At 56.2% G+C, this 57,671-nt stretch carries 48 protein-coding genes and 3 pseudogenes (2 of these 51 only partly in view); 24 read left to right on the plus strand and 27 right to left on the minus strand.

What is annotated here, in order from left to right:
- Positions 1-116, plus strand: partial view of a transcriptional regulator SlyA gene (slyA, locus tag ACL2XQ_RS13380; protein ID WP_162365814.1) — the end only. Its footprint begins 319 nt before the window's first position; 116 of the gene's 435 nt are visible here — the last part of the coding sequence; its start codon lies off the left edge, out of view; it ends in the stop codon at positions 114-116.
- Positions 117-225: 109 nt separating this feature from the next.
- Here the strand turns inward: slyA and slyB are convergent, their stop codons facing one another.
- Positions 226-693 carry an outer membrane lipoprotein SlyB gene (gene slyB / locus ACL2XQ_RS13385; protein WP_410015029.1) on the minus strand — a complete coding sequence of 156 codons (468 nt, stop codon included), beginning with the start codon at positions 691-693 and terminating at the stop codon, positions 226-228.
- 331 nt (positions 694-1,024) lie between these two features.
- On the opposite strand from slyB, the gene anmK reads away from it, so the two are divergent.
- From anmK to pdxY, 5 genes are all read left to right on the plus strand, one after another.
- A complete protein-coding gene (gene anmK, locus ACL2XQ_RS13390) occupies positions 1,025-2,128 on the plus strand; it encodes an anhydro-N-acetylmuramic acid kinase (RefSeq protein WP_410015030.1) in 1,104 nt (367 codons plus the stop codon).
- A 148-nt stretch (positions 2,129-2,276) separates the two neighbouring features.
- Positions 2,277-2,585, plus strand: a complete 309-nt coding sequence (locus ACL2XQ_RS13395) for an MliC family protein (protein WP_410015031.1) — start codon at positions 2,277-2,279, stop codon at positions 2,583-2,585.
- Positions 2,586-2,657: 72 nt separating this feature from the next.
- Positions 2,658-3,308 (plus strand): pyridoxamine 5'-phosphate oxidase, encoded by a 651-nt coding sequence (gene pdxH / locus ACL2XQ_RS13400; RefSeq protein ID WP_410015032.1) that lies wholly within the window; start codon positions 2,658-2,660, stop codon positions 3,306-3,308.
- 65 nt (positions 3,309-3,373) lie between these two features.
- Positions 3,374-4,648 carry a tyrosine--tRNA ligase gene (gene tyrS / locus ACL2XQ_RS13405; RefSeq protein WP_413728401.1) on the plus strand — a complete coding sequence of 425 codons (1,275 nt, stop codon included), beginning with the start codon at positions 3,374-3,376 and terminating at the stop codon, positions 4,646-4,648.
- Positions 4,649-4,730: 82 nt separating this feature from the next.
- Complete coding sequence (gene pdxY, locus ACL2XQ_RS13410; protein ID WP_410015034.1) at positions 4,731-5,594, plus strand: pyridoxal kinase PdxY; 864 nt, start codon at positions 4,731-4,733, stop codon at positions 5,592-5,594.
- Positions 5,595-5,635: 41 nt separating this feature from the next.
- On the opposite strand, the gene gstA is transcribed toward pdxY, so the two are convergent.
- From gstA to ydgT, 11 genes and pseudogenes are all read right to left on the minus strand, one after another.
- Entirely contained in the window at positions 5,636-6,241 is a 606-nt protein-coding gene (gstA, locus tag ACL2XQ_RS13415) for a glutathione transferase GstA (RefSeq protein ID WP_410015035.1), read from the minus strand.
- 170 nt (positions 6,242-6,411) lie between these two features.
- Positions 6,412-7,947 carry a dipeptide/tripeptide permease DtpA gene (gene dtpA / locus ACL2XQ_RS13420; protein WP_413722893.1) on the minus strand — a complete coding sequence of 512 codons (1,536 nt, stop codon included), beginning with the start codon at positions 7,945-7,947 and terminating at the stop codon, positions 6,412-6,414.
- A 306-nt stretch (positions 7,948-8,253) separates the two neighbouring features.
- On the minus strand, positions 8,254-8,898 hold the full coding sequence (gene nth, locus ACL2XQ_RS13425) for an endonuclease III (protein ID WP_413740479.1): 645 nt from the start codon (positions 8,896-8,898) through the stop codon (positions 8,254-8,256).
- A gap of 4 nt (positions 8,899-8,902) precedes the next feature.
- A complete protein-coding gene (locus ACL2XQ_RS13430) occupies positions 8,903-9,595 on the minus strand; it encodes an electron transport complex subunit E (protein WP_413740480.1) in 693 nt (230 codons plus the stop codon).
- Positions 9,588-10,223, minus strand: a complete 636-nt coding sequence (gene rsxG / locus ACL2XQ_RS13435) for an electron transport complex subunit RsxG (RefSeq protein WP_413740481.1) — start codon at positions 10,221-10,223, stop codon at positions 9,588-9,590. The genes ACL2XQ_RS13430 and rsxG overlap by 8 nt, the downstream gene beginning before the upstream one ends.
- A 9-nt stretch (positions 10,224-10,232) precedes the next feature.
- Positions 10,233-11,285 (minus strand): electron transport complex subunit RsxD, encoded by a 1,053-nt coding sequence (gene rsxD / locus ACL2XQ_RS13440; RefSeq protein WP_413740482.1) that lies wholly within the window; start codon positions 11,283-11,285, stop codon positions 10,233-10,235.
- Between the two features lie 24 nt (positions 11,286-11,309).
- A pseudogene (gene rsxC, locus ACL2XQ_RS13445) lies at positions 11,310-13,166 on the minus strand (electron transport complex subunit RsxC); the annotation flags it as partial.
- A complete protein-coding gene (gene rsxB, locus ACL2XQ_RS13450; protein WP_410015041.1) occupies positions 13,159-13,737 on the minus strand; it encodes an electron transport complex subunit RsxB in 579 nt (192 codons plus the stop codon). The pseudogene rsxC and the gene rsxB, both read right to left, overlap by 8 nt.
- Positions 13,737-14,318: an electron transport complex subunit RsxA gene (gene rsxA / locus ACL2XQ_RS13455; RefSeq protein ID WP_410015042.1), complete on the minus strand. Its 582-nt coding sequence runs from the start codon at positions 14,316-14,318 to the stop codon at positions 13,737-13,739. Before rsxA ends, rsxB begins: the two co-directional genes overlap by 1 nt.
- Before the next feature lie 109 nt (positions 14,319-14,427).
- On the minus strand, positions 14,428-14,871 hold the full coding sequence (locus tag ACL2XQ_RS13460) for a DUF2569 domain-containing protein (RefSeq protein WP_413722889.1): 444 nt from the start codon (positions 14,869-14,871) through the stop codon (positions 14,428-14,430).
- The gene (gene ydgT / locus ACL2XQ_RS13465; RefSeq protein WP_331120310.1) at positions 14,868-15,083 is read right to left on the minus strand and encodes a transcription modulator YdgT; all 216 of its coding nucleotides are present in this window, start codon (positions 15,081-15,083) and stop codon (positions 14,868-14,870) included. The genes ACL2XQ_RS13460 and ydgT overlap by 4 nt, the downstream gene beginning before the upstream one ends.
- A 247-nt stretch (positions 15,084-15,330) precedes the next feature.
- Here ydgT and ACL2XQ_RS13470 point away from each other — a divergent pair, with 247 nt between their 5' ends.
- Positions 15,331-16,368, plus strand: coding sequence for a S66 peptidase family protein (locus ACL2XQ_RS13470; protein ID WP_413740483.1), 1,038 nt, complete (start codon positions 15,331-15,333; stop codon positions 16,366-16,368).
- 126 nt (positions 16,369-16,494) lie between these two features.
- On the opposite strand, the gene araA is transcribed toward ACL2XQ_RS13470, so the two are convergent.
- Positions 16,495-18,000 carry an L-arabinose isomerase gene (gene araA, locus ACL2XQ_RS13475; protein ID WP_410015045.1) on the minus strand — a complete coding sequence of 502 codons (1,506 nt, stop codon included), beginning with the start codon at positions 17,998-18,000 and terminating at the stop codon, positions 16,495-16,497.
- Between the two features lie 73 nt (positions 18,001-18,073).
- Entirely contained in the window at positions 18,074-19,759 is a 1,686-nt protein-coding gene (locus ACL2XQ_RS13480) for a ribulokinase (protein WP_410015046.1), read from the minus strand.
- A 377-nt stretch (positions 19,760-20,136) separates the two neighbouring features.
- On the opposite strand from ACL2XQ_RS13480, the gene ACL2XQ_RS13485 reads away from it, so the two are divergent.
- The 6 genes from ACL2XQ_RS13485 to ACL2XQ_RS13510 all read left to right on the plus strand — a co-directional run bounded on the left by ACL2XQ_RS13485 (position 20,137) and on the right by ACL2XQ_RS13510 (position 27,086).
- Positions 20,137-21,126, plus strand: a complete 990-nt coding sequence (locus ACL2XQ_RS13485) for an arabinose ABC transporter substrate-binding protein (RefSeq protein ID WP_413722887.1) — start codon at positions 20,137-20,139, stop codon at positions 21,124-21,126.
- A gap of 156 nt (positions 21,127-21,282) precedes the next feature.
- Positions 21,283-22,812, plus strand: coding sequence for an L-arabinose ABC transporter ATP-binding protein AraG (gene araG / locus ACL2XQ_RS13490; RefSeq protein WP_410015048.1), 1,530 nt, complete (start codon positions 21,283-21,285; stop codon positions 22,810-22,812).
- 17 nt (positions 22,813-22,829) lie between these two features.
- Entirely contained in the window at positions 22,830-23,813 is a 984-nt protein-coding gene (gene araH / locus ACL2XQ_RS13495; RefSeq protein ID WP_410015049.1) for an L-arabinose ABC transporter permease AraH, read from the plus strand.
- Positions 23,814-23,928: 115 nt separating this feature from the next.
- Positions 23,929-24,864 (plus strand): arabinose operon transcriptional regulator AraC, encoded by a 936-nt coding sequence (gene araC / locus ACL2XQ_RS13500; protein ID WP_410015050.1) that lies wholly within the window; start codon positions 23,929-23,931, stop codon positions 24,862-24,864.
- Positions 24,865-24,959: 95 nt separating this feature from the next.
- Positions 24,960-26,006, plus strand: a complete 1,047-nt coding sequence (locus ACL2XQ_RS13505) for an oxidoreductase (protein ID WP_413740484.1) — start codon at positions 24,960-24,962, stop codon at positions 26,004-26,006.
- A gap of 66 nt (positions 26,007-26,072) precedes the next feature.
- Positions 26,073-27,086 (plus strand): bile acid:sodium symporter family protein, encoded by a 1,014-nt coding sequence (locus ACL2XQ_RS13510; protein WP_410015052.1) that lies wholly within the window; start codon positions 26,073-26,075, stop codon positions 27,084-27,086.
- A 514-nt stretch (positions 27,087-27,600) separates the two neighbouring features.
- Here the strand turns inward: ACL2XQ_RS13510 and ACL2XQ_RS13515 are convergent.
- Positions 27,601-28,221, minus strand: a pseudogene (locus ACL2XQ_RS13515) (adenosine deaminase family protein); the annotation flags it as partial.
- A gap of 230 nt (positions 28,222-28,451) precedes the next feature.
- Positions 28,452-28,991, minus strand: a pseudogene (locus ACL2XQ_RS13520) (YdgA family protein); the annotation flags it as partial.
- A 337-nt stretch (positions 28,992-29,328) separates the two neighbouring features.
- Here ACL2XQ_RS13520 and ACL2XQ_RS13525 point away from each other — a divergent pair.
- The 3 genes from ACL2XQ_RS13525 to ACL2XQ_RS13535 all read left to right on the plus strand — a co-directional run bounded on the left by ACL2XQ_RS13525 (position 29,329) and on the right by ACL2XQ_RS13535 (position 34,958).
- Entirely contained in the window at positions 29,329-31,092 is a 1,764-nt protein-coding gene (locus ACL2XQ_RS13525; RefSeq protein WP_413740485.1) for a S8 family serine peptidase, read from the plus strand.
- A gap of 129 nt (positions 31,093-31,221) precedes the next feature.
- Positions 31,222-32,973: a S8 family serine peptidase gene (locus tag ACL2XQ_RS13530; RefSeq protein ID WP_413722881.1), complete on the plus strand. Its 1,752-nt coding sequence runs from the start codon at positions 31,222-31,224 to the stop codon at positions 32,971-32,973.
- Between the two features lie 302 nt (positions 32,974-33,275).
- A complete protein-coding gene (locus tag ACL2XQ_RS13535; protein ID WP_410015059.1) occupies positions 33,276-34,958 on the plus strand; it encodes a S8 family serine peptidase in 1,683 nt (560 codons plus the stop codon).
- Positions 34,959-35,190: 232 nt separating this feature from the next.
- Here the strand turns inward: ACL2XQ_RS13535 and add are convergent, their stop codons facing one another.
- The 3 genes from add to manA form a co-directional block, all read right to left on the minus strand.
- Positions 35,191-36,186: an adenosine deaminase gene (gene add / locus ACL2XQ_RS13540; protein WP_413740486.1), complete on the minus strand. Its 996-nt coding sequence runs from the start codon at positions 36,184-36,186 to the stop codon at positions 35,191-35,193.
- 234 nt (positions 36,187-36,420) lie between these two features.
- A complete protein-coding gene (locus ACL2XQ_RS13545) occupies positions 36,421-37,938 on the minus strand; it encodes a YdgA family protein (RefSeq protein WP_410015060.1) in 1,518 nt (505 codons plus the stop codon).
- A gap of 135 nt (positions 37,939-38,073) precedes the next feature.
- Positions 38,074-39,249 carry a mannose-6-phosphate isomerase gene (gene manA, locus ACL2XQ_RS13550; protein ID WP_410015061.1) on the minus strand — a complete coding sequence of 392 codons (1,176 nt, stop codon included), beginning with the start codon at positions 39,247-39,249 and terminating at the stop codon, positions 38,074-38,076.
- A gap of 181 nt (positions 39,250-39,430) precedes the next feature.
- Between manA and fumC the strand changes: the two genes are divergently transcribed.
- Positions 39,431-40,828, plus strand: coding sequence for a class II fumarate hydratase (gene fumC / locus ACL2XQ_RS13555; protein WP_410015062.1), 1,398 nt, complete (start codon positions 39,431-39,433; stop codon positions 40,826-40,828).
- Between the two features lie 165 nt (positions 40,829-40,993).
- Here fumC and tus read toward each other — a convergent pair whose 3' ends face one another.
- Positions 40,994-41,923, minus strand: a complete 930-nt coding sequence (tus, locus tag ACL2XQ_RS13560; RefSeq protein WP_413730421.1) for a DNA replication terminus site-binding protein — start codon at positions 41,921-41,923, stop codon at positions 40,994-40,996.
- Between the two features lie 139 nt (positions 41,924-42,062).
- Complete coding sequence (locus ACL2XQ_RS13565) at positions 42,063-43,340, minus strand: MFS transporter (protein ID WP_410015064.1); 1,278 nt, start codon at positions 43,338-43,340, stop codon at positions 42,063-42,065.
- 127 nt (positions 43,341-43,467) lie between these two features.
- Between ACL2XQ_RS13565 and ACL2XQ_RS13570 the strand changes: the two genes are divergently transcribed.
- The 3 genes from ACL2XQ_RS13570 (at position 43,468) to bioD (ending at position 46,515) form a co-directional block, all read left to right on the plus strand.
- The gene (locus tag ACL2XQ_RS13570) at positions 43,468-44,361 is read left to right on the plus strand and encodes a LysR family transcriptional regulator (protein ID WP_410015065.1); all 894 of its coding nucleotides are present in this window, start codon (positions 43,468-43,470) and stop codon (positions 44,359-44,361) included.
- A gap of 125 nt (positions 44,362-44,486) precedes the next feature.
- A complete protein-coding gene (locus ACL2XQ_RS13575) occupies positions 44,487-45,704 on the plus strand; it encodes an ROK family protein (RefSeq protein WP_413740487.1) in 1,218 nt (405 codons plus the stop codon).
- A gap of 115 nt (positions 45,705-45,819) precedes the next feature.
- Complete coding sequence (bioD, locus tag ACL2XQ_RS13580) at positions 45,820-46,515, plus strand: dethiobiotin synthase (protein WP_410015067.1); 696 nt, start codon at positions 45,820-45,822, stop codon at positions 46,513-46,515.
- A 38-nt stretch (positions 46,516-46,553) separates the two neighbouring features.
- Here the strand turns inward: bioD and ACL2XQ_RS13585 are convergent, their stop codons facing one another.
- Both ACL2XQ_RS13585 and ACL2XQ_RS13590 read right to left on the minus strand, forming a co-directional pair.
- A complete protein-coding gene (locus ACL2XQ_RS13585) occupies positions 46,554-46,889 on the minus strand; it encodes a DUF1161 domain-containing protein (protein WP_410015068.1) in 336 nt (111 codons plus the stop codon).
- A 76-nt stretch (positions 46,890-46,965) separates the two neighbouring features.
- A complete protein-coding gene (locus tag ACL2XQ_RS13590; protein ID WP_413722875.1) occupies positions 46,966-47,313 on the minus strand; it encodes a DUF1283 family protein in 348 nt (115 codons plus the stop codon).
- A 134-nt stretch (positions 47,314-47,447) separates the two neighbouring features.
- Between ACL2XQ_RS13590 and ACL2XQ_RS13595 the strand changes: the two genes are divergently transcribed.
- Positions 47,448-47,777 carry a YnfA family protein gene (locus ACL2XQ_RS13595; RefSeq protein ID WP_410015070.1) on the plus strand — a complete coding sequence of 110 codons (330 nt, stop codon included), beginning with the start codon at positions 47,448-47,450 and terminating at the stop codon, positions 47,775-47,777.
- Here ACL2XQ_RS13595 and ACL2XQ_RS13600 read toward each other — a convergent pair whose 3' ends face one another.
- The 4 genes from ACL2XQ_RS13600 to ACL2XQ_RS13615 form a co-directional block, all read right to left on the minus strand.
- Complete coding sequence (locus ACL2XQ_RS13600) at positions 47,778-48,389, minus strand: hypothetical protein (RefSeq protein WP_413722874.1); 612 nt, start codon at positions 48,387-48,389, stop codon at positions 47,778-47,780.
- Between the two features lie 13 nt (positions 48,390-48,402).
- The gene (locus tag ACL2XQ_RS13605; protein ID WP_413740488.1) at positions 48,403-49,989 is read right to left on the minus strand and encodes a M12 family metallo-peptidase; all 1,587 of its coding nucleotides are present in this window, start codon (positions 49,987-49,989) and stop codon (positions 48,403-48,405) included.
- Positions 49,990-50,234: 245 nt separating this feature from the next.
- Positions 50,235-50,984 (minus strand): bifunctional NADP-dependent 3-hydroxy acid dehydrogenase/3-hydroxypropionate dehydrogenase YdfG, encoded by a 750-nt coding sequence (ydfG, locus tag ACL2XQ_RS13610; protein WP_410015073.1) that lies wholly within the window; start codon positions 50,982-50,984, stop codon positions 50,235-50,237.
- Between the two features lie 60 nt (positions 50,985-51,044).
- A complete protein-coding gene (locus ACL2XQ_RS13615; protein ID WP_410015074.1) occupies positions 51,045-52,103 on the minus strand; it encodes an aldo/keto reductase in 1,059 nt (352 codons plus the stop codon).
- Positions 52,104-52,611: 508 nt separating this feature from the next.
- Between ACL2XQ_RS13615 and guaD the strand changes: the two genes are divergently transcribed.
- The 3 genes in view from guaD to xdhB are tightly spaced (each overlapping or abutting the next) and all read left to right on the plus strand, a layout consistent with a single transcriptional unit that may run on beyond the window.
- Complete coding sequence (guaD, locus tag ACL2XQ_RS13620; RefSeq protein ID WP_410015075.1) at positions 52,612-53,946, plus strand: guanine deaminase; 1,335 nt, start codon at positions 52,612-52,614, stop codon at positions 53,944-53,946.
- Positions 53,943-55,415 (plus strand): xanthine dehydrogenase small subunit, encoded by a 1,473-nt coding sequence (xdhA, locus tag ACL2XQ_RS13625; protein WP_413740489.1) that lies wholly within the window; start codon positions 53,943-53,945, stop codon positions 55,413-55,415. The genes guaD and xdhA overlap by 4 nt, the downstream gene beginning before the upstream one ends.
- A protein-coding gene (gene xdhB / locus ACL2XQ_RS13630; protein WP_413730428.1) for a xanthine dehydrogenase molybdopterin binding subunit crosses the window boundary here: on the plus strand, positions 55,408-57,671 show its 5' portion. Its footprint extends 205 nt past the window's final position; the window shows 2,264 of its 2,469 coding nt (coding positions 1-2,264); its start codon is at positions 55,408-55,410; its stop codon lies beyond the right edge, outside the window. The genes xdhA and xdhB overlap by 8 nt, the downstream gene beginning before the upstream one ends.

Below are 57,671 nucleotides of genomic sequence, written 5' to 3' on the forward strand. Positions count from 1 at the left end.
TCAATAGTACCCGGGATGAAATCCTGACGGGTATTTCAGAGCAGGAGATTCATTTTCTGAGTAATATGATTGCACGGCTGGAGAAGAATATCCTCGAGCTTTATAATAAGTCCTGACATAGCGTGGTTCAACGACATGTTCTCTATAAAAAACCGGCAAATAGCGCCGGTTTTTTTATGCCAAGGTTTTTCGCCTGCGCCGCTGCGTTATGCGGCGGGGCGGTAATTAACGCGGAGAAACCGTCACGTTGCGCCCGTTGCTGGCGATAGCCACGCGTTGTCCTACGCTGAACCGCGTATTTCCTTGTTTTTGCACCACCATGATAGTATTGCCGTCGTCTTTGCGCACTTCAAGTTCCACGCCCTGCGAACGGCTGGCGGCGCTGGTGACGCCCTGTCCCGCCACGCCGCCCGCCACCGCGCCGGCGGCCGTAGCCAGGTTGCGGCCGGTGCCGCCGCCGAGGGTATTGCCGAGGAACCCGCCCAAGACCGCGCCGCCGATGGCGCCGATAACGTTTGAATCCTCTCCGCCCTGGATTTGTACCGGCCTTACGCCTACCAGCGTACCGTACGTCACGCTTTGTACCTGTTTAGCCTCATTGGCGGAATAGACATCACCGGAAAGACTGTTGTTGCTGGCACAGCCCGCCAGCGTCAATCCAGCCAGGGTGACCACGAGCAAACGTTTCATCATTGAAAAACTCCTGTTATACGCCGTTCGTCAAGGCAAACCGAGACAGAACAAATGCCAATGTTGTTGCAATCGTCAATAGTATCTGTTTCCAGGCGCTACTTCGATAGCCTACTGTAGTCGATAATATTGTAGAATTCATAAACAATGAATCAACGGACCTCTTTTCTTAATTATAGCAATGATTTTAACGCTAAGCTTTTGCCCGCCAGGTTATTTTATTGTAACAACTTCCAAAATTTGACGGCTTTTCATAGCCTGATTCATCAAACCTGTTTAACGTAGACATCCGGAATCGATAAATGAAATTTTTGCGAAGGAAAAGGGCAGGCCAATGAGAACAGGTCGCTATGTAGGCGTAATGTCCGGAACCAGCCTTGACGGCGTGGATGTGGTGCTTGCCGCCATCGACGAGCATACCGTGGCGCAGCAATACAGTTACGGGCATCCCATACCACAGGAGCTCAAACACCAAATTCTGGCCATATGCCAGGGACAATCCGTGACCTTGTCACAGGTGGGGCAATTGGATACCCGCCTGGGCATACTTTTCAGCGAGGCGGTGCTGGCCATGCTAGAGAGCGCCGGCGTGGCGGCGCACGAGATCACCGCCATCGGCAACCATGGACAAACCGTCTGGCATCAGCCGGACGCCGAGGCGCCCTGCACGATGCAAATCGGCGACAATAATCGCATCGCCGCCCTGACCGGCATTACCACCGTGGGGGATTTCCGCCGCCGCGATATGGCCTTCGGCGGCCAGGGCGCGCCGTTGGTGCCCGGTTTCCACCACGCGTTGCTGGCGCATCCCGGCGAGCGGCGCATGGTGCTCAATATCGGCGGCATTGCCAATCTGTCGTTATTGCTGCCCGGCCAACCGATCCGCGGCTACGACACCGGTCCCGGCAATATCCTGATGGATGCCTGGGCCTGGCGCCACCAGGCCGTTCCTTACGATAAGGATGCGGTCTGGGCCCTGGGGGGCAAGGTGCACCAGGGGCTGCTGCAGCAGTTGCTGGCGGACGGTTATTTTGCCCAGCCGGCGCCGAAAAGCACCGGCAGGGAATATTTTAACCTTGGCTGGCTGACGTATCAGCTCACCCATTTCGTGCCGATACCGCCCCGGGATGTGCAGGCGACGCTGCTGGAATTAACGGCCATGAGCATTGCGGAACAAGTGCTGCTATCGGGCGGCTGCGAACGTCTTCTGGTCTGCGGCGGCGGGGCGCGCAATCCGCTGCTGATGGCCCGGCTGTCCGCGCTGTTGCCCGGTATGGAGGTCAGTTCCACCGATAAATACGGCGTGAGCGGCGATGATATGGAAGCCCTGGCCTTTGCCTGGCTGGCCTTTCGCACTTTATCGGGTTTGCCGGGCAATCTGCCGTCGGTTACCGGCGCCAGCAGGGAAACGCTGCTGGGGGCCATTTATCCGGTATAAAGGTTTGCGTCCCCGCCGCCGCGCTTTTCAGACAGGTCCGCTTCAGCGGCGCGGCCGGGTTGATTAAGGTGGCCAGGAGCCGCGGCACGACGCGCGGCCCGGACGACCTATCCCGCCGCATGACGGCGGCGTAAACCAAGGGGAAACTATGATTAATCGGCTTATTATATTTGCCTGTGTGATTACCGTTACCGCCTGTAGCCAGTTCAATCGCGGCCCGGGCGAGCAAACGCTGCGTTATCAATGCGGCACCACGCCGCTGACGGTACGCCAACGCACGGAACCGGCGCAGGTCAGTTTTATTCTCGACGGCAAACAGCTTAACCTGCCGCAGGTGATGTCCGCCTCCGGGACGCGCTATAGCGATGGGCACTACACGTTCTGGTCGAAAGGCCCGAACGCGTTTGTCGAACGCGAAGGTAAAGTCATCATAAACGACTGTATTATCGCCGGTTGAACGGTGCTAAATGATTGAGATTTTTAGCCACGCGGCGCACAATAACGCCCTGGCCCGACGCAGAATATCACTATGACTGAACAAAAAATCGATATCGCCGCTTTGCGCCGCGAATATACCCGCGGGGGCTTGCGGCGCGCGGATCTGACGTCTGAACCGCTGACTCTGTTTGAGCGCTGGCTGCAACAGGCCTGCGAGGCGCAGCTTCCCGACCCCACCGCGATGTGCGCGGCGACGGTGGATGAATACGGCCAGCCCTATCAGCGCATGGTGCTGCTCAAGCATTTCGACAGCCGCGGCATGGTGTTTTACACCAACCTCGGCAGCCGCAAGGCCGGGCACCTGGCGCATAACTCCCGCATCAGCCTGCATTTTCCCTGGCATGCGCTCGAACGCCAGGTCATGGTGCTGGGACGCGCCGAGCGATTGTCGCTGGTGGAAGTGATGAAATATTTTCACAGCCGGCCCAAAGACAGCCAAATCGGTGCCTGGGTTTCCCGTCAATCCAGCCGGATATCCGCGCGCGGGGTGTTGGAAAGCAAATTTCTCGAGTTAAAGCAGAAATTTCAGCAGGGTGAAGTGCCGTTGCCCAGTTTTTGGGGGGGATACCGGGTGAATATTGATACAATGGAATTCTGGCAGGGTGGCGAGCACCGGCTCCATGACCGGTTTATCTACCAGCGCCGGGACGAGGGATGGGCGATAGACCGTCTGGCGCCCTGACGCCGCCGGCACATGACTTTAGGGTGCCTGGGCACCGATACTTACAGCAATAATGGAGTTTTTTGATGGCAAGCAGCAACCTGATACAACAATTGCAAGAGCGGGGCCTGATTGCCCAGGTCACGGATGAGGCCGCGCTGTCCGAGCGCCTGGCTCAGGGGCCGCTGTCACTGTATTGCGGTTTCGATCCGACCGCCGATAGCTTGCACTTGGGACATCTGGTGCCACTATTGTGCCTGAAGCGTTTTCAACTGGCCGGCCACCGTCCCGTGGCGCTGGTGGGCGGCGCCACGGGACTTATCGGCGATCCGAGTTTCAAGGCCGTCGAACGTAAATTAAATACCGCCGAAACGGTGCAGGAATGGGTGGATAAAATCAAGCGCCAGGTGTCACCGTTTCTGGATTTTGACTGCGGCGAAAACAGCGCCGTGGCCGCCAACAACTACGACTGGTTCGGCAGCATGAATGTGTTGACCTTCCTGCGTGACATCGGCAAGCATTTCTCGGTTAACCAGATGATCAACAAGGAAGCGGTCAAGCAGCGGCTTAACCGCGACGACAGCGGCATCTCCTTTACCGAATTCTCCTACAACCTGCTGCAGGGGTATGACTTCACGTCGCTGAACAAGCAATACGGCGTCGAGCTGCAGATCGGCGGGTCGGATCAGTGGGGTAATATTACCTCCGGCATCGACCTGACCCGGCGCATGAACCAGAAGCAGGTTTACGGCTTGACCGTGCCGCTTATCACCAAAGCGGACGGCACCAAATTCGGCAAGACCGAAGGCGGGGCGATATGGCTGGATCCCGCCAAGACCAGCCCGTATAAATTCTATCAGTTCTGGATTAACACCGCCGACGCGGATGTCTACCGCTTCCTGAAGTTCTTCACCTTTATGCCCATGGAAGAGATTAACGCCCTGGAAGAGGAAGACCGCAACACCGACGGCGCGCCGCGCGCGCAGTATGTCTTGGCGCAGGCGGTGACCCGGATGGTGCACGGCGAAGCCGGGCTGGCGGCGGCGGTGCGGATTACCGACAGCCTGTTTTCCGGCTCACTGCAGGCCCTGACGGCCAACGATCTGGCGCAACTGGCGCAGGACGGCATGCCCACCATCGCCCTGAGCGACGGCGCGGATCTGCAGCAGGCGCTGGTGGATGCGGGACTGGTGCCGTCCCGGGGCCAGGCCAGAACCCTGATCGGCTCTAATGCCATCGCGGTGAATGGCGAAAAACAATCTTCGGCGGAGTATGTCTTCAGCGCCGCCGATCGCTTATATGGGCGTTATACCTTGCTGCGCCGCGGCAAGAAAAACTACTGCCTGATTTGCTGGGAATGATTTTTATAACTGCTACAGGAGGCCGCCGGCCTCCTGCTTTGTGTCGATGCGGCCGCCAGGCCAAGGGCTTTAAGGCAACGTAATGAAGAATATTCTGTCTATCCAGTCCCATGTGGTGTTCGGGCATGCGGGTAATAGCGCGTCGGTGTTTCCCATGCGCCGCATGGGGGTCAATGTTTGGCCGCTTAATACCGTCCAGTTTTCCAATCATACCCAGTATGGTCACTGGACCGGTTGCGTGATGCCCGCCGCGCACTTAACCGAAATCGTGAAAGGTATTGCCGCCGTGGACCAGTTGAAAAACTGCGACGCGGTGCTGAGCGGTTATATCGGGGCGCCCGAGCAGGGCGAACATATCCTGGAGATTGTGCGCCAGGTAAAAGCAGCCAATCCCGACGCCTGGTATTTCCTTGACCCGGTAATGGGCCATCCGGAAAAAGGGTGTATCGTGGCTCCCGGGGTGGCGGAATTTCATTGCAAGCGCGGCCTGCCGAACGCCGATATCATCGCGCCCAATTTGCTTGAGCTGGAGCAGCTCAGCGGCCATGCGGTCAATAATATCGATGAAGCCATCGCCACCGCCCGCGAACTGTGCGCCCAGGGACCGAAGCTGGTGCTGGTAAAATACCTCAGCTATGCCGGCTATGATAAAAACAATTTTGAAATGCTGCTGGTGAGCAAGGAGCATGCCTGGCATACCAGCCGTCCGCTGGTGGATTTTGGCGATCGCCAGCCGGTGGGCGTCGGTGATTTAACCAGCGGCCTGCTGCTGGTCAACCTGCTGAAGGGGCTGTCGCCCGTCAAGGCGCTGGAGCATGTTACCGCCGCGGTGTACGAGGTCATGAAACTGACCAAAGAGATGAATGAGTATGAGCTGCAGGTGGTGGCGGCGCAGGATCAGATAGCCTTGCCGCAGCATCACTTTCCCGCCAAAGAGATCAAATAGGGTTAGTCATCTTTACCGGCGGCGTCATGCCGCCGTGAACGCTATTTCAGCCCTTCCGCCGCCAGCGCCGCGTCCACCGTGGGACGCGCCGCCACCCGTTTAAAATACCGCGCCACCGCCGGCGTCGCCGGTAAATCAAACTTCAGGGCCTGCGCCCAGGTCAGCATGGTGAACAGATAGGCGTCGGCCACCGTGAAGCGGGTGCCGAGCAGGTAATCGCCATCGGCCAACTCCCGATCCAGATAAAGCAATTTGGCGTCCAGCTGCTGGCGCAGCAGGCTTTTGTAATCCTCTGGCATATCGGGCTGCAGCAACGGGCCAAGGCTTTTATGCATTTCACTGGCCACGTAATTGAGCCATTCCATCGCCTGATAGCGGGACAAGGTGCCCGCCCGCGGGATCAAATGGCGATCCGGCACCAAATCCGCCAGATATTGGACGATGGCCACCACTTCAGTGAGCACGGTGCCGTCATCGAGCAGCAGGGCCGGCACCTGTCCCTTGGGATTTATCGCCCGGTAATCTTCGCCGTGTTCGGTTTTGAGATTGGCCAAATCCACTTTTTCTATCGTAAAGTCCACTCCCGCCTCACGCAGGGCGATATGCACGGTCAGCGAGCTGGCGCCGGGCTTATAAAAAAGTTTCATGGGGCACTCCTTAACGGGATGGGCGCGGTGTGATATCGCAGGATATTTCATCATGACAGGATACGTTTAACCATGGCGGCAAGATAGCGTCTTGGCAGGGATGGGACAAAAAAATATCATCATGTTTCGCCCTATGGCGGAACATGATGATAACGATAATACGATAGGGATTAGCCAACGATGGCGGGGGTATCGTCCGTCAGTGGGCCGTGGGGCGGGGCGGCGGCGGGAACGTCGTCCGGGCGCGACATGTGGTTAAGCCGTGGGGCGAATACCAGCATCAGCAGCGCGATCACGGCGGTGACGATACCGATTTGCATAAACACGTGGCCATAGACCGCCAGCGAAAGCCGGGCGTCGGTCACGTCGGCGGGCACGGCCATCAGGTTGGCGACGTAGCCGGCGATAAGCGCGGCGGCGGCGGTGGTCAGGAACCAGGCGCCCATGATGAAACCCATCAGCCGTTGCGGCACCAGTTGCGCCACCATGGCCAGGCCCAGGCCGGAAATCATCAGCTCGCCGATGCTTTGCAGGGCATAACTGAGAATGAGCCAGTTCATGGAGACGATACCGGCGTCATTGGCAAAACGGGCGCCCAGCGGCAGGACAAAAAAGGCCAGCGAGCACAGCACCATGCCGGCGGCGAATTTAAACGGCATCGGCAAACGATCACCCATGGCGTTGTACAATGCCGCCAACAGCGGACTGGCCAGCATGATCCAGAACGGATTCAGGGCCTGGAACTGTTCCGGCTGGAACGACCAGCCGAACAGGCTGTGCCCCACATTGTGGATGGCGAAAAAATTCAGCGACGTCGGCATCTGGCTGTAAAGCACAAAAAACACCACCGCTTCCATCATCATTAAAAAGGCCACCAGCATCCGCCGGCGCGCCGCGCCATGCAGGGCGAAGGTCTCCCTGGCGAACACCAGGATGATCCCCACGGAAATCAGGCCCAGTACCCAGCGGGCGATGGTCTGGTGATGCAGCAGCCAGCTCGACAGGGCGATGGCGGCGGCGATGCCGGCGATAACGGCTGCCAGCCGTCCCCATTGCAGCGGGGCGAAATCCGGCTTGGAGCCGTAATCACGCACCCAGCTGCGGCAGACGAGGAAATTCACCAGCGTGATCAACATCCCCACCACGCTGAGCGAAAACGCGACCCCCCAGCCAAAACGGACCGCCAGCCACGGCGTCGCCAGGGTGGAGACAAACGAGCCGATATTGATCGCCATATAATACATGGTGAAGGCGCCGTCCAGGCGCGGATCGTCTTTACGGTAGCAGGTCGAGAGCAGCGAAGATGGATTCGCCTTGAACAACCCGCTGCCGACCGCGATGGTCGCCATGCCCAGGTACACCCAGGCGACGGCATGGCTGGAATAGGCGACCATGGTATAGCCCACCGCCAGCACCAGCGCGCCGATGACGATCACGCGCTTGGTCCCCAGAACCTTGTCGCCCAGCCAGCCGCCGATGGCGACAAAACCGTACACCAGTGCGCTGAACGAGGCGAACAGCGTGATGGACTGTCCTTCGGACATGCCGAGCATCTTGACCAGGTAGACGGCCAGGATGACCTGTAAGCCGTAATAGCCAAAGCGCTCCCATAACTCAATGGAGAAAATAAGATAAAACGATTTGGGCTGTTTAAATGCGTTGACGCTGATTTTTTCCGGTGGTGCGGTGTGGTTTGCCGTAGACACAAATACCTCGTTGCCGTTTTCACCGCGTTAGCGGCAAAAATAAGCAGGGGTGACGCCGTTGCCCGCGCCCCGTCTGCATTGTTATAAGATTAGTCTGAGGGGGGATCTTCCGGGTTTCAGCTCAATAGGCAAGGCTTGAATAATATCCCGTTACAATTAAATAAAAAAGCACGATGCCGGGTGAACACGGTCTGGCAATGGCGTTTCATCATGAAACGCCACGGGAAGGCAGTGGTTTATCGTGCTTAAGACTGGCGCCGGCGTGTACCGGGTTAAGGGCACCGGCCTGTGCCGATGGCGGGAGATTTACGCGGTGTCGCCATAGACCTTGTCTTTGTATTCGCACAGGTCTTCTATCAGGCAGGCGCCGCAGCGGGGTTTGCGGGCGACGCAGGTGTACCGGCCGTGCAGGATCAGCCAATGGTGGCAGTTAACGACAAATTCCGCCGGTACCACCCGCAGTAAGGCCTGCTCTACCTCCTCGACGTTCTTGCCGGGAGCGAACCGCGTCCGGTTGCACACCCGGAAAATATGCGTATCCACCGCAATAGTCGGCCAGCCGAAGGCGGTGTTGAGCACGACATTGGCGGTTTTGCGGCCAACGCCGGGCAAGGCTTCCAGCGCCGCCCGATCCTGCGGCACCTGGCCCTGGTGGCGCTCAATCAGCATCCGGCAGGTCTTGATGATATTTTCCGCTTTACTGTTAAACAGGCCGATGGATTTGATATAGGACTTGATGCCGTCCACCCCCAGCGCCAGCATGGCCTCGGGAGTATTGGCCACCGGGAACAGTTTGGCGGTGGCCTTATTAACGCTGACGTCCGTGGCCTGCGCCGATAACAGCACCGCGATCAGCAGTTCGAACGGCGAGGCATAATTCAGCTCGGTGGTCGGGTTGGGATCGTTGGCGCGCAGGCGGCTCAGGATGGCCAGTCGTTTGAGTTTATTCATCAGGTTATGCCCGCGCCTGTCCGGCGTTTGGCACGCGCTCCGCCGCCGCCCGCCGCTGGCGGGCCTTCATCCGCTGGTCTATCAGGTATTTGGCGGCCAGCATGAATCCCAGGCCGATAAACGCGCCCGGCGGCAGCATGGCCAGCAAAAAGGGGCTGTCCAAATGAAACACTTGCACCCGCAGCCCTTTGGCCCAGTTGCCCAGCAGAAGGTCGGCGCCGTCGAACAGCGTGCCGTTGCCAAGCACCTCGCGCATGGCGCCCAGCACCAGCAGGGCGCAGGTCGCGCCCAGGCCCATGGCCGCCCCGTCAAGCAGCGACAGGGCCACCGGATTGTGGGAGGCGTAGGCTTCCGCCCGTCCCACCACGATGCAATTGGTGACGATCAACGGAATAAATATCCCCAGAGACTGATATAGGCCGAAGGCGTAGGCATTCATCAGCATCTGCACGATGGACACCACGGCGGCAATGATCATCACATAAACAGGAATCCGGATCTCGGCGGGCACCCAGCGGCGGAAAGCGGAAATCCAGCCGTTGGTACAAGCCAGCACCAGCGTGGTGGCCAGCCCCAGCCCCAGCGCGTTGGTGACGGTATTGGACACCGCCAGCAGGGGGCATAATCCCAACAATTGCACCAGGGCGGAGTTATTGGTCCACAGCCCCTGGCGCATCAGGCGTCCGGCTTCACTCATCGGCGTTTTCTCCACAGCGGGGCAACTGGTCGATGTCGCCCGGCATACTTTGTAAATAGTCAGTGGTGCGTTTAACCGCGTTTACCACGGCGCGCGGGGTAATGGTGGCGCCGGTGAACTGATCGAACTGCCCGCCGTCTTTCTTTACCGCCCAGTTCCTGTCCTGCGCCGCGCCGACCTTTTTCCCGCTGAAATGGGTGATCCAATCGGAAATGCGCAGCTCGATTTTATCGCCCAGTCCCGGCGTTTCATGGTGTTCGGTAACCCGAGTGCCCAGCACGTTGCCGGCAAAGTCGGCCCCTACCAGGAGCTGGATGGCGCCGGAATAGCCGTCCGGGGCGGTGGATTCGATGGCCGCCGCCGCCGGCCTGCCGTTTTTGCGCGCCAGATAAATCCGGTGCTGTTGCGCGTTGCCCAGGGCATCGTCGACCACCAGATAGCATTCAGCCAGCATATCATTATCATGCAGCGCCGGCGGCACGACCTGATCCAATAGCTGCTGTTGTTGCAATACGGCCTGGCGGGCGATGCCGGGTTCGGTCAGCCCATGCACCAGGGCCGTCAGGCCGGTGGTGAGCGCGGCGAACAGCGCCAGGGTAATACCGTGTTTGCGCATCATCCTGAACATCGGCGCTCCTTAGCGATGGCCGTATACGCGGGGTTGCGTAAAATAATCAATCAGCGGCACACAGATATTGGCCAGCAGCACCGCAAAGGCCACGCCCTCAGGATAACCGCCATAGGTGCGGATGAGCCAGGTCAGAAGACCCGCCAGGGCGCCGAAAATCAACCGTCCTTTATCTGTCGTCGAGGCGGTGATCGGATCGGTGGCGATAAAAAAAGCGCCCAGCATGGTGGCCCCGGAGAACAGATGCAGCAGCGGCGGGGCGCTGGCGCGCGCATCGCACCACCAGCCCAGGCTGGCGCACATCATCAGCACCGCCAGGAAGCTGACCGGAATCTGCCAGTTGATCACCTTGCGCCAGAGCAGATAAAGGCCCCCCGCCAGGAAGCCGATATTGACCCATTGCCACCCCAATCCGCCCATCAGGCCGCTGTAAAGCGGTTGCCCGAGCATCGCCAGCGCATCCTTCCCGCCGCGCAGACCGGTTTTAAAATTATCCAGCGGCGTCGCCTGGGTCATGCCGTCGAACCCGGCGCGCAGCTGCTGCACATCCAGGCCGCCCGGCGTGTGGCCGGCGAAGATCAGCCATAAGGTGTCCGCAAGCGAAGCGGTATGCAGCCGCAGCCCCGATTCCGGCAGCCAACTGGTCATTTGCACCGGGAACGAGATCAGCAGCACCACATACCCGACCATGGCCGGGTTAAACGGATTTTGTCCCAGGCCGCCGTAAAGCTGCTTGGCGATGATGATGGCAAACGCCGTAGCCAGCACGATCATCCACCAGGGCGCCAGCGGCGGCAGGCTCAGCCCCAGCAGCACCGCGGTCAGCAGCGCGGAGCCGTCGGCAAGCCGCGGACCGACCGGCTGGCGGCGCAGCGCCACCATTGCGGCTTCGGCCAGGCAGGCGGCCAACGCGGCCAGCAGGATTTGCACCAGGGTGCCGTAGCCGAAAAAATAGCTCAGGGCCAGCAGACCCGGCAGGCAGGCCGCCATGACCTGCAGCATGATGCGCCGGGTGCTTTGCCGGTTGTGGGTAAAGGGGGAACTTGCGATCCTGAAAGCCATTTATTCCTCGTGGGACCCTATGGTTGCCTCTGCTGCGGCCTTGCGGGCCTTGACCCTGGCGATGGCCGCCGCCACCGCGGCTTTGCGCGCATCGGCGGCATCGGCGGTCGCGGGATGCGACGTCGCCGTACTGTTGTCTGCGCCGGCCTGCGCCGGACGGGCGGTTGCGCCGGTACTGTCGCTTGCGGCATTTTTCGCTACGTTGTCACTTATTGGCTGCGCGCCGGACACGGCTTTGCGCGTTTTCACGCGCGCGATGGCCGCCGCTACCGCCGCTTTGCGCAGATCCGGCGTAGCCTCTTCGGCGCAAGCCGGCATGACGGTCGCCGCAGGCGGCCCCGACGGCTCTGCTACCGCCGCCGCGTCATGGCCGGCGTCGGGCAAGGCGTTTAGCGCCGCTTCTATCATCGGTTCGTCCCGCGCGTCAAGCTTGACAGCGGCCTGCCGGTGGCGCGCTTCACGCGCCTGTTTTTCCCGCTCGCGCCGCGCCAGCTTGGCTTCAAAGCGCGCCTTGGCCGCCCGCGCGCGCTGCGCTTCCAGATCCAAGGCGCGTATTTCCGCCTTTTCCTGCCGGTAATAGCGCACCAGGGGAATATTGCTGGGGCAGACATAGGCGCAGGCGCCGCATTCGATGCAGTCCGCCAGATGATGGCCGCGGGCTTTTTCGTGCTCCTGGCCACGGCTGAACCAATAGAGCTGTTGGGGAAGCAAACCGGCGGGACAGGCCTGCGCGCACAGGCCGCAGCGGATACAGGCTTGTTCCGGCTCCGGCGGGGCCATTTCGCTGGCCGCGGGGGCCATGATGCAGTTGCTGATCTTGACGATGGGCACATCCAGCACCGGCAGCGTAAAACCCATCAGCGGTCCGCCCATGATCACCAGCTGGCCCGGCTGCGGTGTAAAGCCGGCGTCGCGCAGCAGATGACCGACCGGCGTGCCCAGACGTCCCCAGACGTTGCCCGGACGCTTAAGCGCGTCGCCGGTCAGCGTCACCACCCGTTCGGTCAGGGCTTCGCCATCGATAATGGCCCGTTTAATGGCGAAGACGGTGCCGACATTCAGCATGACAACACCGATGGCGGCTGAATGGCTGCCGAACGGCACTTCCCGGCCGGTGAGGATCTTCGTGAGCTGCTTGGCGCCGCCGGACGGATATTTGGTCGGGATGACGCGCAGCAGGTAGCCGGCGCCATCAGCAATGGCCGCGGCCATCGCGGCGGCGGCGGCCGGTTTATTGTCCTCAATGCCGATGATAACCCGCGCCGGCCGCAGAATATGGACCAGCACATCGATGCCGCCGACTATCTCAAGCGCGTGCTCCTGCATCAGCCGATCGTCGGCGGTAATATAAGGTTCGCATTCCGCGGCGTTGATAATCAGGGTATTTACCGCGCCCAATCCGCCCTGTAGCTTGGCCGCGGTGGGAAAGCCCGCGCCGCCCAGGCCGGCGATGCCGGCCTGATGGATGCGTTCAAGCAAATAGCCGGCGTCCCGCTGACGGTAATCCGCCACGGGCCGGCGTTCGCACCAGCGATCTTCGCCATCGGGGGTGAGGATAACGCTGAGTTCCGCCAGCGCCGACGGATGGGCGGTGGTATGGGGCGTAATGGCCTCAATCGTTCCCGAGGTGGGCGCATGGATAGGCAGGGTGCGACCCCGCCCCTCGGTCAGGGGCTGTCCGCGCAGCACGCGGTCACCCGCGGTTACGCACAGTTCACCCTCCGGCCCCAGGTGCTGCTTAAGGGGAATAATGCATTTGGCCGGCAGGGGCGGACGGCGCAGCGGCACGCCGCTTGACTGGGTTTTCATTTCCGGCGGATAGATGCCGCCGGGAAAATCCCAGAGGCGATCCTTACGCAACGCGGCAAAGAGCTTAAACATGCTGTTCCATGGGGATGAGGCGGACCGGTATGGTGTTCAGATCCCATTTCCAGTTGTCGGTGGAAACCGCCACCGGCCGCATTTCGATACAATTGGTCGGGCAGGGGGCGACACAGAGATCGCAGCCGGTGCACAGGTCGCTGACCACGGTATGCACCGCCCGGGTAGCGCCGATAATGGCGTCTACCGGGCAGGCCTGGATACATTTGGTGCAACCGATACAATTGCCCTCATCGATCCAGGCCACCGTCGCCGCCGGCTGGCCTGCCGATGTTTCGTCGTCCAGGTATTGCGGTTCGATGTTCATCAGTCCGGCAATCTTGAGCATCGTCTGTTCGCCGCCGGGCGCGCATTTATTGATTTTTTCACCCTGGCCCGCCACCGCCTCGGCATAGGGACGGCACCCGGGATAACCGCACTGGGCGCATTGGCTTTGCGGCAGCAGCGCATCAATCTGCCCGGCCAGCGGGTCGCCCTCCACCCTGAAGCGGCGGGCGGCGTAGCCCAGCAGGGCGCCCGCCACCAATGCCAGAACGCTTAGCGATCCAATAGCCCACCATAGCGACAGCATCAGAATTTCACCAGACCGGTAAAGCCCATAAACGCCAGCGACATCAGACCGGCGGTGACCAGGGCGATGGATGAGCCCTTGAACGGCGCCGGCACATCGGCCACCGCCAGGCGTTCGCGAATGGCGGCGAACAGCACCATGACCAGCGAAAAGCCCGCCGCCGCGCTGAATCCGTAGACGGCGGACTGCAGAAAATTATGATTGAGGTTAACATTGAGCAGGGCCACGCCAAGCACCGCGCAGTTGGTGGTGATAAGCGGCAGGAAAATGCCCAGCAGGCGATACAGCGACGGGCTGGTTTTGCGCACCACCAGTTCGGTGAACTGCACCACCACCGCGATAATGAAAATAAACGAGAGGGTGCGCAAATAGGTGATGTCGAGGGGCAGCAGGATAAAACTGTTAATCAGCCAGGAAAAAATCGAGGCGAGCGTCATGACGAAGGTGGTGGCCATGCCCATACCCATTGCCGTTTCCAGTTTTTTGGACACACCCATGAAGGGGCAAAGCCCAAGAAATTTAACCAGAACGAAATTATTTACCAGCATGGTGCCGATAAACAGTAACAGGTAACCATTCATTGCCGTACCTAATTAAAAAGAAGCGACGTATTATCCGGCATCAAGTCCATTTCAACAACATAGTAATTGTAGGGTTATTATCGGGAGACCGATAAGGACAACGGCGGTGCTATGAGGCGTGGATAAAGGTGTTTTTAACCCGGCGCGAACGTTTAATATAGGGCACCATGGTCGCCGCGGCCAGCAGCGGCCAGAATAAAATGCGCAGCGCCAGTTCATCCGTGACCGGGGAAAAGGCGAAAGCCTTGAGCGCCAGCAGCACGCCCGCCAGCAGCCAGAGGATAAAAATTTTGGGAAAGCGGGTCGAACGGCGAAACAACAGGCGCAGGGTCCAAAAGGTGAACCCCCACATGACCAGCGTGGTGGCCATGGACGCATACCACTGCAGGGTAAAGACCGCCGCGATGGTGGTGCTGTCCGCCGTCGGGCGTTGCAGCAGGGCCAGCAGGAAAATCACCAGCATTATGCTGGCGCTGAGCAGGGCCATCAGCAGGTAGGCGGCCGGCAGCCATAACCAGCCGCCGATACGCGGCGCGGTGTTGATCGCGCTCAAACGACGTACCGCCAGACCGACTTCGGCACCTGGCCCAAATCGAATAAACGGCCGCCGGAGACCAGTTCGGCCCTGCGGTGATCCGCCGCGCGGTACATATTGATGATTTCCGCATCGTCAACCAGCGAATAATTGAGATGATCGAATAGTTTTTCCAGGCTTTCCGGCGTGCTGACACGGCGGAATGTTAATAAATAGTCGTACGCAGTCATGATTTGGTGTTCAGGGAAGGGAATAATAGCAAAGTAGTATATTCACTGCTGTCGGGGTGTCTAGATATTCCTGGGTTAAATATGAAAAAACGCGGCGGCAAGCGCATAGGCAACGCCTGGGACTGCTGGCAATCTCCCGTCTTTCTTGTATGAGTATGTGAACTTTGCCAGCCAGCCAGCCAGCCAGGCTTGGCATTTAATCTCGAACTGTGGACGATGGATTTACTTTGCAAATAAGGATCAATACATGAAGATTCGCTTTCCGCCCAAACTGGTTCCAGGGGATTTGATTGCTATAACCGCCCCATCATCTGGGGTGCCGCAGCATTTGCATCCTCGGTTGGACCTCGCCATAAATAACCTTATAAAAAAAGGATTTAGGGTAGTTGAAGGCGATTGCTTACGGTCGCAGTATAAAAATAAAAGCGCCTGCAAAATTTCGCGGGCGGAAGAACTGATGTTTTATCTAACCCATCCTGAGGTAAAGGCGGTTATGCCCCCATGGGGAGGCGATCTGGCAATCGAATTACTCGAGTTACTTGATTTCGAACGGTTAGCCCGGACTGAACCCAAATGGTTTGTCGGTTTTTCAGATTTATGTACATTTCATTTCCCGCTGACAACGCTTTCTGGCTGGGCAACAGTGCATGGACCAAACCTGATGGATCTTGGTGCGAAAGAGTTAGATTCGACCACGGAAGCGATATGGAGCATTCTGGAGAGTGACCGGGGGGCTGTATGTGAACAGCACGCGTCAGCAGCATTTCAAATGAACGAAAATCAATGGGGCCCGGCATCAGATGCTGGTTTTCATCTGACACAAAAAACACAGTGGCAGCGCCTTGATGGCGTCACTTCTTCCGCCCGTTTTCAAGGCCGTCTGATTGGCGGATGTCTGGAAATTATATCGAGGTTAGCAGGTACCTCCTTCGGTAATCTACCCTTGTTCCAGGCACAAAATAGTCACGAAGGGGTGATCCTGTATTTTGAAAATGTGGAAATGGGCCCCTGCGAGTTAACGCGGGCATTATTTAGTTTACGCTTGCATGGCTGGTTCAGTGACTTAAAGGGTGTGCTTATAGGCAGAAGTGCGGCGCCGGCCGTGAACGACCCAACACAACAAAATTATTTGGATGCCCTACATGCCGCCCTTGGGGACCTTGCCGTTCCTGTGCTGTATGACGTGGATATAGGCCATATTCCGCCTCAAATTTCTCTGGTCAACGGCGCAAGTGCCACGGTCCTTTTCACTGAAAAGGGGAGTTCAGTCACTCAGCAGTTGTAAGTCAAAAGGCACGTCCAGGCAGTCGCTATAATAACACAACAGGCAGGCGCAACCCCGCCGACGAAACCGTCGCAGAGGCGATATAAACCCTGCCGCGAGCGAGCCGCGGCAGGACTGACGTCGTCGCTATTTAGCGCAGAGCTTGTAGTAAAGCTCATTCCAGCGCAATGCGTCCTTGAACGCCGGGATGCGCGTGTCGTTGTCGATCACCAGCAGCTCGATATTATTCATTTCCGCGTATAAGCGCATATGGTCGAGATCGAGCGCCTGGCTGAATACCGTGTGGTGCGCGCCGCCGGCCAGGATCCAGGCTTCGGCCGCCACTTCCAGCGACGGCTGCGCTTTCCATACCGCCCGGGCGACCGGCAGCTTAGGCAGCGGATGCGGCTGTTCGATGGCATCCACGACGCTTACCAGCATGCGAAAACGATCGCCCATATCGATTACCGAGGCGTTGACCGCCTGGCCGGCCGGGGTGGAGAACAGCAGCCGCGCCGGATCGGCTTTGCCGCCGATGCCGAGGAACTGCACGTCCAGCGTGGGTTTTTCTTCCTTGGCGATGCTTGGGCACACTTCCAGCATGTGCGATCCGAGGGCGAGGTTATTACCCGGCTGGAAGTGATAAGTGTAATCCTCCATAAAGGAGGTGCCGCCCGGCAGGCCGCTGGCCATCACCTTCAGGATGCGCAGCAGCGCGGCGGTTTTCCAGTCGCCTTCGCCGCCGAAGCCATATCCCTGCTGCATCAGGCGCTGTACCGCCAGGCCAGGCAACTGCTTCAGCCCGTGCAGGTTTTCAAAGTTGGAGGTAAAGGCTTTGGCGCCCACCTGTTCCAGGAAACGTTTCAGCCCCAGTTCAATACGTGCGGCGTCCAGCAGGTTTTCACGTTTTTCGCCGTTGACCTTGATTTTATCGGTAAGGATATAGGACGCTTCGTACTCCGCCACCAGGGTATCGATATCCCCCTTGGACACTTCGTTCACCACGCTGACCAGGTCGCCCAGGCCGTACGCGGTCACCGAGTAGCCGAACTGGATCTGCGCGCCGACCTTGTTGCCTTCGGTGACCGCCACTTCACGCATATTGTCGCCGAAACGGGCGACGATCAGCTGCTGGCTTTCCTGTTTGGCGGCGGCGGCGCGCATCCATTTGGCGATGGTCAGATGCGCCTGCTTATCCTGCCAGTGGCCGACCACCACCTGGTGATTAAGGTGCATGCGTGCGCCGATAAACCCGAACTCGCGGCCGCCATGGGCGGTCTGGTTAAGGTTCATAAAGTCCATATCCATGGTTTCCCAGGGGATCTGCGCGTTATATTGGGTATGGAACTGCAGCAGGGGCTTGTTGAGGATGCTCAGGCCGCCGATCCACATCTTGGCGGGTGAAAACGTATGCAGCCAGGTGAGCAGGCCGATACAGTGGGTATCGTAATTGGCTTCACGACACAGCGCGAGAATCTCATCGGGCGATTTGACCAAAGGTTTCAAGACCAGCTTGACCGGCAGGCCGGCCTCGTTATTAAGACCCTGGACCACCGTTTGTGCATGGTCGGCGACCTGGCGCAGGGTTTCCGGGCCATAAAGATGTTGACTGCCGATGACGAACCAGACTTCGTGCTGCTTAAAATTATCCATGATGACTCCTGTGCGTCTCCGTTTAAGGGAGGGGCCGGGCGGGCGCGTAGCGTGCCGCCCGGTAAATTATTAATCAGCGATCGCTGTGCGCCGCCGCCGCGTAAGCCGGTTCCGCAAGCTCGCTCCATTCCAAATAGCGCTGGTAGAGCCGCTCGAATTGCGCGACCCTGGCCGGGTCCGGCTGCAGGGTGCGTTCAATCCGACTGGCCATGGCCTGCTGCGCCACCGCGATATCCGGATAAACGCCGGCCGCCACCGCGCCGAAGATAGCCGCGCCGAGGGCGCAGCATTGATCGGAGGCCACCAGTTGCAGCGGACGATTCATCACATCCGCGCATACCTGCATGATAATCGGCGATTTGCGGGCAATGCCGCCCATCACCAGCACGTTTTCCACCGGGATGCCCTGGGTTTCAAAGCATTCCATGATGGCGCGGGCGCCGAAGGCGGTGGCGGCAATCAGTCCGCCGAACAGCGCCGGCGCATCAGTGCCCAGATTGAGGCCGGTGATCACGCCCTGCAGGCGCTGGTTGGCGTAAGGCGTGCGCCGGCCGTTGAACCAGTCCAGCACCACCGGCAGATGCTCAAGGGACGGTTCGCTGGCCCAGGCCTGCGCCAGCGCGTTCAGCATCTGTTCCTGGATACCGTCGAGAGCGGGTTTCAGGGCCGGGTTGTGTTGCACCGCCTGTTTCAGCGGCCAGCCCAGCAAACGTCCGAACCAGGCATAAATGTCGCCAAAGGCCGACTGACCGGCTTCGAGACCGATAAATCCCGGTACCACGCTGCCGTCGACCTGGCCGCAGATGCCGGCGATAGTGCGATCGCCCACACGCTGTTCGTCGGCGATAAGGATATCGCAGGTCGATGTGCCGATGACTTTAACCAGGGTATAGGGCTGCGCGCCGGCGCCCACCGCGCCGATATGGCAGTCGAAGGCGCCGCCGGCAATGGTAACGGTCTCCGGCAAGCCAAGCTTCTGCGCCCATGCGGCGGTGATGCGCCCGACCGGCGCTTCCGCGGTATAGGTATCGGTGAAGAGCGGATATTGCAGCCGTTCGGTCAGAACCGGATCGAGCGCCTCAAGGAAGTCTCGCGGCGGCACGCCGCCCCAGTCGGGATGCCAAAGGGATTTATGTCCGGCGGCGCAGCGGCCGCGCTTGATGTCCTGCGGCCGCGTGGTCCCGGACAGCACGGCCGGTATCCAGTCGCAAAGCTCAATCCAAGATACCGCCTGCCGGCGTACCTGGGCGTCCTGGCGGGTAATATGCAGGATTTTGGCCCAGAACCATTCAGAGGAGTACACGCCGCCGATGTAGCGCGTGTAATCCGGATGCGCGCCGTCGTGGCACAGCCGGTTTATCGCCTCGGCTTCTTCTATGGCGGTATGATCCTTCCACAGGATAAACATGGCGTTCGGGTTGTCGGCGAATTCCGGGCGCAATGCCAGTATCCGGCCCTCCTCATCAATAGGGGCGGGGGTACTGCCGGTGGTATCGACGCCGATGCCGGCGACGCGCAGGCGCTGGGCCGGGGTGAGGGCGTTTACCACAGCGCGGATCGCCTGTTCCATGGATTCAAGATAATCATTGGGATGATGGCGGAATTGATTGTGCGCGGGTTTGCAATACTGGCCCTCGCGCCATCGCGGGTACCAGACCACTTCGGTCGCCAGCTCTTTACCGCTTTGGCATCCTACCGCCAGGGCGCGTACCGAGTCGCTGCCGAAATCAAGCCCGAGGCTGATGGCCTCTTCATTCATGCTGTTCTCTCCTGTTTACCCGAAAACGGATGATGTGCACAACCATAAGGGGGTTTTGAGCCGGCCGTGAGGAGCGGTTGGCTGGAAGTATGCACATTCCTGTCGCTGATGGCTGAAATGTGATGGTGTTCAAAAACGCGCGGGGAGGTGGAATTTGCTGTATCTATGCACAAATCAGCTGTTATTGAGAACTGTGATAACGCTCTACATTTTAGTAACACATTAAGGCTAAAACTACTCCCGTCTAAAGGGCCTGGTCGGACTAACGGCGATAAATCCGCCGCTTAGACGTTCCAAGCGGATTCATCTTCCCGACTGATAACGCTTACACGCTTCAGCATTTTGAAGCGAGGCGATAAAAAATACCGGAGAGTTACATGCATAAATTCACTAAGGCACTGGCGGCAATCGGATTGGCTGCCGTTATGTCTCAATCGGCTATGGCGGAAAATCTGAAACTGGGTTTTCTGGTTAAACAGCCGGAAGAACCCTGGTTCCAGACCGAATGGCGTTTTGCCGATAAAGCCGGCAAGGACCTGGGATTTGATGTGATTAAAATCGCCGTGCCCGATGGCGAGAAAACCCTTAACGCTATCGACAGCCTGGCGGCAAGCGGCGCCAAGGGTTTTGTTATCTGTACCCCGGATCCAAAACTGGGCTCGGCCATTGTCGCCAAGGCCCGCAGCTATGATATGAAGGTCATTGCCGTTGACGATCAGTTCGTCACCGCCAAAGGCAAACCGATGGACACCGTTCCCCTGGTCATGATGGCGGCCACCAAGATTGGCGAACGCCAGGGCCAGGAACTGTGGAAAGAAATGAACAAGCGCGGCTGGAACGTGGCTGACACCGGCGTCATGGCTATTACCGCCGATGAGCTCGATACCGCCCGCCGCCGCACTACCGGTTCGATGGACGCATTAAAAGCCGCCGGTTTCCCGGCAAAACAAATCTATACCGTCCCGACGAAATCCAACGATATCCCTGGCGCCTTTGACGCCGCCAACTCACTGCTGGTACAGCATTCCGGCGTGAAAAACTGGCTGATCATCGGCATGAACGACAATACCGTGCTCGGCGGCGTGCGCGCCACCGAAGGCCAGGGCTTCAAGGCGCCCAACGTTATCGGCATCGGCATCAACGGCGTGGATGCGGTAAGCGAACTCTCCAAAGCCAATGCGACCGGCTTCTACGGGTCTCTGCTGCCAAGTCCGGACGTTCACGGCTACAAGAGCATCCAGATGCTTAACGATTGGGTAACCAAAGGCGTTGAACCGCCCAAATTCACCGAAGTGACCGATGTGGTGGTCATTACCCGCGACAACTTTAAAGAAGAATTGGCGAAGAAAGGGCTGGGCGGTAAATAACCGCGGCGCCTGTTTCCCGGGACGGCTATGCGCCGTCCCTGTCCATGACGATGTCATTCATCAAGAGGATGTGCACGTGTCAGCCAAGACCCCTGATGGTTACAGCCGTGGGATTGCCGGCGCACCGTTCGTATCAGTTAACGCGAGGATGTGTTCATGACAATTCAGACACCCTATCTGTCGTTTCGCGGCATCGGAAAAACGTTTCCCGGCGTAAAGGCGCTGGATGATATCAGTTTTGACTGCTATCCGGGCCAGATCCACGCCCTGATGGGCGAGAACGGCGCCGGCAAATCCACGTTGCTGAAAATTCTCAGCGGCAGCTATACGCCGACCCAGGGTGAAATCCTTATCAAAGGCCAGCCGGTCCATTTTAATTCCACCGCCGATGCGCTGGATGCCGGCGTCGCCATTATCTACCAGGAGTTGCACCTGGTGCCGGAAATGACCGTGGCGGAAAATATCTACCTCGGCCAGTTGCCCAATAAATACGGCATGGTTAACCGCGCCATCCTGCATTATGAAACCAAACTGCAGTTGGAACACCTGGGGCTGGATATCGCGCCGGACACACCGCTCAAATATTTGTCCATCGCCCAGTGGCAGATGGTGGAAATCGCCAAGGCGCTGACCCGCAATGCTAAAATTATTGCCTTTGACGAGCCGACCAGTTCGCTGTCGGCGCGTGAAATCGAACAGCTTTTCCGGGTGATCCGCGAACTGCGGGCCGAGGGCAGGGTAATACTCTACGTGTCGCACCGCATGGAGGAGATTTTTACCCTCGGCGATGCCATCACGGTATTCAAGGACGGCAAGTACGTCCGCACGTTCGACGATATGACCCAGGTCGATCACACCAAGCTGGTGCAGGCCATGGTGGGACGCAATCTCGGTGATATCTACGGTTACCAGCCGCGCGATCATGGCGCGGTACGGCTGCAGCTGGACAGCATCAAGGCCGCTGGCGTGAAAACGCCGATTACGCTGTCGGTGCACGCCGGTGAAATCGTCGGCCTGTTCGGCCTGGTGGGCGCGGGACGCAGCGAACTGATGAAGGGGCTGTTCGGCGGTACGCTGATTACCGGCGGGCAGTTGCTGCTGGACGGCAAGCCGCTTAATATCCGCTCGCCCATCGACGCCATCCGCGAAGGGTTGCTGCTGTGTCCGGAAGATCGCAAAGCCGACGGCCTGATACCGGTGCATTCGGTAAGGGAAAATATCAATATCAGCGCCCGGCGCAAGACCATCAAGGCCGGTTTCCTGATTAACGACCGCTGGGAAAAGGAAAACGCCGAGGAACATATCCGCTCCCTGAATATCAAGACGCCCTCCGCCGAGCAACTGATCATGAACCTGTCCGGCGGCAACCAGCAAAAAGCCATTCTCGGCCGCTGGCTGTCGGAGGATATGAAAGTCATCATGCTCGACGAACCGACGCGAGGAATCGATGTCGGCGCCAAGCACGAAATTTACCACGTGATATATGAGCTGGCCAAACGCGGTATCGCCGTGCTGTTCGCCTCAAGCGATCTGCCTGAAGTCCTGGGGCTGGCCGACAGGATCGTGGTGATGCGCGAAGGCGCCATTTCCGGCGAGCTCACCCACACCGATGCCACTGAACAGAAAGCGTTAAGTCTGGCAATGTTGCACACAACCGATACCAGCCCCGCTGACGCGGTTGCCTGATTGTGAAGGAGTCTAAGATGTCGACTGTTACTACCCCCTCCCCGAAAGCGAAAAAAACGCTGGGCTTTGGCCGCGTCTGGGATAATTTTGGCATGCTGGTGGTGTTCGTGGTGCTGTTTATCGCCTGCTCGTTTTTTGTGCCGAACTTTGCCAGTTTTATCAATATGAAGGGCCTCGGCCTGGCTATTTCCATGTCCGGTATCGTCGCCTGCGGCATGCTGTTTTGCCTGGCTTCCGGCGATTTCGATTTGTCGGTCGCCTCGGTTATCGCCTGTGCCGGCGTCACCACCGCCGTGGTCATCAACTCAACCGAAAGCCTGTGGCTCGGCGTGGCGGCGGGACTGGTGCTTGGCGTACTGTGCGGCCTGGTCAACGGTTTTGTTATCGCCAAGCTGAAAATCAATGCCCTGATAACCACCCTGGCCACCATGCAAATCGTGCGCGGTCTGGCGTATATTATTTCTGATGGTAAAGCGGTGGGCATCGAAGATGAACGCTTTTTCGTGCTGGGCTACGCCAACTGGCTGGGCCTGCCCGCGCCCATCTGGATCATGGCGCTGTGCATGGCCATCTTTGGTTTCCTGCTCAACAGAACCACCTTCGGGCGCAACACGCTGGCCATTGGCGGTAATGAAGAAGCCGCCCGGCTGGCGGGGGTGCCGGTGGTGCGCACCAAGATCATTATTTTTATCCTGTCCGGACTGGTGTCGGCGGTGGCCGGTATTATCCTCGCCTCGCGTATGACCAGCGGCCAGCCCATGACCTCATTGGGTTATGAGCTGATCGTCATCTCCGCCTGCGTGCTGGGCGGGGTATCGATGAAAGGCGGCATTGGCAAGATTTCCTATGTGGTGGCCGGGGTGCTGATCCTCGGCACCGTGGAAAACGCCATGAATCTGCTGAATATTTCGCCGTTCTCGCAATACGTGGTGCGTGGGGTCATCCTGCTGGCGGCGGTGATTTTCGACCGCTACAAACAAAAAGCCAAACGTACGGTATAAACCGACGCGGACCGGTCGCATCGCGGCCGGCCCGCTCACAGTTTTACGACCCTGGCACGCTATTGTCCGCGCTTTAGGATATTCTCAATCAGACGACAACCTGTCCGGAGGTGAGATGTATCATCGAATGACTCACGAGACGCAATCCAATCCCTTATTACCGGGCTATATGTTCAATGCCTATCTGGTTGCCGGCCTGACGCCGATTATAGCGGGCGGGCCGCTGGACTTCTTCATCGACCGGCCCGACGGCATGAAGGGATATATTCTTAACCTGACCATCAAGGGGCAGGGTAAGATTTTTGAAGGCGAGCGTTCCTTCGTCTGTAATCCGGGCGACCTGCTGCTGTTTCCACCCAAATCCGCCCATTATTACGGCCGCTCCCCGGACAGCGACTGCTGGTATCATCGTTGGGTGTATTTTCGCCCGCGTGCGTACTGGGCCGACTGGCTGGAATGGCACAGCAAAATCCATGACGTCGGCCGCCTGCGGCTCGGCAATGATAATCTGCTGACCGAATTCGACCGGTTGCTGGCCAATATCGAGCAAACCCAACGTTCCGGACGCCGTTTCTCGGAAGAACTGGGCATGAACCTGCTTGAACGCATGCTGCTGCGCGCCATGGAGGAGGACCCGCAAAGCCCAAGCAAAATCATGGATCCGCGTATTATCGAGGCCTGCCAGTTTATCACCGGCAATCTCTCCGGCGAACTGCGCATCGACGAGGTGGCGCGGCATGTCTGTTTATCCCCCTCCAGGCTGGCGCATCTCTTTCGCGAGCAGGTTGGCATCAATATCCTGCGCTGGCGCGAGGACCAGCGGGTAATCCGCGCCAAACTGCTGCTGCAGACCACGCAGGAATCCATCGCCACCATCGGCCGCGTGGTGGGGTATGACGACCAGCTCTATTTTTCGCGGGTATTCCGTAAACGCGTCGGGGTCAGCCCCAGCGACTTCCGCCGCCGCAGCAGCGAGATTAATTATCCCGGCCGCAGTATCCAGGCGTCTCATAATTGGCAGTTGCAAAGCGAAAAGGCTATCGGAGGCTGATAATTTATTGTTAATGTGAGTCCGATAATAATGTCCCCAGCGCTAATATAAGGCAGTGGGGACATTGCTGTGTTAGCCAAAAAAGAGGAACGACAATGGCTGAAAATATCGGTATCGGACTTATTGGTTACGGCTTTGCCGGCAAAACATTGCACGCGCCGTTGGTTAACGCCACGCCTGGACTGACCCTGGCAGCCGTCTCATCGAGCGACGCCGGCAAGGTGCTGGCTGACTTTCCGGGCATGAAGGTCGCCGCCGATCCGGGTGCTGTGATTAACGATCCCGCGGTTGATCTCGTGATTATCCCCACGCCGAACGAAACCCACTTTCCCCTCGCCAAACAGGCGCTGGCGGCCGGCAAGCATGTGGTCGTCGATAAACCCTTTACCGTGACGCTGTCGCAGGCTTATGAGCTTAAACAACTGGCCGAAAAACAGCGGGTGCTGCTGTCGGTGTTCCACAACCGGCGCTGGGACAGCGATTTCCTCACCGTGCGGCAGCTGATTAAAGACGGCGTTCTCGGCGACGTGGTCTATTTGTCCTCGCAGTACGACCGTTTCCGGCCGCAGGTGATGCCGCGCTGGCGTGAACAGCCGGGGGCCGGCAGCGGCATCTGGTATGATTTGGCGCCGCATTTGGTCGATCAGGTCATCCAGCTGTTCGGCATGCCGGTGGCGGTTAACGTCGACCTGGCCCTGTTGCGCCCCGGCGCGCTGACCGATGATTACTTCCATGCCACGCTTATCTACCCGCAGCGGCGCGTGGTGCTGCACGGCGGCATGCTGGCGGCGGCGGCGACACCGCGTTTTACCGTGCACGGCACCAAGGGCAGCTTCGTCAAGTTCGGGCTGGACCCCCAGGAAGCGCAACTGAAAGCGGGCGTTTATCCGCCGCAGCCGAAATGGGGCGTCGATGCCCAGGACGGTATGCTGACGCTGGCCGACGGCGATGCGTTGACCGAACATCAGGTGCGCACCCAGCCGGGCAATTATCCCGCGTATTATGCCGGCATTCGCGACGCCATCCTCGGCGTGGGCGAAAACCCGGTTACCGCGGCCTCGGCCATCCAGGTAATGGAACTGATCGAGCTGGGCGTGCTGTCGTCGGCACAGAAAAAAACATTGGCGGTGAAGAACGGTTAATGCCAAGGTGGGTTTTTACGGGCGCCCGGCGGCGCCTTTGGTTTTTACAGTGGTAAGGGCAGTGACATGTCGTGGTTTCAGCGTTTAAAGATTGATAAGTTTTTGCTGGTTTTAGTCACCGTGGTGATTCTGGCGTCACTCTTTCCGTGCCGGGGTTTGATCAAGGTCTTTTTTGAATATCTCACCACCGCGGCGATTGCGCTGCTGTTTTTTATGCACGGCGCCAAGCTGTCGCGTGAAGCGATCGTAGGCGGTATGAGCCACTGGCGGCTGCATCTGGTGGTGTTCCTCAGTACCTTTGCGTTATTTCCGCTGCTGGGCATCGCCATGAAGGTGTTTGTGCCTTCATTGTTATCCTCGCCGGTGTATATGGGATTTCTGTATCTGTGCGCGCTGCCGGCCACCGTGCAGTCGGCCATCGCGTTTACCTCGGTGGCCGGCGGCAACGTGGCCGCCGCCATCTGCAGCGCGTCGGCCTCCAGCATCCTGGGCGTATTTCTGTCGCCGGTGCTGGTGGGCCTGCTGATGCATACCCAGGAGGGCGGCGCGACCAATACGCTGCATGCCATAGGTTCCATTATCCTGCAACTGATGGTGCCTTTTGTCCTGGGCCATTTGTCGCGGCCGCTGATTGGCAAATGGGTGGCGCGGCATAAAAAGCTGGTGAATATTACAGACCGGTCATCAATATTGCTGGTGGTGTATACCGCCTTCAGCGAGGCGGTAGTGGGGGGGATCTGGCATCAGATCACCGGCTGGTCGCTGGTCTCCATCCTGGTGTTCTCACTGGTGCTGCTGGCCATCGTCCTGGTGGTCAATACCTGGACCGCGCGTTTGCTGGGATTCAACACCGCCGACGAGGTGACCATCGTCTTTTGCGGCTCCAAGAAAAGCCTGGCCAACGGAATCCCTATGGCCAACGTGCTGTTTCCCGCCGCCATGGTGGGCACCATGGTGCTGCCGCTGATGATCTTCCACCAGGTGCAGCTGATGGTGTGCGCGGTGCTGGCGGCGCGATATGCCCGCCGGCAGGCACAGCAGATGAAAAACATTCCTTCCAATCCCGCCGTTAATAAATAACACTAGTAATGAGCATTCATTGGCTTTGACAATACATTGTCCGGGCCGATGATGCCGTCTGGTGGGCATAAGCTGTAACCATACAGAAACAGGCATTTCCAAATTAAATGCCGTTATTTTTCCTAAGTTTATATAATAAGCCCCGATATAGGTTTGAGGCTGCCTTTACACGGTGGTAAAGATTGCCAATTTTAAGCAAATTAGCGAGGCAAGTATTGTCAAAACTGGATGTCATTACATTAACTCAATGTATTAATGAGATAAACCGTATCAAGACATAGGATGAGGCCAGTTAAAATAGGCAATTGCCTGTATGGAAAATGGTGGCTATTATAAATCAATCGGCGATGTTTATTACATTTTTTATATCATTTTACACTGATATTTCGCTATATCGTCTGATTGAATAATCTTAAGCCATCCTGATGAGGGTTGCATTTAGGGAAGCTCACTATTTTTGCCATGGGGTTTTACTATGGGCGCCGTGCATGAATTTAGAAATCGATTATTTTGAAATGCTCTCGGGACCCGCGGCCTCGCCGGCGTGCACGGTAATGCGCAGCCCGGCGTCGCGGGCGCGGGTGAAATGGCTCAGGAACAGGCTGCCGGGGAAACCCAGCTCATCGCCGGCCAGATCCAGCGCCGTGATACCGTCGCGGCAGGCGAGAAGGGCCTCCAGTTCTTGCAAACAGGCGTCTTCGCCAAAGGTGCGGCTCATAATGCCAATCAGCCTGGCTTGGGTGCCAAAATCACGGCAGCCGTCGCTGACTCCCGCGATAACCGCTTCCACCACCCCTTGCAACGGCAACTGGTGTTTCATCGCCATATAATAAGGTGAGAAGCGCAATTCGGTATAATCCAGCCCCACCCGGACGGCATCCTCGACGTTTTCATAGGCCACGCGGCGGCAAGCCTCCAGAGAACCCAGCACCGCCACGCCCCAGTCCAGCTTTTGCAGGAAACTGACCAGATCCGGCTCGGTTTGGGTGACCTGCACATGCGCCCGCAGATCCTCTAGATTATCGGCCGGCAACGCCATGCCGAATTGGCGGCCCAGATCGAGGATGGTTTGCGCACGGATATTGCCGTCAAGGTGGCGATGGAGATCGGTCAGGGGAAGGTGTTTATCAATCATCGGCAACAGTCTTATTCTGGTGAAATATAGCCTGATTATAACGTGTTTGCGAAGAGTTAGCAGAGATTGGTTAGCCGGCCTGGGTGGGATTACGCTTCAGGAACAAACGGAGACATTGAGGAATGCAGCGTGCGCAAAAGAATAGGATCGCGCCCGCGGCGCGGCGGATAGGGAGGGTAACGTCTTAAACAGACCGCTCCGGCGCCGGGGCGGTCATCAGGCTGAAAGGTTTAAGGTTGCGGTATCGCCTGCGGCTGGACCGGTGGGGTCTCGCCTTCCGGTAAACCGAACAGGCCGAACAGGCCCATAAAGCTTTGCAGCGACATTTTTTGGCCGTTCAGGTTGACCTGGTTATCGGCATATTGAAAGCTGCTGGTCAGGGTATTATCGCTGACGGTGGTCAGTTTAAACATCTGGCCCATGGCCGCCAGTCCTTGTACCTGCTGTTTAGCCAGTTTCTGGGCATCCTCGTCGTTATAGCCCTGGAGTCTGGCGAACTGGGTGGTGGTTTCGGTGGCCATGTCCAGCGGCACGGTCAGCTTGGCATCCAGCTTGTTGACAAACCGCGCCCACAGCTGATCCGGCGTCGCCGGCGTGGCGGGAGCTTGGGACGGGTCGTTAAGATTGAGCGTCAGGTTAAACGCGCTTTCTCCTTTGCTGTTTTTCCAGCTGAACGGCGCAATGGTCAGGTACGGGCTGCCTTTCAGCGCCAGCGGCAGGTTCTGGAACAGCGCCTGGCTTATCAACTGCTGCTGAGTCGCAGGATCTAAATGCCGTTATTTTTTCTAAGTTTTTATAATAACCACCGATATAGGTTGGATGCTGCCTTTACTCTGTGGTCAAGATTGCCAATTTTTAGCAAAGTAGAGGGGGCAAGCTTTGTCAAAACTGGATGTCATTCCATTAACTCAGTGTATTAATGAGATAAACCGTATCAAGACATAGGATGATACCAGTTAAAATAGGCAATTGCCTGTATGGAAAATGGTGGCTATTATAAATTAATCGGTGATGTCTATTACATTTTGTATGTCATTTTACACTAGCATTTCGCTATATCGTCTATTTTAAATAACATAATCCTGTGAGAAACCGTAGAGGGTTGTTATGAATATAAAATTAGATTACTTTAGAAACAATGCTTCAGATGGCAATATTTATGCGCGATGCATTGGTGAAGAGTCTGATTTTGATATAATCTACACCTTATTCGAAGGGAAAGAAAAAGAGCATTTTTCTATAAAAAAGAAAGCTTATGGCGATGAGTTGGTGACTTTTAAGCTTACATCAGGTTGCGACTATTATTTACATGCTCAATTAAAATTGTCTAATGGACAGGATGTTGAGCTATGTTCTGACATAATCTCCACATTGCCCTCCTCGCATTTTCTACCGCCGACAAATTGCAAAATTGAAGATATGACAGACATAAAAGGCAAGCTGAAAATAACCTCAGAGGGTAGACAGGATTTTATAATACAATTTTATCCAGGTGGATATAAAAAACTTCAGTGTGAAGCCAGGCATAACGTTCCTTTGTTTTTCAAAGCCAGGCGTTATATTGATTTCGCGCCTTGTTTTGATAAAAAAACGCTAAGCGGTATCATAAAAAAATTCCCGTTGAGCAAAAAATTGCGTGAACTTTATCGGGTGCGGCAAAACCTGGTAAATGATGATTTACTGCAGCTGGCGCAAGAAATTGAACGGCTGGATTATGTGGAATACTGCAGCTTATCGGGCGATCCGACGTCGGAATCGTTACCCTCTGAATGGGAGACATACCCGCAGGAAGTTGATATTGCTAATATGACGCCGAATTTGACCCAGCACCAGGGGTATCTTGACAATACGACAAGAGGCATGAGCGTCAGGGCGGCGTGGGCCAGGAATGTTACCGGACGTGGCGTGTCGGTACATATGCAGGATACCGGCGTATGGCCGGACCATGAAGATTTGATCGGTAATATTACCGTCGTTAACAATTCATATGAGAATAGGGATCACGGCACATGGTCGGCCGGCGTTATCGCCGCCAGCAATAACGGGATCGGCATGATGGGGATCGCTTACGACTGTCGCTTGTTTGCCTACATAAATACATTCACCGATTTTGAAAAGATTGTACGTGATGCCCTTCCGGGGGATATTGTTACTGCCTCTTTAGGCTGGGATTATTCAGCTTTACCGTTGGTGCACCATCAAGCCTGGTGGAGTATGTATCGTTTGCTGGTAAGCAGCGGTGTAGTGGTGGTGCTACTCTCCGGCAATGGAGGATTAGATCTGAGCCAATCGGTCGAATTTAATAATTTTGGCGATAGCGGCGTTATCCTCGCCACCGCCAGTCATCCAGACAACAGGAGGCGGCTGGAGTTCTCAAATTACAATTTCACCCGGATGATTGCCGCCTGGGGAATGGATGTCGCTACCACCGGCGAGGGCGATTTGCTCAACCTGGGTCATCCCAACCGGACTTATACCGCCAATTATGGCGGCACCTCCGCCTCGGCCCCCCAAATCGCGGGCGTTCTGGCCCTTATCCAATCCTATGCAAAATCGGCTTATCATGTGATTTTTAGTGGCGACCAACTGTATCAGATTATCCGCGTGACGGGCCATCGTGAAGGCGAAGCTGATTTAATTGGTCCCAGACCTAATGTGCATGCCGCACTGGAATATGTGGACTACCTGTTAGGACCGGGCGAGCCGACGCCACCGCCGCCAGAATATCCCTTGTGGCGGGTAGGTGTACAATATGAAGTGGGTGACAGGGTCAGTCATTTGGGGTTGAACTATATCTGCAGGTCACGCCATGTTTCCAACGTCGGCTGGCAACCGCAGCTGGCGGTAACATTATGGACGAGAATCCCATAATAAAACATAATCACGAACGTCTAAAAAAGATTAGTAAAACATATCATTATTTGGTGAGAATTTCAGATATTACTGATTAATCTTTCCAAATAATACATAACAACTTATAAGTGATTAAGGGGCACCGTCATGAATATAATGCTCAATTATTCAACTGAAGATCTTCCTGAAAGAACTATTTCTATTCGATGTAAAGGTGCTGAATCGGGGGCTAAGGTGGTATTTAGCCTGTATGAGCAGGACAATATTATTTGTAAAAAAGAGGCCAACGGAGATGAACAGGCGCGTTTTACCGTGCCGTTTCCCTCATGGTATAAAATTTCCGCTGAAATTAGCCAGGGAGACGATGCGTGCTGCTTATTGTGGACTAACCCTATCGATATTCCCGATTTCCGCGAGCGGCAATGTGAAAAAACACTGGATATTAAAAGTCTGAAAGGTAATCTTGATATTTTTCCAGGAGAGGATAATTACATTGAGGTTAAATTTTATGATGGCGGAATAATACAGATATTTGAGGAAAGATCGTATAAGATACCGCTTTTTTATAGATATAGACGGCATCTGGATTTCATACCCTGTTTTGATAAAAATCAAATCGATAAAAAATGTTGTTTGTTACCTATTTATAATGAGCTGCGTAATTTTTACCGACTAAAGATTAATCTCGATAATTACCAACTACTGGCATTAGCCCAGGAGTTGGAGAGCCTGGATTATGTTGAATATTGCTGTTTGTTAAGTAAAAACAAATACCCGCCACCGCCTGATAATATTGAACACCAATGCTATGAACCGCAAGCGCCCTTTATTGGACAGACGCCTGATTTTACGCCATTGCAAAGGTATTTGGATCCTGGGTTGGGTATGAATGTCAGAAATGCCTGGAGCCGGGGGGCATTCGGCGTTGGCGCGACAGTACGATATATGGGGTTTGGTGTTTATCAAGAGCATGAAGATTTAATAGGTAATATCACTGTAAATTCCAATCGTCCAGGTGCCCGGAATCATGGGTCTGCGGGAGTAGGAGCCGTTAGGGGTATCAACAATGGTTTTGGCATAACAGGTATAGCCTATGGCTGCAAATTGATTTTTCATGATACCGGTATAGAAAATCTGGACCGCATTTTAGTGGAATTATCGGCGGGTGATTTGATCATTATAAATAATCAATTTAACATCAATGGTTTCTTGTTGCCCATGGTACATCTGGCATCTTGGTGGGATCGGATAGATTTATGTACCCGGGCCGGGGCGGTGGTGGTATTTGCCGCGGGTAACGGCGGGCTCAATCTCCGTCAATTTCCTCAATTTAATAATTTTGGCGACAGTGGCGGTATTATGATTTGCAGTGCTGACTCACACTCTGGTCTGATTAGACATAGCAGTAATTTCAATCTTTATTCAATGCTAAATTCCTGGGGTGATAGTGTTGTTACGATCGGATGGGGTGACTTACAAAATTTCGATCCGCCGAACCGCACTTATACCGCTACCTTTAGCGCCACTTCCAGCGCCACGCCTTTAGTGTGCGGAGCTTTAACGGTAGTTCAAGGTTATGCCATACGCCGGCTTTATCGTCCATTAAACGCCGCTGAAATGTTCAGAATCGTCACCCTTACCGGCGGACGGGAGGGGGAAGGACAAGGTATTGGTGTCCGGCCTAACGTCACCGCCGCCCTGGAGTTGGTAGATGAAATGGCCGGTGGCGGAACGCCGCCCCCAGAGCCTGAATATCCCCCGTGGCGGGTAGGTGTACAATATGAAGTGGGCGACAGGGTCAGTCATTTGGGATTAAACTATGTCTGCAGGTCACGCCATGTTTCCAATATCGGGTGGCAACCGCAGCTGGCGGTAACGTTATGGACGAGAATCCCATAATAAAACACAATCACGAACGTCTAAAAAATATTAGTGAATGTAGGAAATTGATCTTGGACTTAAATAGATCAGAATCATGACAAATGAAATGTGTTTATATCCAAATGTCGGTGCTGGCCGGGAGGAAATGCCGTGTTTACGCCCAAAACCGATTAAGATCCAATAAATTTATGTAGGTGACAATCATGGGTTTGACTATCGAATACTACAGGGCTTATTCCCCTGAAGGCCCTCTCTATATTCGCTGTGAAGGTGTGGCGCCCGAATGTAAAGTGAAATTTACCCTATATGGGCTGGATGGCATGATAGATAACAAGGAGGCCGAAGGCGATGAACTGGTCGGCTTCAGCATCCCTTTTCCGTCGGAATACAGGATTTCCGCTGAAGTCTTATCGGGGTACGATAAGTGCGGTGTATTATGGACAGACCCTATTATTGTCCCGGAGTGCCACTGGCAACCTCAGCCGCAAAAACGGGAAATCAACAACCCGAAAGGCAAGCTGAAAATTATCGAGGGTGTGGATAACTATATAGAAATTAAGTTTTATGATAAAGGAAAAAAACAGCTTTTCGAGGAAAAAAAACATAATGCCGTATTATTTTATAAATATCGGAAATGTATTCATTTCCTGCCCTGTTTTGACCGGGAGATGATAAATAAAAAAAGAAAATTATCGCCAATCTATAATGAATTGCGAAATTTCTACCGGATTGATAGCGAACTCTGCAATGACGAACTACTGGCGTTGGCGCAGGAGCTTGAATGCCTGGACTATGTGGAATATTGCGCGCTTGCAAGTAAAAATAAATTTGCGCCGCGGCCCGACGACGACGGTCCGCGCCCTTATGACGAAGCGCGCCATGCCTCGCCCCATCTGCCGGCACCTTGGTACGGCGACAAGGACCCGTCATTTGATACTCCCTTGAATGGTCCGACGCCCGATTTCACGCCGCTGCAAGGCTACCTGAATCCGGGGAACGGCATGAATGTCAGGAATGCCTGGGCCAGGGGAGCCACCGGCAATGGCGCCACCGTCAGGTATATGGGTTCTGGCGTCAATCCCCAGCATGAAGATTTAATCGGTAATATCACCGTAAATTCCAATCGTCCGGAGGGTAATAGGGAGCATGGTACCGCGGGGGCCGGATGTATCGTCGCCGCCAATAACGGTTTTGGCGTGACGGGCATTGCCTTCGGTTGCCGATTCTTTTTCCATTATAACGATATTCACAGCCTGGACCGGATCATGGGGGATTTATCACCTGGTGATGTGATCGGCATCAATCTTTCGGTGGGTGATTCAATTCCATTCCCTATGGTATTAGTCATCGAATGGTGGGACCGGATAAACTGGTGCGTGCGCGCCGGCGCGACGGTGGCTTTTGCCGCCGGTAACGGAGGGGTAAGCGTCAGGAACCATCCTTTGTTTAATGATTTTGGCGATAGCGGCGGGTTTATGATTGGCGCCAGCTACCCAGAGACCGGCCGGAGGACTTCTTTTTCGAATTATAATCTTTACTCCACCCTTAACTCCTGGGGGTGGAATGTCACTACACTAGGATGGGGGGATCTGCAGAATTTTGACCCGCCTAACCGGCTTTACACCTCTGCATTTAACGGCACTTCCAGCGCGACGCCCCTGGTGACGGGCGCTTTGGCGTTGGTGCTGGGCTATGCGCGCGCCAGGCACCACCTTACGTTTAATGCGCGGCAAATATTCGAGATTATTACCCAGACCGGCGGTCGGGAGGCGAATGGACAAGATATCGGCGTACGGCCGAACGTCGCCGCCGCGCTGGCGCGGGTGGATGAAATCGCCGGCCCGCCGCCGCCACAATATCCCTTGTGGCGGGTAGGGGTACAATATGAAGTGGGCGACAGGGTCAGCCATTTGGGATTAAACTATGTCTGCAGGTCACGCCATGTTTCCAATATCGGCTGGCAACCGCAGCTGGCGGTAACGTTATGGACGAGAATCCCATAATAAAGCATAATCACGAGCGTCTAAAAAACATTAGTGAAACATATCATTGTTTAGTGAGAATTTCAGATGTTATTGATTAATACCGCTAAATAACACATAACAACTTATAAGTAATTAAGTGTCACCGTCATGGATATAATGCTCGATTATTCAATTATAGATATCAATCATTCAGATATTACCATAAGCACCTGCAGGCAAGTTGCTTATGGTCGGGTGGTCAAGCTATGGTTTACCCGTTGCGGTTTAAAATCGCTTGTTTTTCGGCTGTGTTTAAAAAAGCAATAACCAAACCGTTGCGCCGGGCGGTCTGGATCTGCTGTGGGTTAAGGCCGGCCCGCGGCGCGGCCACTCGATACTCATAATCGATATCAATACCCTGTACCGCCGGATCGTCCGAATTGATGGTGGCGAGAATGCCATGTTCAAGAAACTGCTTTAACGGGTGCTCTTCAAGCGAGCGCACGGTACTGGTCTGCACATTGGACGTCAGGCAGCTTTCTATACCGATGCGATGTTGCGCCAGAAAATCCATCAGCGCCGGATCTTCAATGGCCTTTACACCGTGGCCGATACGCTCCGCCCCCAGTTCATGAATGGCCTGCCAGATGCTCTCGGGACCCGCGGCCTCTCCGGCGTGCACGGTAATGTGCAACCCGGCGTCGCGGGCGCGGGTGAAATGGCTCAGGAACAGGCTGCCGGGAAACCCCAGTTCATCGCCGGCCAGATCCAGCGCGGTGATACCGTCGCGGCAGGCCAGGAAGGCCTCCAGTTCCTGCAGACAGGCGTCTTCGCCAAAGGTGCGGCTCATAATGCCAATCAGTCTGGCTTCGGTGCCAAAATCACGGCAGCCGTCGCTGACACCCGCGATAACCGCTTCCACCACCCCCTGTAACGGCAACTGGTGTTTCATCGCCATATAATAAGGGGAGAAGCGCAGTTCGGTATAATCCAGGCCGGCCCTGACGGCATCCTCGACGTTTTCATAGGCCACGCGGCGGCAGGCATCCAGAGAACCCAGCACCGCCACCCCCCAGTCCAGCTTTTGCAGGAAACTGACCAGATCCGGCGCGGTTTGGGTAACCTGCACATGCGCCCGCAAATCCTCTAGGTTATCGGCCGGCAGCGCCACGCCGAACTGGCGGCCCAGGTCTAGAATGGTCTGCGCGCGGATATTGCCGTCAAGATGGCGGTGGAGATCGGTCAGGGGAAAGTGGTTATCAATCATCGGCAACAGTCTTATTCTGGTGAAATATAGCCTGATTATAACGTGTTTGCGAAGAGTTAGCAGAGATTGGTTAGCGGGCCTGGGTGGGATTACGCCTCAGGAACGAACGGAGGCAGTAAGGAATGCAGTGCGCGCAAAGGAATAGGATCGCGCCCGCGGCGCGGCGGATAGGGAGGGTAACGTCTGGATTAAACAGACCGCCCCGGCGCCGGGGCGGTCATCAGGCTGAAAGGTTTAAGGTTGCGGTATCGCCTGCGGCTGGGCCGGTGGTGTCTCGCCTTCCGGCAAACCGAACAGGCCGAACAGGCCCATAAAGCTTTGCAGCGACATCTTCTGTCCGTTCAGGTTGACCTGGTTATCGGCATATTGAAAGCTGCTGGTCAGGGTATTATCGCTGACGGTGGTCAGTTTAAACATCTGGCCCATGGCCGCCAGTCCTTGTACCTGCTGTTTAGCCAGTTTTTGGGCATCCTCGTCGTTATAGCCCTGGAGTCTGGCGAACTGGGTGGTGGTTTCGGTGGCCATGTCCAGCGGCACGGTCAGCTTGGCATCCAGCTTGTTGACAAACCGCGCCCACAGCTGATCCGGCGTCGCCGGCGTGGTGGGAGCTTGGGACGGGTCGTTAAGATTGAGCGTCAGGTTAAACGCGCTTTCTCCTTTGCTGTTTTTCCAGCTGAACGGCGCAATGGTCAGGTACGGGCTGCCTTTCAGCGCCAGCGGCAGGTTCTGGAACAGCGCCTGGCTTATCAACTGCTGCTGAGTCGCCGGATCGGCCTGGCCGGTCTGTTGCATGATCTGCTGCGCCTGGGCATGATATTTTTCGCTGAAATCGGCGATCGCTTTCGGATCAAGATTCGACAGCTTGATAACCAGCTTGCCGGCGCCGAAATTCTGCCCCTGCACATGCAGCGCATCCAGGTTATAGGCCACCTGCGCATTGAGCTTATCCGCCTCCTCGTTAACGCTGGTCACCTGCGACAGGTTATCGACGCTGAGCATGTCCTTGCCGTCGACATTGTACACCAGCGTCTTGGCCTTCATGGTATTGTCGCCGACGCTGTAATCCAGCTTGCCTTTATGGGTGCTGCTGTCGAGGCTGAACTCCTGCACGGTAACCTGCTCATGCTGTTGCCACTGGTTCAGGCCGCCGATCAACAGGCTGGCGATACTGCCGTCGACCGACATCTTGTCCATGTCATGGTCTATCGCGGCGTTAAACGTCCCGCCGCTGGTGCGGAATACGGTGGCGGGGCTGTTAAAATCCAGGGCCATCACATCGATAACCGATACCGTATCGCCGTTATACGCCACCCGGGTCAGGGCGGTGACCGGCGACTGTCCCTTGCTGGCGTCAAGCAGCGGTTTAACCAGCGGCGTCGCGGCCAATTGGCTGCGTACCGAGGCCATACTGGGGATCAGCACGCCTTTTTTTAACTCGGCGAACGGGAACGGGCCATGGTCGATGGCTTCGTTGACCACCAGGCGATCGCCGGGTTTCAGGGGTTTGTTTTCGCCGGTGGTGCCGTCGGATACCAGCACCAGGTTAACGTGGCTGGAGAACAGACGGCGCTGGTAGTCTTCGATAACCAGGTTGACGCCGGCTTCGGGGAACGCCGCCTTGATACGGGCATTGGCGTCGGCGACCACCGTAGGCAGGCGCTGCTCGAACTGTTTGCCGGTATACCATGCGCTTGCGGTCCAGGCCGCGCCGAGGACAATAATCACGCCAACCGCTATAAGTGTTTTTTTCATGCTTGGTTCATCCTTATTATAATTTCCTGTTCCAGATTGACTGACCGCCCCGGGGCGCAGGCAAAATACTCTGTTGCCGCCACGTGTATATGGTTCTAATAATAGCAACTGCCGGCCAATGCGTGGGCTGTGTTGTCACAGTTCGTTGTAAACCCGGGCAAGACGGCCATTGCCGCTGGCATTGACCGGTGAATCGCCGGCTGCCAGAAACGCGGATTCACCCGGTTTCAGCGTCAGTTGCCGGCCGTCTTTTTCCAGCACCGCCTGCCCGTCGACGCAGAAGACGATGGCGGCGCTGTCCTGGGCCAGTGCCTGGGCCTTGGAAGACAGGTTGTGCAGCGCAAAGGCGAAATCTTCCACCGGGATTGGGAAACGCAGGGCGCCGTTTTCCGCCACCGGCCGGGCCAGCAGTTGGTTCTCGGGCTTGGCGATAAACTGTACGTTGGCCAGCAGTTCAGGCACGTCGATATACTTAGGGGTAAGGCCGGCACGCAGAACATTGTCGGAATTGGCCATCACCTCCAGCGCTTCGCCGCGCAGATAGGCGTGGGGCGTTTCGGCATAAAGAAACATAGCCTGGCCCGGTTGCAGGGTGATGACATTTAACAGCAGCGGCGAAAATAAGCCGCAGTCCTCAGGATACTCTGCCGCTATGTTGCCGATGGTCGCCCAGGGTTCGCCGTGCTGATGGCCAAGGGTGCTTTTCAACACATCGAGGGCCAGGGATTTTTCCTCGCCGGCCATGCTGAGCAAATCGCCGAACAGCTGCGCCAGATGTGTTTCATCGGGATGTTGCAAAAAATGCGCAATGGCGGGATGAGCGCCCGCCACCGGCTGCAGCAGGGAGACGATGGCGGTCATCTCGCGAAATCCGTTCATCGCCTGGAACGGCGTCAGTGCAAAGACCAGTTCCGGTTTATGGTTGGGATCCTTGTAATTACGATTGCCGGCGTCAAGAGGGACGCCACGATCGTTCTCCAGGGCAAAACCGCGTTCAGCCGCGGATTTGCTGGGATGAACCTGAATGGACAACGGTTCCCGCGCGCACAGGACCTTGAACAGGAACGGCAGCTCGCCAAAACGCCGGGCAACCGCCGCGCCGAGCGTCGCCTCGGGCTGTTGCGCTATGTAGTCCCGTAAGGAAATCTCGTTGCCCCGATCGTCGCTGATACGCGAACTGCTTTTGGGGTGCGCGCCCATCCACAGCTCGGCCATCGGCTGCTGGCCCGGGTTGGCGATGCCATACAGGCGGGTGAGGGCGTCTTTACTGCCCCAGGCATAATGCTGTACCGAGTTGATCATTTTTTTCATGGATTTACTGCCCTTGGTGAAGCCTAAATGTGATAACGCGAGGCGGTCGCATAATGGTAAGCTTTTCTTCGGCGCTATACTATCAATGTCAGTCTAGCAAAGACAGACTATCGATGTCCCGTCCTCGTGGCATCGCGCACGGGCAGGATATTGATCTTTAGGAAGAATACCAGGAGGAAAAATGGCAGCAACCCGCATAGAAAAAGATTCCATGGGCCCGATCGAGGTGCCGTCGGAGCGCTTATGGGGGGCGCAAACGCAGCGTTCCCTTGAACATTTCCGCATTTCCAGTGAAAAAATGCCGCCCGCGCTTATCGCTGCGCTGGCGCAAACCAAGCGCGCCGCCGCAGCGGTGAATAAAGATTTAGGTTTACTGCCCGCTGAGCGCGCCGACGCCATTATCCGCGCGGCGGATGAGGTCTTGGCCGGCAGCCACCCGCTGGAGTTTCCCCTGGCCATCTGGCAAACCGGTTCCGGCACGCAAAGCAATATGAATATGAACGAGGTGCTGGCGAACCGCGCCAGCGAGCTGCTGGGCGGAGAGCGCGGCGAAGGCCGCCTGGTGCATCCCAATGACGATGTCAATAAGAGCCAAAGCTCCAATGACGTGTTTCCCACCGCCATGCACGTGGCCGCCGTTGTGGCGCTGCGCGAACATTTAATCCCGCAGCTGAAGACGTTGCGCGCGACGCTCGCGCAAAAATCAGCCGCCTTCGCCACTATCGTGAAAATCGGCCGTACCCATTTGCAGGATGCCACCCCCCTGACGCTGGGACAGGAAATTTCCGGCTGGGTCGCCATGCTCGATCATAATCTCACCCATATCGAACACAGCGTGCCCCATCTGGCCGAACTGGCGCTGGGCGGCACCGCGGTGGGCACCGGGCTGAACACCCATCCCGAATATGCGGTGCGTGTCGCCAAGGCGCTGGCGGAGTTGACCCAACAGCCTTTTGTGACCGCGCCGAATAAATTCGAAGCGCTGGCCACCTGCGACGCGCTGGTCCATGGCCACGGCGCGCTGAAAGGGCTGGCCGCGTCGCTGATGAAAATCGCCAACGATGTCCGCTGGCTGGCGTCCGGCCCGCGCTGCGGCATCGGCGAAATCAGCATCCCCGAAAACGAGCCGGGCAGTTCCATTATGCCGGGCAAGGTCAACCCGACCCAATGCGAAGCCATGACCATGCTGTGTTGCCAGGTATTGGGCAATGACGCGGCAATCAATATCGGCGGCGCGTCCGGCAATTTTGAGCTGAATGTTTACCGGCCGATGATTATCCATAATTTTCTGCAATCGGTACGCCTGCTGGCCGACGGCATGGACAGTTTCAACCATCATTGCGCCGTGGGCATCGAGCCCAACCGGGAGCGTATTGACCAGTTGCTAAACGAATCGCTGATGCTGGTGACCGCGCTGAATACCCATATCGGTTATGACAAAGCGGCGGAAATTGCTAAAAAAGCCCATAAAGAAGGACTGACGCTGAAAGCGTCGGCGCTTAAGCTGGGCTATTTGAGCGCCGATGAGTTTGATCAATGGGTGCGACCGGAAGATATGGTGGGGTCGCTGAAAAGCTGATGGGCCTGGGCCGCTGCGGTTTCTCCACCGCGTAACGCGGCGCGGCGATAATTACTGCGCCCGCGTCCTGTCGAGCGCCGCTTTTGGGCGGCGCTTTGCTTATCGACTCGACGCCGTCAGCGCGCCCTGTTTCCCTTCATGTCGTTGCCTATTGCCCGATGGGCATCAGGACGCCACGTACAGGTGCAATCGTTTAATGAGCAGACGCGCGGGCAGCCCCGGCGGCTTGTGCTTATGGCGTACCCCCTCGCGGTTGTAATCCAGCAAGCCACCCAGCTTCGGCACCGGCGCGCCTGACGACTGCCGGCATAACACTATCAGCGGGGAAGGGCAGGCGTACTGCACCTGCCGCTGGCTGTCCTGATACCAAACCCTGGCAATAGGCTGAACCTTGACCGGTCTTTTTATCTTGAGCGCAATGTCGGGAGGCAATTTACTGACCGCGTCGATTTCCTGCCGGATGCGTTCGGCCCATTGCGTTTTATCATAAGGCGGTACCGCCCGCCCGGCTTCCAGGCTTTTTTGCAGCATGGCCAGCACCTCCTGGCGCGTCAGGTTCTTGATAATCTGTTTATTGGCCCAGCCGAAGCGAACGCTTGCCGGGTCGGTCACTGTTTGCAGCGCGCGGTAGGCGCTGAGGGTTTTTAAACCACGCAGGTGGGTATGGACAAATTCAAAGCGCAGTTCGGGCGGCAGTTGCGACTCTACCGTGATCAGATGCGCCAGTTCGGCTTTTAGCTGGTTTATCGCGGCGGTGAGCGCCTGCGCCGCATGATACTGCGCGTCGTCGACGGAAAAGCAGAGCACGCCCGGCAGGCGAATGGCCGACTTGGCGCTGGTGTCCTGTTTTTGATGATAGATAAACATGCGCTGGAAGTGCGCCAGCCCCAGGGTGCCAGCCTGGGCGCCCACGTGCTGGGTAACCTTTATCTGCGCCGTATCCTCATGCTCTTTGCCTTTTGGAACCTCTGGCAACTCAAAGACCCGCCCGGCAAGCAAGCGAAATCCGCCCATCATCCCCTGCCACTCGGTTAAGTGGGCCTGTAGCTGGTTAAAATGTTGATTAAGTCGGTCGATCAAGTCTAGCGCGGGCATATTAAGGTGACCATTTAGTTACAACATACATTAAAGTATACCTCCTAGTCGCCACTTCACCAATGCCGTTGTTTTCGCTTAACAGCAGAAACGTCGCGCCCTGGGTATTATTATCGCAGGCGCTGTTTTGGCTCATCGGCTATGAGAGGGCGCGCAGTTCAGGCAACATGCGCAAGCGCTGGGCCACATATATTCCCAGCAGCAGCATAACGGCGATAAATACCACTACGCCGCTCCAGGCGAATCCATGCCAGAAAAAGCCGCCGACGGTGCCGGCAACGCTTGACCCGACATAATAGCAGAACAGATAAAGCGAAGACGCCTGGCCTTTGGCGCGCCGGGCGCGGCGGCCAATCCAGGCGCTGGCGGTGGAGTGCGAGGCGAAAAAACCGGCGGTAAACAGCATCATACCGCCCAGGATGGCTATCAGTGACGAGAACCAGGTCAGCAAAAGCCCGGCCAGCATAATCGTCATCGAGACCATCAGCACCGGTCCGCGGCCATAGCGCCCGGCCAGGCTGCCGGCCTTGGGCGAGCTAAAGGTGCCTGTCAGGTACACGACAGACAGCAAGCCGACCGTGGCCTGGCTTAAGTACCAGGGTCCGGCGAGCAGACGATAACCAATATAGTTAAACAGGGTAATAAACGACCCCATCAGTAAAAAACCTTCGATAAACAGCAACGGCAGACCGGCATCGCGGAAATGCAGGCGGAAATTGATCGCCAGCGTCCGCGGTTTGAGCGACCCGGCGCGGAAGTGGCGCGACGCGGGCAAGATGCGCCAGAACATCAGCGCCGCGCCTAACGCCACCACGCCGATGGCGCCGACGGCGATACGCCAGTTAAAAAAATCCGTCAGCACCCCGCTTATCAGCCTGCCGCTCATACCGCCAATCGAATTGCCGCTGATATAAAGCCCCATGGAAAACGCCACCACGCTCGGGTGGATTTCCTCGCTGAGATAGGTCATCGCCACGGCGGCTACTCCGCTTAACGACAGGCCGACCAGCGCGCGGACGATCAAAATACCCTGCCAGTCGGTCATAAATGCGCTGACGAGGGTAAATGACGCCGCCAGCAGCAATGACACCACCATCACCGCCTTGCGCCCCACGGCATCGGACAGCGGACCGGTAAACAGCAGTCCTACGGCCATCAGGCCGGTGGCGGCCGAAAGGGATAGGCTGCTGGTCGCCGGCGATACGCCGAAATCATGCGATAATACCGGCAGTATCGGCTGGACGCAGTAGAGCAGGGCAAAGGTCGCCAATCCGGCGGAAAACAAGGCCAGGGTGACGCGGATAAACTGCGGGGTGCCACGTTTGATAAAAGGTTGCTTGACGGGGACGAAGTAGTCGGGTGCTTTAACTGCGGGCGTCTCACGGGCGGGCGCGCCGGTACGCGATAGGGTGTTCACAATAAATCCTCGGGAAAGCGAAAAAATCCACAGACGGGGATCTGTCTGCGGTAATAATTTGAAAATGATAGGAACAAAGCAATTTGTTGTCTAATATATTAATACTCTCATTTAATATGTTTAAAGTATGAATATCGAATTGCGTCATTTGCGTTATTTTATCGCCGTGGCGGAAACGCTCCATTTTGGCAGAGCGGCGGAGAAACTTCATATTTCTCAGCCTCCGCTTAGCCAGCAAATCCAAATCCTTGAGCAACAGATCGGCGCCAGATTGCTGGAACGCAATAACCGCAACGTCAGGCTGACGCCCGCGGGAAAACAATTTCTGGAACAGGCCTGGTCGATTATTGAACAGGTTAACCAGGCGGCGGAGCGGGCCGCCAGGATCCATCGCGGCGAATCCGGCGAAATCACTATCGGCTTCACGTCGTCAACGCCGTTTAATCAACGTATCTCGGCAAGTCTGCTGGCTTTTCGCCAACAGCATCCCGCCGTGCATATCCAGATGGTCGAAACCAATACGAAGCAACAGATCGAGCCCCTGATGAACGGTAAGTTCGATATGGGGGTCATGCGCAATACGCCATTGCCGGAGGCATTGGGTTATCAATTGCTGCTGCGGGAATCCCTGGTGGCGGTAGTGCATCAGGATCATCCATTAGCAGGCGCCGCCGGCGGCCGGATCAGCGTGCTGCAACTGGCCAGGGAACCCTTTGTTTTCTTTGATCGCAAGGTGGGTACGGCGCTGTATGACGAAACGTTGCTGTTATTAAAAGAGTTCGGCATTACGCCTTATATTACCCAGGAAGTCGGCGAGGCAATGACGATTATCGGCCTGGTTTCCGCGGGGCTGGGCGTCTCTATCCTGCCGGCGTCCTTTGCGCGTATCAAAGTCGATAGCGTGCGCTATCTGTCACTGGCGGAACCACAGGCAAAAACCGAGGTATGGCTGGTGACCCATCGACAAAAGGAGCTTTCTGCCGCCGCCCGGATGCTGATCAATTTAATGTTAAAGCAATAATGCTAGTATGGTTGTTGTGTGCGGTAAATCACATAACTAATCAAATATTTGACGGCTAATTTTAAAAGTCCCACCATAGCCCCAATATATTATTTTATAGCGTGAAAATATCAGGAGCAAGGTGAGTGATTGGCCATGGTCAACCAGGACATATCGATCAAATCAAGCAGACTAACGCGGGAGTCGTGTATCGCCTGATTGATTCATTCGGCCCTATTTCGCGTATCGCCTTGTCAAAACTCGCCAGACTCGCGCCCGCCAGCATCACTAAAATCGTGCGCGAACTGGTCGAGGCTCATTTGGTCACCGAAACCGAGTATCAGGAAAATGGCCTGCGCGGCCGGCCGGCCATCGGACTGGTGGTTGATACCCAGGCCTGGCATTTTCTTTCGGTACGCATCGGGCACGGCACCATGACCCTGGCGCTGCGCGAGCTCAGCAGCAAGCTGATTGTCGAAGATACCGTGCCGCTGCCGGCCACGGCGCCGGAACCGCTGTTGGTTCGCCTGATCCAAACCATCGATCAGTTTTTTATCCGTCATCAGCATCAGTTGGAACGTCTTACCGCGGTGGCGGTGACGCTGCCGGGCATTATCGACGCCGCGGCGGGTATGGTGCACCGTATGCCGTGGTATGACGTCAACAACATGGCGCTGGGACCGGCGCTGAGCGAACATATCGGCGTGCCGGCCTACCTGCAGCACGATATCTGCGCCTGGACCATGGCGGAAGCGCTTTACGGCGCGGCGCGCGGATGCAATGACGTTATCCAGATCGTTATCGATCATAACGTGGGCGCCGGCGTGATCACCGGCGGCACGCTATTGCACGGCGGCAGCCGCAGCCTGGTGGAGATTGGGCATACCCAGGTGGAGCCGTATGGCAAACGTTGCTATTGCGGTAACCGCGGCTGCCTGGAAACGGTGGCGGGGATTGAAAGCATACTGGAACTGACGCGCCAACGCCTGGCGCTGAACAGCCATTCCACCATGAATGACGCCGCGATAAGCGTTGAATCGCTGTGCCAGGCGGCCATGGCGGGCGATACCCTGGCGCGGGACATCATCGTCGGCATTGGTAACAGCGTGGGACGCATACTGGCCATCATGGTCAATTTATTCAATCCGGAAAAAATCCTGGTCGGCTCGCCATTAAATGAGGCATCGGATATTTTATTCCCGGTAATTCTCTCCAATATACGTCAACAGTCGCTGCCTGATTACAGTAAGGACATCACCGTTCAGGCGACGCGATTTAAAAACCAGGGTACCATGCCGGGCGCCGCGCTGGTTAAGGATGCGCTGTACGACGGCTCATTGTTATTGAAGCTGGTCCAGGGGTAAGGCTATAAATATTGAGCTAACGCAAGCCGTGGCAAGGCTATATCGGTTACATTTTACGTTAATCAACCACCTTATCCAAACATGTCCAATGGATTAACGCCAGGCTGGAGTCGTCATGTTAAAACGTATTTTTGTAGCCGGTACGGATACCGCTGTCGGCAAGACCATTGTCTCGCGCGCCATTTTGCAATATCTGGCGGCGCGCCGGCTCAGCGTTACCGGGTACAAGCCTATCGCCCGGGGCAGCCAGGAAACGGCGGAAGGGCTGCGCAATAAAGATGCCCTGGTGTTATGCGCTTCCTCCACGCTGCAGCTTCCTTATGAGCAGATCAATCCCATCACCCTGCGCGAGGAGGAAATCAGCGCCTATTCCGGCGATGACATCGATTACGGCTTGATGTCCCGGGGACTGAAGCATCTGTCCGGCCTGGCCGACATGGTGGTGGTGGAGGGCAGCGGCGGCTGGCGTACCATCATGAGCGACTATCGGCCGTATTCCGATTGGGTGGTGCAGGAACAATTGCCGGTAGTCCTGGTTATCGGCATCAAGCTTGGCTGTATTAACCATGCGTTATTAACCGCGCAAGCCATTATTAACGATGGCTTGCCCTTATTAGGGTGGGTAGCTAATCGCATTAATCCCGGGCTGGCGCATTATGCAGAAATAATGGATATCTTGCGTAATAAAATCCCGGCACCGCAGCTGGGTGAATTGCCTTATTTACCCAGGCCGGAGCAGCGCGATCTTTCGGGATATATAGATTTGAGCAATATAACGCTACCGGAGGTTATTACCGCGCAGCAGATGTGATTCCCGGGCGGAAGGGTAAATCTCCCGCCCCGGTTGTTTTACGGGCTTGGCGCGTCGCTTGCGGCCGCGGCGCTGTCGGCGCCTTCGGCCGATCGGATATAGACAATTTTCTGCGTATCGTTTTCACAGTGGCCGACCACCTGGCCGCCCGCCTGGTCGGCGCTATCGTTCGGCACGATATCCAGGCGGAAGCCGGATTCCGGCACCCCGTTGGCGATGATTTTTTGGGTGATATCCGCTTTGACACTTTCACACGACGCCTGCGCCGCCAGCGGCAGCATCATGGCAACCGCCGCGCCCAGGATAAAAAAGCGTTTCCCTGTTTTTCCGCTCAGTTGCTGGCTTAGCCCCTTCATCTTGCCTTGATTGCTCATATTACCGTCCTTATCAGAGAATGAAGTACCCGTTACAATGATAGCAGCGCTGCCGGAAACGGATAATAACCGCCTATCAGGGAGCCATTAACGTACGGCCGGTACGGCGATCAAGACAGCGGGCCGTAGTGTCCTCCCAGTAGGCGTTTACGTTCTCACTGCTATTGCATTTTTCCTTTAAATCAATGGTTTTGTCATATTTATCAAAGTCCTTTTCATCGCGCGTAATCTGCTTGTTGCGCAGATTATGGGTGGCGTTCCACTGCTCCTGGCTTTGGCGCGCCTCTTCGCGGGATTGGGCGTTATCACCGGAATCGATGATCAGACGTTGCGTGTTGGTGGCGGCGGCACCGGCGGCGGAGAAGGCCATCAAAGCGACCGCGAGCATCCCGCCGAGCAGTCGTGAATAAGAGGTGGTTTTCATAACGTCTTCCTTTTAATCTTTACGTGGATAATAACGCAGGTAAAATCAACATTGCGCGCGCAGGCATAATAACATTGCCTTATGGTTAAAAACCATTCGTCATCGTTAACGAAAATGAAGGAACAGCCTCCGGTATGTTCAAGACAATGTTGCTGTTTATGGCCACCGCCGTGGCGGAAATTCTGGGGTGCTACCTGCCTTATCTGTGGGTTAAACAACAGGGCGGCATAGTGCTGCTGATACCGGCGGCGGCAAGCCTTATCGCTTTTGTCGCGCTGTTAATGCTGCATCCCGCCGCCAGCGGGCGCGTGTATGCCTCCTACGGCGGGATATATATATTGACCGCGCTGCTATGGCTTCGGTTCATCGACGGCGTAAAATTATCGCCGCAGGACTGGCTGGGCGCAGCGGTGATCTGCGCCGGAGTGATGATTATGCTGTCCGGATGGTCCAGAAATCCGTGATCATTCGCAGTACAACTCGCTTTTCGACCGCGTAAAACAGATGCCCTCACGATGATCAATCGCATTATTGTCGATAATCCAGGCAATATCATGACGGGCCTGAAGTGAAAAGTTGGTCGCAGGCGTGGAAAAATTCCCGGCAGCATAGCCGCCGTCCGGGTCTACGCTTAAGCTAAACTCACCAGGCAACTCTTGTTCATTACCCGCGAGCTCGCCGCTTAGTATGACAATACCTTCCTGCCGCGCTGCATTGCGAACTGTAGCCAGGTATGGATGGCCGTGCGTGGCCAACACAATGTTGAAAGTATCACCCACTTTTAAACTGCGGGCTGCCGGAAGATCAAAATAAACATAACGCCCTTTAGCCAGCATCGCTGGATCCATCGCCAGATCGAGGGATTGGAGCCGCCGCCTGTCGCCGGCAAACTCCCTGACTAAAAGTGAAGGCGGAGTGTTAAGCGTTGTAACGCCGGAGTCCACTGCAACTCCAGGCGCTATTTTTGCCGCTACTGTCGTCCCGGCTTTATCCAGGGCGGAAGCAGAAGGTAAAATGTCGATGCTTAATATAATCGAAAAAAATAACGCGCCCAGGAATGATAATATAATTTTCATAATATAACCTTATTCAATAAAAATTAGATACACGCTGAGATAAATTATTCATAGTCCTGACCGCATCTATCAGATTTGGCGTTCCCAATGGCAGTCCTAAATCATCGGTAAATCGTAGCGGTGTCGAAAAAAATGGGATGGCATTTCCACCCATTATGGTTCTTGCCAAAGAATTTCCCACGGCGAAAGGTGGGGTAGCATTAGTTACTCCTCCATGAAATACTCCCATATTGTGCCCGAACTCATGTCTCATAATAGTAAGGCGATTGCAAGATGACAGTAAATTCTCATAGCCAAACATCGCGTCCCTGTGCGCTTGGCCATTTAAAAAGGCTAAGCCGCATTGCGGCCCCCATATGCTAGTATAATATACCGCATCCGCCCTTAACTCCCGGCGCCAGGATTGTATTTGCGTGTTGACATTCAAAGAACTTAATATGGCGTCGGCATTATTCCAGTTGGCTGGTTCATTGAATTGCCGCATGCCGACCAGGCGCACTCGAAAGTTAGCGCCAGAGTTTTCCAATGCCTCATTGATAAGGTTAAATGATTCAATATTCCGGGTCCGCACTGCGGCGGCACCGATACGCGCTACCGCGGTTTGGCTATAAATAATCAACATGTCAATGGTTACTGTTTCTCGCTGCCATTGCCGATTATTGTCAGTAACAAAAGAAACCGTCTCGCCATCGTATATGGGAAAAGACCGATTGCCAGCGATAACATTGAAAGATAACGCTGCGCGGGTTTCAACGATCAAACGATACCCCGGTGCCTGATTGTTGGGTAAAGTTAGCCTTTGTTGATAATTGTCATTGCTGACCTGGATCCTTGCACGAGGCGACTGTAACGCTGGTATCACGCCGTTCGTCAGGCTTGAGGCCTGCAACGTCGGCAGGGGATCGGTAACAATTTGCCAGCGACGTCCGGACGGGTTTTCAGCTATATAACGGAAAGCATATTGCTGCCCGGTCGATGCATACACCGGGGCATTGAAATTCAAGTTGACATTGTCGATGCCCAGCCTGGGGGTGGAACCATTATGAACTCTGATCAAATCACGATTGTTGGCGCTTAGCGGCAACCTAATCAAAGGCAAAACTGTATTAGTATTGAAATTAACCCTCGTTAGAGGGGAAGTAGGTCGGGGTATGGTGTGACCATTATTGATTATCGTTTGTACCGATATATCCCTCGGCGGGGAACTGGTGATAACCCAGCGGTTAAGATCGGTCCGGAATATGAAAATATAATTATCATTTGTCAGTAATGTCGTTGTGCTGGCGAAAAGCTGTCTCTGCGGCATAATACGTGATTGCAGCGTTGCGCGGGATAGAATTGATACGCGATCATCGTTTAAAGGCTGTTGTGGCAAATGTATTTCTGCCGCCCAATTTCCATTTGCGGTATGGAAATTTATATTCCTGAATCCCGAAGGCAGTTGTCCATTGGGTACTTGGTTTGGCGATAAGGTTATTGCCGATGAAAAAAATGGAAACGCTAATAAAAAAAACAATAAATAATAGATGTTATTTTTTATTAAGCTCATAACTTTAATTATAGCGTTTAGAGAATAAAAATAGTTATTATGAAATTTCATGGTGGATTTCTCTAGAAAATAGATTTAGTATGTTTCGCTAGAGGTTTATCATAAAAAAAATAAAAAGAATATAAATTTTTAACAAAAAATCCAGGAACTGTTATGTTAAATACAAATGCCAAATTCTGTTATTCCGTTTCAAAAAAAATATCCTGGCTTGGCGTAGAAAGGGTTAGCGGAATAATAGGATTTTACCGGGGAATTGCGCCGCGGGCAGAGGCTGACCACCCGCGGGCAGGGGGAGATTACTCGTCGCGATGGACGCTAAGCCCGCCGAACGACTGGTTTACCGGCATCATTTCCAGCACATTGATATTCACATGGGCCGGCAGGGTGGTGACCCAATAGATCGCTTCGGCTATATCTTCGGGCATCAGCGGATCGGCGTTTTTATAGGTATTTTCCACCTTACTGTCGTCGCCCTTAAAACGCACCGCCGAAAATTCGGTGCCCCCCACCAGGCCCGGCTCGATATCCGTCACGCGCACCTTGGTACCCACCAGATCGGTACGCAGGTTAAGGCTGAACTGTCGGGTAAAAGCCTTGGTGGCGCCGTAGACGTTGCCGCCCGCATAAGGCCAGCGGCCGGCGGTCGAGCCGAGATTAACCACATGGCCGCGCCGCCGTTCCACCATGCCGGGCAACAGGGCGCGGGTCATATAGACCAATCCCTTATTGTTGGTATCGATCATGGTTTCCCAATCATCAAGATTGGCCTTATGCGCCGGCTCCATGCCCAATGCCAGGCCGGCGTTGTTGACCAGCACATCCACTTCGCGCCAGGCCGGGGGCAGGGAGGCAACGGCGCGGGTAATGCCTTCACGATCGCGCACGTCCAGGCGCAGGGGATAAAGGTTATCGCCCAGTTCGGCTTGCAATTGATCAAGTCGTTCCTGGCGGCGACCGGTGGCAATCACCTTATGTCCCTGCTTGAGGAATTTACGGGCGATGGTTTCGCCGAATCCGGCGGTGGCGCCGGTAATAAAGATAATCATGCAGCGGGTCCTTTTATTTCTGAATAATGACAGCATTATCAATTAGCCTGAGCCTGCGCCTCAGGGTTTGCGCAGGTAAGGCGCAATAAGCGAAAGGTCGGCCGGAGACAGCCGGTCGGAGGCGGTCTGCGCCTGGTGCCAGTAGGGATAAATCAGCGGCGGGCGGCTGACGTCGGACAGGCGGGAAATCTCATTGGCGTTCAGGACCAGATCCGCCGCGCGCAGGTTATCCTTTAACTGTTCCTCGGTACGCGCGCCGATAATAACGGAGGTGACGGCGGGGCGGCTGATAAGCCAGGCCAGGGCCACCTGGGCGGCGGAGACGTTCCTCTCTTCGGCGATTTCAACCAGGACGTCGATGATGTTATATAAGGCATCTTGATTATAGATAGGCGGTTCATTCCACTCTTCAAGATGGCGGGTGCTGCCTTCGGGCTGGCGGTCCCGGCGATATTTTCCGGATAGCAGTCCCCCGGCCAGCGGACTCCAGACCAACACGCCTAATCCTTGATCCTGGGTGATCGGCAACAATTCATACTCAGCCTCGCGACTTTGCAGGGAGTAATGGATTTGCTGGCTTACCGGGCGGATAAGGTTGAGTCGTTCGCAAACGCCCAGTGTTTTCATGATATGCCATCCCGAGAAATTGGAAATCCCCACGTAGCGCACCTTACCGCTGCTCACCAGGTGTTCCAGGGCATATAAGGTTTCTTCCAGCGGGGTCTGGCCGTCCCATTCATGCAGCTGATATAAATCGATATGGTCAGTATTTAACCGTTTTAAACTGGCTTCACAGGCGCGGATCAGGTGGTGACGCGATGACCCGCGATCGTTGGGTCCATTGCCCATGGGGAAACGGGCTTTGGAAGCAATCAGGACGCTGTCGCGCTTTTCCTTCAGCACTTCGCCCAAAATTTCTTCCGAAACCCCCTGGGAATACACATCGGCGGTATCAAACAGGTTGATGCCGGCGTCGATACAAAGGGCCAACTGGCGGCGCGCTTCCGCCACGCCGGTATCGCCCACTTTGGCAAATTTCCCTTTGCCGCCGAAGGTCATTGTGCCGAGACTCAATACCGATACTTTCAAGCCGGAACGGCCCAATAGACGATATTCCATAAGAATTCTCCTCGCAGTAGTACATGTCGGATATATCAAGCGCCCGCAATCGAGCCTACAGACCTAGAGCATAGACTAATGTCCTTGCCATCAACAGTCTGTTGTCTGGCAGCGTTGCCACATTCTGGTGCATAAGTATTGCGATTGTGCTTTCTGTTAACATTTATGGACGATTTATTATTTATTACCCCGGTCCGAAGCTGAAGAAATGATGATTATCCAGCCGTACAGAGTATAAGCAAACGGTTGTCATTTGAAGCAAACGTTTGCCTTTACCGTTCGCAGGCTTAATCAGTCGATATGCGTGCGGCCCGACGGTAAAATATTATTAACCAATTGATATATAGGTATATTCAATAAAAAGTCGCTGGGCTGATATTGGCACAAATATTGCCAGTATCTAGGTAACGCTGCATTGCATTTTATCGCCCCTCTATGCGCATGGGTATACGGAACAGTATCCTTATACTTGGCATAATATCCGAGGGCCATTACCGAGGCCGCTGTCATGAGTAATATTACCGCTATTCGCAGCAGTTTTTTTGATTTTAGGGCAGGCGTATCGGCTCCGGAAGAACTGGAAGAATCCGCCCGTTTTATCGAGGACGGCCTGTTATTAATCGAGGACGGAACCATTATTTCCCTGCAGTCCTGGCCCGAGGGACGAGACCAGTTGCACCCCCGGCAGGAGATCATACATCTGGCGGATAATATTATCATGCCGGGTTTTATCGACACCCATATCCATTACCCGCAGACGGAAATGATCGGCGCCGACGGCGCTCAGTTACTGGACTGGCTGAACCATTATACGTTTCCCACCGAAAGCCAATACCATTGCCCGGACCGCTCCGCCGGCATGGCGGCGTTTTTTCTGGACCAGCTGTTGCGTAACGGCACCACCACGGCCATGGTCTACGGCACGGTTCACGTCCAGTCCGTCGACGCGTTGTTTGCCGCCGCCTTCGAACGCCGGATGCGCCTTATCGCCGGTAAAGTGATGATGGACCGCCACGCGCCGGACGCGCTGCTGGAAACCCCGGCACAAAGCGAAGAAGCCACCCGCGGGCTGATTAGGCGCTGGCACAATAAAGGACGGCTGGGTTATGCCCTGACGCCGCGTTTTGCGCCGACCTCGTCTCCCGAACTGCTAAGACTGGCGGGGCGGCTGCGGCGGGAGTTTCCCGACCTGTATCTGCAAACCCACCTGAGCGAGAATACGCGGGAGGTCGCCTGGGTCAAAGAACTGTTCCCCGAGCGCGCAAGCTATTTTGATGTCTACCGGCATTATGGCCTGGCGGGCCGTAAAAGCATATTCGCCCATTGCCTGCATCTGGAAGAGCAGGAATGGCGCGATCTGGCGCACTCACATTCCGCCATTGCGTTTTGTCCCACGTCTAACCTGTTTCTCGGCAGCGGGTTGTTTAACCTGCGAAAAACATGGGATTTGGGCATACCGCTGGGCATCGGCACCGATGTAGGGGCGGGCACCACCTTTAACCTGCTGCAAACCCTGGCGGAGGCCTATAAGATCGGCCAGCTGCAGGGCTACCATCTGTCGATCCACGAAGCCCTGTACCATGCCACCCTTGGCGCCGCCCAAGCCTTATCCCTGGACGGGGTATTGGGCAATTTCATGCCCGGCAAGGAGGCTGACTTCGTCGTGCTCGACCCGAGGGCGACGCCGTTGCAGCGATTGCGCCAAACCAACAGCAAGACGCTGCGGGAACGCTTGTTCCTGATGATGATACTCGGCGACGACCGCACTATTTTTCAAACCTGGATCCAGGGCGAACCGGTTTATCGGCGCGATGCGGATACGATAAAACAGGGGGCGGCATGATCCGTTTTTTACTTAACCAAACGTTGGTCAGCGAAACCGGCCTGGACGCCAATCTCTCGGTATTAGACTATCTGCGCCGCCGCCAGGGGCGCATGGGCGCCAAGGAGGGCTGCGCGTCCGGCGACTGCGGCGCCTGCACTGTGGTTCTGGTACAGGCCGCCGGGGGCAAATTGCGCTATGACAGCATCAACGCCTGCATTACCCTTATCGGCGCGCTGCACGGTAAGCAATTGCTGACGGTGGAGGATTTATCCCATCAGGGACAATTACACGGGGTGCAGCAGGCCATGGTGGATAACCACGCCTCGCAGTGCGGTTTTTGCACGCCGGGTATTGTTATGTCGCTGTTCGCCCTGCAAAAATCCGCCGCCGGGGACACCGATGACGCCATCACGCAGGCGCTGGGCGGTAATCTCTGCCGCTGCACCGGCTACCGTCCGATTATGGACGCCGCCCGGCAGATCTGCCGGGCAGTGGACGACCGCTTTTCCGATCAGGAAAACCAGACGCTGGCGCAGCTGGCCCAACTACAACAGCAGGACGATCAGCCGGTCTCCGCGCCGCTATCGGGGCCTGTCGACGGTGCCGGTGTCCCGGCCAGACCTGTCAGCTTGCGTCCCCGCACCCTGGCGCAGCTGGGCGCCACCTTTCTACGCCATCCCGACGCCAGGCTGCTGGCCGGCGGCACCGATCTGGCGCTGGCGATTACCTTGCGCCGCGAGACGCTGCCGTTATTGATTGATATCAACCATATTCCCGAGCTGAAAATTTTATCCGCGACCGAAAAGCAGTTGGAAATCGGCGCCGCCGCCTCGCTCAGCGCCTGCGAACCGTTTTTAGCGCGGCATTTGCCGGAATTTCGTGCCGCGCTAACGCGCTTCGCCTCGCGGCAGGTGCGCAACCAGGCCACGCTCGGCGGCAACCTGGCCAACGCTTCGCCCGTGGGGGATGGGGCGCCGATGCTTCTGGCGCTGGACGCGCGTCTGGTACTACGCCGCGGCGACGACGCCCGGGAGTTGCCGCTGGCGCAGTTTTTCCTCTCGTACCGCCATACCGCGCTGGCGGCGGGCGAATTTATCGAACGCATTATCGTACCAAGAGTGACGGCGTCACATAAATGTCAATTTTATAAGGTCGCCAAACGGCGTGAAGATGATATATCGGCAGTGTTTGCCGCCTTTTGCTGCGAAATCGAGGGAGGCATCATCCGTTCAGCCCGTCTGGCCTACGGCGGCATGGCGGAGATACCCCGCCGGGCCACCGGCGCTGAGGGCGCAATGCTGGGCCAACCCTGGGAGCGAAAAACGGTCGAGCTCGCCTGTCTGCGACTTGCGGACGACTTTACCCCGTTAAGCGACCTGCGCGCCGGCGGCGCCTACCGGCTGCGCGTGGCGCAAAATTTACTGCGTCGGTTTTATCTGTCCGCCTCGTTGCCACGTCATCGCCTGGAGGTCGACCATTATGTCTGAGCAGGCAAAACGATTTTCCGCCGCGCAGCGCCAGCAGCGCTACCGCCAGCCGGCCACAGGCGGCGTAGGCCAGCCGCAGCCCCATGAAAGCGCGGCCAAACACGTCAGCGGCGATGCGATATATATTGACGATCGGCCTGAATTGCCACACCAGCTGCATCTGGCGCCGCGGTTAAGCGAACATGCCCACGCGCTGATTACCCGTGTTGATACGTCCCCCTGTTATCTGATGCCGGGCGTCGAGCGGGTCATGACCTGGCGGGATGTACCCGGCGAACTGGATATCGGCCCGGTGGTCGCGGGCGATCCGCTGCTGGCCAAAGATCGGGTTGACTATGCCGGCCAGGTGATCCTGGTGGTGGCGGCGCGGGACCCGGTCATAGCCCGGCGCGCGGCGGCGGCGGCCGTTATCGAATACCAGCCTTTGCCGGCGGTGCTGGACATCGAGGAGGCGCTGGAAAAAGCGCTTTATGTCGACGCGCCGCATTGCCATCGGCGCGGCGACCCGGACGCGGCGCTGGCCGCCGCGCCGCGTCGTCTCCAGGGCAGCCTGCGGATGGGCGGGCAAGAGCATTTTTATCTGGAATCCCAGGTGGCGTCGGTGATCCCGGGCGAGGATGGCGCCATGCAGGTTTTTTCATCGACCCAGCACCCGACCGAGGTACAGAAACTGGTGGCGTCGGTGCTGGGCGTGGATATGAAGGATATTACCGTCGATATGCGCAGGATGGGCGGCGGTTTTGGCGGTAAGGAGACTCAGGCGGCGGGTCCCGCCTGCTTATGCGCCCTGGCGGCCCGGCTCACGGGCAAACCGGCTAAAATGCGTCTGAGCCGCCGCGACGATATGCTGATGACAGGCAAACGCCACCCGTTCCTGGTACGCTACGACGTGGGTTTTAACGCGCGCGGGCATCTCCTCGGCCTGAAGCTGGAATTGGCGGCCAACTGCGGTTATTCGGCCGATTTATCTCCCTCCATCGTCGACCGCGCCATGTTCCATGCCGACAACGCCTATTATCTCGCCGATGTGCTGATAACCGGCTACCGCTGCCGGACCAATACCGCTTCCAATACCGCGTTCCGCGGCTTCGGCGGCCCACAGGGCATGCTGGCCATCGAGCATATTATTGAACATATCGCCCGCGAGACCGGTCTGGATCCGCTGTCGGTGCGACGGCTGAATTATTACGGCAAAACAACGCGCAATATCACTCATTACCAACAGCCGGTGGAAGATAATCTGCTCGACGAACTCACCGACGCCCTGGAAACCAGCGCCGGTTACCGGCAACGACGCCGGGAGATTATCGCCTATAACGCCGCCAGCCCGATATTAAAACGCGGGCTGGCGCTGACGCCGGTCAAGTTCGGTATCTCGTTTACCGCCGGTTTTCTTAACCAGGCGGGGGCCATGCTGCTGATGTATACCGACGGTACGCTGCAGCTCAATCACGGCGGCACGGAAATGGGGCAGGGCCTGCATACCAAAGTCATACAGGTCGTGGCGCAGGTGCTGGGCGTCAATCCCGCGAAGATCAGGATTACCGCCACCGATACCGGTAAAATTCCCAACACGTCGCCCACCGCCGCGTCTTCGGGGGCCGATTTGAACGGCAAAGCCGCCCAGTCCGCCGCCGAAACGCTGAAACAGCGCCTGGTGACGATGTTATGCCGGGTCCATCACGCCGAACCGGAGCAAATTAATTTTCGCAACGGCATGGTCGACGTTGCGGGCCGGATCTTTACCCTGGGCGAAGTCGCCGAGCTGGCTCATCTCCAGCAGGTATCGCTGGCAAGCCAGGGCTATTACGCCACGCCGTCCCTTTATTATGATCGCCAGCAAGCCGCCGGCCGGCCATTTTACTATTTTGCCTACGGCGTGGCCTGTTCCGAAGTGGTGGTGGATACCTTAACCGGCGAGTACCGGTTATTGCGCGCCGATATCCTGCATGACGTAGGCGATTCGCTTAATCCGGCCATCGATATCGGCCAGGTGGAGGGGGGATTTATCCAGGGTATGGGCTGGCTGACCAGCGAGGAACTGATCTGGAACGCGCGGGGCCGCCTGCTGACCGACGGCCCGGCCACCTATAAAATTCCCACTATCGGCGATACCCCGGCGCAGCTGAACGTACATTTGCTGCAAAACCGCGCCAATCCCAAGCAGACGGTATTCCATTCCAAAGCGGTGGGCGAGCCGCCGTTTATGCTGGCCATTTCAGTATGGTGCGCCATCCGGGACGCGGTGGCCAGTCT

Source organism: Sodalis sp. RH14 (assembly GCF_047324285.1).
Classification (GTDB): domain Bacteria; phylum Pseudomonadota; class Gammaproteobacteria; order Enterobacterales; family Enterobacteriaceae; genus Acerihabitans.

What these genes read in the sequence shown, in the direction of transcription:
- rsxG (WP_413740481.1), bottom strand. Translation starts at nt 10,223, where the DNA reads ATGTTCAGGATGATGCGCAAACACGGTATTACCCTGGCGCTGTTCGCC.
- ACL2XQ_RS13545 (WP_410015060.1), bottom strand. Translation starts at nt 37,938, where the DNA reads ATGAAAAAAACACTTATAGCGGTTGGCGTGATTATTGTCCTCGGCGCG.
- bioD (WP_410015067.1), top strand. Translation starts at nt 45,820, where the DNA reads ATGTTAAAACGTATTTTTGTAGCCGGTACGGATACCGCTGTCGGCAAG.
- ACL2XQ_RS13485 (WP_413722887.1), top strand. Translation starts at nt 20,137, where the DNA reads ATGCATAAATTCACTAAGGCACTGGCGGCAATCGGATTGGCTGCCGTT.
- rsxA (WP_410015042.1), bottom strand. Translation starts at nt 14,318, where the DNA reads ATGAATGGTTACCTGTTACTGTTTATCGGCACCATGCTGGTAAATAAT.
- nth (WP_413740479.1), bottom strand. Translation starts at nt 8,898, where the DNA reads ATGAATAAACTCAAACGACTGGCCATCCTGAGCCGCCTGCGCGCCAAC.
- araH (WP_410015049.1), top strand. Translation starts at nt 22,830, where the DNA reads ATGTCGACTGTTACTACCCCCTCCCCGAAAGCGAAAAAAACGCTGGGC.
- ACL2XQ_RS13570 (WP_410015065.1), top strand. Translation starts at nt 43,468, where the DNA reads ATGAATATCGAATTGCGTCATTTGCGTTATTTTATCGCCGTGGCGGAA.
- ACL2XQ_RS13530 (WP_413722881.1), top strand. Translation starts at nt 31,222, where the DNA reads ATGAATATAATGCTCAATTATTCAACTGAAGATCTTCCTGAAAGAACT.
- ACL2XQ_RS13590 (WP_413722875.1), bottom strand. Translation starts at nt 47,313, where the DNA reads ATGAAAACCACCTCTTATTCACGACTGCTCGGCGGGATGCTCGCGGTC.
- ACL2XQ_RS13615 (WP_410015074.1), bottom strand. Translation starts at nt 52,103, where the DNA reads ATGGAATATCGTCTATTGGGCCGTTCCGGCTTGAAAGTATCGGTATTG.
- ACL2XQ_RS13525 (WP_413740485.1), top strand. Translation starts at nt 29,329, where the DNA reads ATGAATATAAAATTAGATTACTTTAGAAACAATGCTTCAGATGGCAAT.
- ACL2XQ_RS13595 (WP_410015070.1), top strand. Translation starts at nt 47,448, where the DNA reads ATGTTCAAGACAATGTTGCTGTTTATGGCCACCGCCGTGGCGGAAATT.
- tyrS (WP_413728401.1), top strand. Translation starts at nt 3,374, where the DNA reads ATGGCAAGCAGCAACCTGATACAACAATTGCAAGAGCGGGGCCTGATT.
- araG (WP_410015048.1), top strand. Translation starts at nt 21,283, where the DNA reads ATGACAATTCAGACACCCTATCTGTCGTTTCGCGGCATCGGAAAAACG.
- add (WP_413740486.1), bottom strand. Translation starts at nt 36,186, where the DNA reads ATGATTGATAACCACTTTCCCCTGACCGATCTCCACCGCCATCTTGAC.
- ACL2XQ_RS13605 (WP_413740488.1), bottom strand. Translation starts at nt 49,989, where the DNA reads ATGAAATTTCATAATAACTATTTTTATTCTCTAAACGCTATAATTAAA.
- ACL2XQ_RS13535 (WP_410015059.1), top strand. Translation starts at nt 33,276, where the DNA reads ATGATAGATAACAAGGAGGCCGAAGGCGATGAACTGGTCGGCTTCAGC.
- ACL2XQ_RS13470 (WP_413740483.1), top strand. Translation starts at nt 15,331, where the DNA reads ATGAAGATTCGCTTTCCGCCCAAACTGGTTCCAGGGGATTTGATTGCT.
- gstA (WP_410015035.1), bottom strand. Translation starts at nt 6,241, where the DNA reads ATGAAACTTTTTTATAAGCCCGGCGCCAGCTCGCTGACCGTGCATATC.
- anmK (WP_410015030.1), top strand. Translation starts at nt 1,025, where the DNA reads ATGAGAACAGGTCGCTATGTAGGCGTAATGTCCGGAACCAGCCTTGAC.
- rsxB (WP_410015041.1), bottom strand. Translation starts at nt 13,737, where the DNA reads ATGCTGTCGCTATGGTGGGCTATTGGATCGCTAAGCGTTCTGGCATTG.
- xdhA (WP_413740489.1), top strand. Translation starts at nt 53,943, where the DNA reads ATGATCCGTTTTTTACTTAACCAAACGTTGGTCAGCGAAACCGGCCTG.
- guaD (WP_410015075.1), top strand. Translation starts at nt 52,612, where the DNA reads ATGAGTAATATTACCGCTATTCGCAGCAGTTTTTTTGATTTTAGGGCA.
- ydgT (WP_331120310.1), bottom strand. Translation starts at nt 15,083, where the DNA reads ATGACTGCGTACGACTATTTATTAACATTCCGCCGTGTCAGCACGCCG.
- ydfG (WP_410015073.1), bottom strand. Translation starts at nt 50,984, where the DNA reads ATGATTATCTTTATTACCGGCGCCACCGCCGGATTCGGCGAAACCATC.
- pdxH (WP_410015032.1), top strand. Translation starts at nt 2,658, where the DNA reads ATGACTGAACAAAAAATCGATATCGCCGCTTTGCGCCGCGAATATACC.
- ACL2XQ_RS13395 (WP_410015031.1), top strand. Translation starts at nt 2,277, where the DNA reads ATGATTAATCGGCTTATTATATTTGCCTGTGTGATTACCGTTACCGCC.
- ACL2XQ_RS13480 (WP_410015046.1), bottom strand. Translation starts at nt 19,759, where the DNA reads ATGAATGAAGAGGCCATCAGCCTCGGGCTTGATTTCGGCAGCGACTCG.
- ACL2XQ_RS13430 (WP_413740480.1), bottom strand. Translation starts at nt 9,595, where the DNA reads ATGAGTGAAGCCGGACGCCTGATGCGCCAGGGGCTGTGGACCAATAAC.
- araC (WP_410015050.1), top strand. Translation starts at nt 23,929, where the DNA reads ATGTATCATCGAATGACTCACGAGACGCAATCCAATCCCTTATTACCG.
- ACL2XQ_RS13505 (WP_413740484.1), top strand. Translation starts at nt 24,960, where the DNA reads ATGGCTGAAAATATCGGTATCGGACTTATTGGTTACGGCTTTGCCGGC.
- rsxD (WP_413740482.1), bottom strand. Translation starts at nt 11,285, where the DNA reads ATGGCTTTCAGGATCGCAAGTTCCCCCTTTACCCACAACCGGCAAAGC.
- fumC (WP_410015062.1), top strand. Translation starts at nt 39,431, where the DNA reads ATGGCAGCAACCCGCATAGAAAAAGATTCCATGGGCCCGATCGAGGTG.
- slyB (WP_410015029.1), bottom strand. Translation starts at nt 693, where the DNA reads ATGATGAAACGTTTGCTCGTGGTCACCCTGGCTGGATTGACGCTGGCG.
- ACL2XQ_RS13600 (WP_413722874.1), bottom strand. Translation starts at nt 48,389, where the DNA reads ATGAAAATTATATTATCATTCCTGGGCGCGTTATTTTTTTCGATTATA.
- araA (WP_410015045.1), bottom strand. Translation starts at nt 18,000, where the DNA reads ATGGATAATTTTAAGCAGCACGAAGTCTGGTTCGTCATCGGCAGTCAA.
- manA (WP_410015061.1), bottom strand. Translation starts at nt 39,249, where the DNA reads ATGAAAAAAATGATCAACTCGGTACAGCATTATGCCTGGGGCAGTAAA.
- pdxY (WP_410015034.1), top strand. Translation starts at nt 4,731, where the DNA reads ATGAAGAATATTCTGTCTATCCAGTCCCATGTGGTGTTCGGGCATGCG.
- tus (WP_413730421.1), bottom strand. Translation starts at nt 41,923, where the DNA reads ATGCCCGCGCTAGACTTGATCGACCGACTTAATCAACATTTTAACCAG.
- ACL2XQ_RS13585 (WP_410015068.1), bottom strand. Translation starts at nt 46,889, where the DNA reads ATGAGCAATCAAGGCAAGATGAAGGGGCTAAGCCAGCAACTGAGCGGA.
- ACL2XQ_RS13510 (WP_410015052.1), top strand. Translation starts at nt 26,073, where the DNA reads ATGTCGTGGTTTCAGCGTTTAAAGATTGATAAGTTTTTGCTGGTTTTA.